Raw genomic sequence first — 56,568 nt, 5'->3', positions numbered from 1 at the left:
GCGAACTTGCCGGTGTCGGTGGCTTGCCACTGCTTGGCCAGCGCGACGTTCGGGCCGGGCGTGCCGTCGGCGTTGACGATGCCTTCGGACAGCAGGTTGCGCACGCTCTGGCCCTTGGGCGGCGTGTAGGTGGCATAGACATGGTCGAAGGTGCGGTTTTCGCCGATCAGCAGGATCACGTGCTTGATCGGGGTGCGCGTGCGATCGCTGCGGTCACCCGGCTCGCCGGGACGATGCAGCGTGACGATGCCGCCCGGCAGGCCTGGACGCTGGCTGGTACCGGCACCGGGGATACCGTGGCGGAATGCGGCATCCTGTTCGGATGAAGTGGTTTGCGCACCCGCGGCGCCGGCCAGGACAGTGGCGAGCGCAGCAGTGAGGAACGGCAGATAGCGCTGACGGCCGTGAAGCTTGGGCATGACTTTGGACTCCTGCAACGCAAAGGCTGCAACGTGGTCCCCCTGATGCGGCCGCGCAGCGTGGACGACGCGGCCGGCGCGGAGCATGGTCTTCGCGGATGACGTTGCGTTGGCAGCGAAGCGACAGCGAAGACCGCGCAGATGACAGCGCGGCGACAGGCGCAAAGCCTTGCGAATACGCAAAAAAACGCGGTTTTTCAGCCCTTCGGCAACAGCTTGAAAGGACGCATCATTTCGTTGTCTTCGTGCTCGAGCAGATGGCAATGCCACACGTATTTGCCGGGCTCGCCTTCGAAACGCACGATGATGCGAGTGACCATGTCGGGGTCGGCGCGCACGGTGTCCTTCCAGCCGGCCTCATGCGGCGGTGGCGGCTGGCCGGGGCCGGTGTACTTCAGTTCCTTGCGCTCGTTCCAGGCGAACAGGTCATAAGGACGACGTTCGAGGATCTGGAAACGCACCAGGTGCAGATGGATCGGATGCGCGTCGCCGGTGAGGTTGACCAGGCTCCAGATCTCCACGCTGTCCTGCAGCGGATCCTCGGTGATCGGGTCGGACCAGTGATGCCCGCCGAGCGTCATCATCATCGCGTTGCCGTTGGCGTCGTCCATCTCGCCGACGGTAAGGATGCGTTCGCGCGTGGCGCTGGCCGGGTCGATGCGCGGCACGGCGCGCAGCGCGGTTGGCATGGCGACCGATACCGCGTTCTTGTCGCCGCGATTGCGCACGCGGAACTGCAGCAGCGGTTCGGACGGCTGGCGCAGCTCCACCGTCTGGCCATCCAGCCCGGAGAAGTCGACCACCACATCGGCGCGCTCGGCCGGATACAACTCCACCCGCATGCGCTCCAGCGGCGCCGGCAGCAGGCCCTGGTCGGAGCCGATCTGCACGAAGGGGTGGCGACTCGACAGGCTCAGCTCGTAATGGCGTGCATTCGCCGCGTTGATCAGGCGCAGGCGATAGCGGCGCGGTTCCACTTCGATGAACGGATAGAGCTTGCCGTTGCACAGCGTGGCGTTGCCGTAGGCCTCCGATACCCACGGCGCGGCGGGATCGTCGGAGACCGGATAGTAGAGTTGGCCGTCGCGCGCGATCAGGCGGTCGCACAGGATCAGCGGCAGTTCGTGCTCGCCGTCGGGCAGCGCCAGCGCCTGTTCTTCCGGATCGCGCAGCAGGTAGGCGCCGTAGAGACCGGCATAGATGTTGAGCCGGGTGATGCCCATCGCATGATCGTGATACCAGAGCGTCGCGGCGTCTTGTGCGTTGGGATAGTGGTAGAGCAGCGAATGGCCGGGCGCGAAGGCGTCTTCCGGCCAGCCATCGTCATTCGGGCCGACACGCGCGCCGTGCACATGGGCAACGGTGCGCACGTCGGGACGGTCTTTTTCCGCGCCGTGGATGCCATGGTCGATCGGCAGCAGGTGATGGGTCGGCAGCGCGTTCGCCCATTCGATCAGGAACGGTTCGCCGCGTTTCGCTTCCAGCGTCGGGCCCGGGCTGCTGCCCTGGTAGCCCCACAGCGTGGTGGGCGGCAGGTCGCGATGCAGGCGTGCCTGGAACGCACGCATTTCCATGCGGTAGAGCGGCAGGCGGCGGCCGGGGTGCGCCGGATGCTCGCGCTGCCCGATGGGACGCGCGACCGGCGGCAGCGGCAGCGTGTCGACGAAGCGCGGCAAGGTCGCCGGATTGACCAGCGGCTGGTTCGGTTCGGCCAGCTGCGGCGCCATGCGGGGGCCATCGGCCATCGGCATGGCCGGCGCCGCGCGCAGCAGTTCGGGGAACAGGGGCGCGGCGAGCAGTCCGCCGGCGCCGAGCAGGAAGCGGCGGCGCGAGAAACTCATGCGTGCCGCCGGCCGCGAAGGATGGGGCTGGTCATGCGCCCACGGTAGGCACGCGGCATGACAGCCGCGTGGCAGCGCTTAGTCGGCGGCCTCGGCCGCCACCGCGTCGGGCGCGGGCGCGGGCGCCGGCGGCGCCAGCATGTGCGCGCTCTGCCAGCCGCCCCAGCGGTAATAGGCCATTGCCATCAGCATCGAGGCCAGCGAACCCAGCGGGAAGCTCCACCAGATCGCGTCCGCACCGATGTGCGGCATCAGCGCGAAGGCGAACGGCGGACGGATCAGCCACATCGAGATGGTCAGCACGATCAGCGGCGGCCACACCGCGCCGGTGGAGCGCACCACGCCGAACAGCACGAAGGTGACGCCGAAGAACATGAAGGACCACACCGCGATCATGTTCAGGTGCTGCGCCAGCGCGAGCGCATCGCCGTCGGACGGCAGGAACAGGTGCAGCGCGCCGCGGTTGAACACATAGATCAGCGCGATCAGCGAGCCGCTCAACAGAAAATTGTAGGCCACGCCGGCGCGGGTGATGCGGTGCACGCGGTCCCACAGGCGAGCGCCCACGTTCTGCGCCGCCATCGAGGACACCGCCGCGCCGATCGCCATCGCCGGCATCTGCACATAGGTCCACAACTGCGTCACGGCGCCGTAGGCTGCGGTGGTGTGCGAGCCGTAGCCGTTGACCAGGCGCATCATCAGCATCGCCGAGGACGAGATCACGATCATCTGCAGGCCCATCGGCAGGCCCTTGAACACCAGCGCGCGCAGGATTGCCGGATCCGGCTTCAGATAGCCCAGCTCATGGCCGGTCAGGCGCAGGAAGTGCTTGCGGCGGTACAGCGTGGTGAGCAGCGCGGCCAGGGCCACGCTCTGCGAGATCAGCGTGGCGAAGCCGGAACCGGCCGTGCCCATCGCCGGCACCGGCCCCCAGCCGAACATGAAAAGCGGGTTGAGCGCGATGTCCAGCAGCACCGACATCGCCATGAACATGAAGGGCGTGCGCGCATCGCCGGCGCCGCGCAGCGTCATCATCAGGAAGTTATAGAAGTACATCGACGGCATGGCCACGAAGACCATGCGCAGGTAGGGCACGGCGTACGGCATCGCGTCGGCCGGCGTACCCAGCTGCTGCAGCATCCATGCGGTGTTGAAGTAACCCAGCACGGCGACCAGGGTCGACAGCGCCACGAAGAAACTCACCCCGGTGCCGACCACGCGCTTGGCCTCCACCATGTTGCGCGCGCCCAGGCTCTGTCCGACCAGGATGGTGCTGGCCATGCTCACGCCGAACACGGCGGTGAGCAGCAGGAACACGATCAGGCTGGCATTGCTTACCGCGCTCAGCGCGGACTCGCCCAGGAAATGCCCGATCCACATCGCATTGACGGACGCGTTGAGCGACTGCAGCACCGTGCTGCCCATGATGGGCAGCGCGAACAGCAGCAGGGTGCGGGCGATCGGCCCCTCGGTGAGCGAGGGGCGGCGGGAAGCAGACGGCGACATGGTGAGCTGGTTTTGTTCCGGAGGCGCGGGCGGTAGCTGGGTCTCAGGCGATGGCGTCCGCGTCGTTCCAGGCCGCCGCCGCGAGGCGACGCGCATGATCGCGCACGTCGGCCGGCCACGTCTCGACCAGCTGGTCGAAGCGGTCGCGCTCGCCACGCCAGTAGGCGCGCGAGGCTTCCTCGTAGTGCGGCAGGTCGCCGGCCATGGCCTGCATGAAGCGGTCCAGCGCCTCGCCGGCGCGGCGCGCGCGGTCCTGCTCGCTGCGGCGGGCATCCTCGACCAGCCGGCGCAGCGTGGCGGACGCGCCGCCGGGCTGCTCGGCCAGCCATTCCCAATGGCGCGGCAACAGGGTGATCTCGCGCGCCACCACGCCCAGGCGCGGGCGGCCCGGGCCGCGCGGCGCGGTCTCGGTGGCGGCCTGGGCGAGACCGAGGCGGGACAGCACGTCGTCCTGGCTGCCGCGGAAATCGATTTCCACGGGCAGGCTGGTCTGGTCGTCGAACACGAGCACCGGTCCCTTGGCGCCGGCGTCGATCGCACGCTTGGTGGCGGAGGCCACCTCACGCAGCGAACCCGAGGCGATCAGGCGGTGGCCATCGAAGGCGGTGCAGCTCTGGCTCTGACTGGGGTGCATGGCTATGTGATCCGGGGGAGGGAGTGTGTGGGTGGAGCTGTTTTACCCGGACGATTATTCGTCACTATAACATCCGGGCTAAATCAATTGGTGCGTTTGGGGGAACGCTGAGTCGAACGAAGGTGGGATTTACGAGTTCACCGGGGATCGACGACACTTATTGAACCATATAGTTCATAAAAGAACTGTCCCCCAAAAGGCATCCCCATGCGTTTGAATAAGGTTTTTCTTAGCGCGCTTGCGCTGGCCATGGCCGGCGCGGCTTCTGCCGCTTCTGCCGCGACCCACCTGGAAGTCCAGGGCGGGCGCAGCTACATGGATTCGCACGGCACCAACGCCGCCTTCGTCGAGGCGACCTTCGACGCCCATCCCATTGGCAGCACCCGCTTTACCTGGGCGCCCGACGTTTCCGTCGGCTGGATCGGCGGCCGCGACCTGGCCCGCTACCGGGGCAATCGCTACGAGACCGGCGACGACGTCTGGCTGGTCGCCGGCGGCGCGCGCCTGCGCTATGGCAGCGAAGGCGACTGGTACCACGGCTTCTTCTACAGCCTGCAGGGCGCGGTGCAGACCGGCCGCACCATGGCGCTGAGCAGCGTGGGCGAATTCGTCAATACGGTGGGTTGGCAAGGCAAATACCTCAGCTTCCAGATCCGGCATATCTCCAACGGCGGCACGCACGGACCCAACCGTGGCGAGACCATGGCGCTGGTAGGCGTGGGCTTCGATCTGTAAGACGCTTTGACCCCCCCGAAATTGCAACGGCCCCGAACGGGGCCGTTGTTTTTCATGTCCGCCGGATCAGTGGCCGCCGCCCGCGGCGGGTCCGGCCTTGGCCGTGAAGGGCGGCCTGGTCATCCAGACCACCACGATCAGGCTGACGAAGATCCAGCCCAGCACGTGGAACACCTCGTTGAACGAGATCTGGTAACCCTGCTGGGTGATCATCTGGTTGACCACCGCCGCGGCCGTCTGCGGATCGCCGCCGCCGAGCTGGCCTAGCGCCTGCGTCGCGGTGGGGTCGTAGGGCGTGATGTGCTCGGTCAGCTGGGCGTGATGCACCACCGCGCGGCGATCCCACATGAAGGTGGTCAGCGAGGCCGAGAAGCTCGCCCCCAGCGTGCGCAGGAAGGTGGCCAGGCCGCCGCCCGCGGCGATCTCGTGCGGCTGCAGGTCCGACAGCAGGATGGTGGTCACCGGCATGAAGAACAGCGCCACGCCCAGGCCCTGCAGCAACTGCACGCCGGCGATGTGCATGAAGTCGATGTCGAGGAAGAAGTCCGAACGCAGGAAGCTGGTGGTGCCCATCACCAGAAACGAGATCGACGCCACCAGGCGCAGGTCGAACCTGGTCGAGTACTTGCCGACGATGAAAGTCAGCAGCACCGGCAGGATGCCCAGCGGCGCGCTGGCGAAGCCCGCCCAGGTCGACGTATAGCCCAGGTTGCGCTGCATCCACTGCGGCACCAGCAGGCCGATCGCGAAGAACGCCGCATACGCCAGCACCAGCGAAAGCGTGCCCATGCGGAAGTTGCGGTGGCGGAACAGGCGCAGGTCGACGATCGGTTCCTTGTCGGTCAGCTCCCAGATCAGGAACACCGCGATGCCCAGCACCGCGACAATGCTGGTGACCACGATGAAGGTGGAGCTGAACCAGTCTTCGTCATTGCCCTTGTCCAGCACGATCTGCAGCGCGCCCACGCCGATGATCAGCGTGATCAGGCCCACATAGTCCATCTTCGGACGCATGGTGACGTCCTTGCGCTCCTTCATCTGGGCGCCGATGACCATGCTGGCGAAGATGCCGATCGGCACGTTGATGAAGAAGATCCACGGCCAGGAATAGTTGTCGGTGATCCAGCCGCCCAGGATGGGACCTGCGATCGGCGCCACCACCGTCACCATGGCCAGCAGCGCCAGCGCCATGCCGCGCTTGGCCGGTGGATAGATCGAGATCAGCAGCGCCTGCGTCACCGGATACATCGGCCCGGCCACCGCGCCCTGGATGGCCCGGAACAGGATCAGCATGCCCATGCTCTGCGCGATGCCGCACAGGAACGAGGCCAGCGAGAACAGCAGGGTCGACCAGATGAACATCTTCACCTCGCCGAAGCGGCGGGTGAGGAAGCCGGTGAGCGGCAGCGAGATGGCCATGCTCACCGCGAACGAGGTGATCACCCAGGTGCTCTGGTTCACGCTCACGCCGAGGTTGCCGGCGATGGTCGGCAGCGACACGTTGGCGATGGTGGTGTCCAGCACCTGCATGAAGGTCGCCAACGACAGGCCGACCGTGGTCAGTGCCATGTTGGGGGGACGGAATTGAGTGCTCATGGGATAGGCGTGCCGGAGGGCGGTGGGGAGCCGAGGCGAGCGCTGCCGGCGGATCCCCGCCTGGGGATCCGCCGCGGCGGCTTACTTCTGGCCGGCCATGTTGGCGTGGATGATCTGGCCGATCGCGCTGTCGGCCTCGGCCATCTGCCGGGCGTACACGTCGGTCTTGAAAGCCGGCTGTGACGGGGCCTGCCTGGCCAGCATCGGGCCGGTCTGGTCGTGCAGGTTCACTTCCACGTCGGTGGACAGGCCGATGCGCAGCGGGTGTTGGTCCAGCTGCGTCGGGTCGTCGAAGAACACGCGCACCGGCACGCGCTGCACGATCTTGATCCAGTTGCCGGTGGCGTTCTGCGCCGGCAGCAGCGAGAACGCGCTGCCGGTGCCCACGCCCAGGCTCTGCACGTGCGCCTTGTAGGTGACCTTGCCACCGTACACATCGGCGCGGATCTCCACCGGCTGGCCGATGCGCATGTGGGTCAGCTGGGTCTCCTTGAAGTTGGCGTCGATCCACACCTGATGCAGCGGCACCACCGCCATCAGCGGCGCGCCGGTGGCGACGCGCTGGCCCAGCTGCACCGAGCGCTTGGCGACGTAGCCGTCGACCGGCGCCACGATGGTGGTGCGCAGGTTGTCGAGATAGGCGGCGCGCAGCTTGGCGGCGGCGGCCTGCACGTCCGGATGCGAGGCGACCACGGTGTCGTCGACCAGCACCTTGCTGGTCTCGAACTGCTGCTGCGCGGTGATCAGCCCGCTCTCGGCGGTGGTCAGGGTGTCCTGCGCGTGCGACAGCTCCTCGGCGGAGATCGCGCCGGACTTGGCCAGGTCGCGGCGGCGGTTGAAGTCGGCGCGCGCCTTGTCCACCGCCACCTTGCGCGCGGCCACGTCGGCCTGGGCGCCGGAGACATTGCTGTAGAGGCCGCGCACGTGGCGCACGGTGCTGGCCAGGCTGGCCTTGGCTTCGGCCAGGGCGACTTCGGTGTTGCTCGGGTCGAGCTTCACCAGCACGTCGCCGGCGTGCACCAGGTCGCCGTCGTCGGCGCCGATGGTGACCACGGTGCCGGGCACCTGCGGGGTGATCTGCACCACGTTGCCGTTGACGTAGGCGTCGTCGGTGCCTTCGTACCAGCGGCCGTCGAGGAAATACCAGGCGGTCCAGCCGGCGGCGGCGAGGATCACCGCCACGCCGAGCAGGCGCAGCAGGAAGCCGCGGCGGTTCTTCTGCGGTTGGGGAGCGGCGTTGTCGGCCGCGAGCGGAGTTTGGCTAGACATGGCGAAAAGCCTTCAGAGAGAGCGTGCGGAAGAGGAAGAAGAGGAGGCGGCCGGCGCGTCGGCCAGCGCATGCGCGTCGCCGTGCGGACGGAAGCCGCCGCCGAGCGCCTGGATCAGCTGCACCGAGAGGTCCACCTGCTGCGCCTGCAGCGAGGCCATGCGCTGCTGTGCCTGCAGCAGCTGCTGGCGCACGATCAGTGCCTCGAGGTAGTTGCCGATGCCGGCCTTGTAGCGCTGCCCGGACAGCTGCCAGGCCTGCGTGGCCGCATCCAGCGCGCGCTGCTGCGCGTCGATCTGCTGCTGCGAGGACTGCAGCGCGTTGTAGTCGTCGGCCACTTCGTTGGTGGCGGCGACCAGGGTCTGGTTGTACTGCGCCACCGCCAGGTCGTACTGCGCGTCCTTGCCGGCCAGGTTGGCGCGCAGGCGGCCGCCGTCGAAGATCGGCAGGCTGATCGAGGGCGCCAGCTCGTAGAAGCGGTTCCTCATGCTGAAGAGGTTGCCGCCACCCAGGTTCAGCAGGCCGGCCATGGCGCCGATGCTGACGTCGGGCATGAATTCGCTCTTGGCGACCTTGATGTCCCTGCTCGCCGCCTCGACGCGCCAGCGTGCGGCGACCAGGTCGGCGCGATGGCCGATCAGGTCCACCGACAGGTTGCCCGGCACCGCCAGTGCGGCCGGCTTGAGCACCTGCGGACGGGCGATGTCCAGGCCGCGGTCCGGACCCTTGCCGAGCAGCACGGACAGCGCCGAGCGCGCGGCATCGATGGAACGGTCCGCCGCGACGCGCTGCTGCTCGGCGGAGGCGACTTCGGTGTCGGCCTGCTTGAGCTGCAGCTGGTTGTCGATGCCGGCGGCGACGCGCTGGCGGGTGAGCTCGCGCGCGTTGTCGGCGCGTTCGAGTTCGGCCTTGGCCACGTCCTGCTGCGCATAGGCATAGCCGAGCTGGGTGTAGGCGCGGGCTACGTTGGTGGACAGCTGGATGCGCGCGGCCTGGCGGTCGATCTCGGCGGCGCGCGCCTGGCCCAGCGCGGCTTCCCACGCGGCGCGCTTGCCGCCCCACAGGTCCAGGCCCCAGTTGAAGCTGGCGTAGCCGTACTTGGCCCAGGCGAAATGGCCTTCGGGCGCGATCAGGCCATCCGGCAGACGGGCGCCCGCGATGCTGGCGCCGGCGTTCACCGTCGGGCCGCGCGCGGCATCGGCGATGCCCGCCGCGGCCTGGGCCTGCTGCGCGCGCGCATCGGCGGCGGCCAGGCTGGGGTTGTCCTGCAGCGCTTCGCCGATCAGCGCGTCGAGCTGGCTGTCGCCCAGCGCGGTCCACCAGTCCTGCTGCGGCCAGGCCGCCGGCGAGACCTCGATGCCCTGAAGGCTGCGCTCGCTCTTGAGCGAGGACGCTTCCGCGAGCGTGCCGGACGGATGCAGGCCGCCGCTGCTGACGCAGCCGGCCAGGGCCAGGCTCAGTCCGATCGCCGCCGCCGTAATGTGCAGACGCATGGTCTTAAGTCCAGAAAGTGAAGTGGTGAATCAATGCCTGTCGCGCAGTGCCTGGAGCACGCGCGTGAGGTAGTCGCGCAACTGCTGCTGTTCGGTCTCGTCCAGCGAGCGCTGGGCGGCTTTCAGAACCCGCTCGTTGCAGTTCATCAGCTCCTGCGTCATCGCTTGGCCGGCCTCGGTCAGCTCGATGCGCAGCGCGCGCCGGTCTTGTTCATGCGGACGGCGGCGCAGGTAGCCCTTGCCTTCGAGCTGGTCGAGCTGGCGGGTCATGGCGCCGCCGTCCAGTTCGATCGAGCGGGCCAGTTCGCCCGCGGTGATCGGCCCCAGCGAGGACAGCCGCTTGAGGATCAGGAACTGGGTGTAGCGCAGCTCGATGCCCTTGGCGGCGAGTTCGGCCTCCATGCTGCGGACGATTTCCGTGCGCACGGCGGCCAGCAGCATGCCGATGCCTTCCTGCATCTGGGGGGTCGAAGAATTCATAGCCGCGCATTCTATTGCCGATCAAATATTTGTCAAGGCAAATATATGGAAGGCATATTCTGCCCCCGCAAATATTCAGGCGGCTGCCAGCGGTCGCGGTCGCACCGACGCGCGCCGTGCCGCCAGTTCGTCCGCCACCAGCGCGGCCAAGGCCGGATCGCGGATGGCGAACAGGTCGAACACGCCCAGCGCCTGCAGGGCCGGGAGCGTATCCAGCAGTTTCGGTTCCACCTGGCGGCGCAGGCTTTCCGGGGTGAGCGGGTCGAGCATCAGCTGGGCGCTGACCACGAAGCGGGTCAGGGCTTCGGCGGCGTCCATCGGAATGGACGGCGAGTCGTTGGCGGACATGCCGGTCTCCTTATGGAAGTTTGCAGATAGGACGTCCGCGGAGGCTCCGGCGTGACCGCGCGTGGCGATGGGACGTCGCGCCCGGGGTAGGCGCCGTACATAAGCCTAGGCGGAGCCCCGAATGGCCTGATATCGTCAGAGGGACAATTTGTATCTAGAACCCGTCATTCGATATATCGCCATGGGTCAGACTCCGCACGGCACCATCGAACACTTCCACTGGCTGGAAAGCGCCGAAGGCCCCGATCTGATCGCCTACGTGCTCAACGGCATGGGTGAGAACAAGGCCTTCCACACCGTGGAATCGGACTGGCACAGCCATGTGCGCGGCCAGTTCTTCTATCTGGAAAAAGGCCTGATCAGCGTGCGCACCGCCTACGGCGCCTGGACCCTGCCACCGCACCGCGTGGGCTGGCTGCCGCCGGGCGAGCTGCATACGGTGCGCGTATCCGAGGCCACCCAGGGCTGGGGCGTCTACGTCGCGCCCGACGCCTCGGCCGGGCTGCCGGGGCGGACCTGCGTGCTCAATGGCAACGAACTGATGCGCGCCCTGGTGCTGCGCGCAGCCACCTGGTCGCCGATGCAGCCGCTGGCGGAGGAACAGGAACGCCTGCTCGCCGTGCTCATGGACGAAATGCGCCGCGCGCCGGAAGAACCGCTGCACCTGGTGCTGCCCAGCGACCGCCGCCTGCTGCGCATCGCCCACGCGGTGCTGGAACACCCGGACGACGTGCGCACGCTGGAGGAATGGGCCGCCTGGGCCGGCCTGTCGCCACGCACGGTGACGCGCCTGTTCCGCTACGAGACCGGCAGCAGCTTCGCGCAATGGCGCCAGCAGGCGCGGCTGGCGCGGGCGCTGGAGCGGCTGGCCTCTGGCGAGGCGGTGGCCAGCGTGGCCGATGCGCTGGGCTACGCCAGCGTCAGCGCCTTCGTGGCGATGTTCAAGCGCAGCTTCGGGCTGTCGCCCGGGCGCTATTTCGATCCGCAGGCGGTGATCGCCTGAGCCAGCCTCAGGGCGACGCCTTCGGCTTGCGGCCGCGCCGCGGCCTGGCGTCCCTGGCGGCGATCAGGCCCTGCAGGTAGCCGATGCCGTCTTCTTCAGGGAAGAACGCGACCACGTCCGCCACGGACAGGTCGTAGCGCTTGCACAGTTCGAGGAAATCCTCGCGCGCCCGCGCCATCCGCGTGGCGCCGGTAGGCTTGCCTGCATCCGCTTCCTGCTTTTGGTCCAACGCGGCGAGCTCTTCCTGGAAGCGCCGGTATGCGTCTTTCTGGATGGTCATGAAGGCGGGGATATCGACCGGATCGCGCTCATTGTGGCACGAGGCCCCGCCCGCCGAAGCGGCGCACAGACCGAAAGTTTCACGTAAGTGAATGCACTGTCATGCCTTTTGGGCTGCCGCACCTGCTCAATTGCGACGAGATCGGCGATATGTCGCGGCCGCTCGCAGTACAAACGGGCGTCGTTCCGGCCGGCGGGAGGGTCGCGGTTCCGGGGCGCTGAACAAGGTCGGACCGGGGAAGTCCACGCGCCTTGCGATAACGTTACCGATGCTCATGGAATCCTTCACCACGGTTTCACGGCAAGCGCTGTCCCATTCGATAATTTGCTGTATCCGCAGGCGGCGGCCTTCACATACATGGCTATCCGTCCAAACAAGCTCAGGGGAGCCGGGATGCAATCGAGAGCTGTGGAGAATCCTCTGCTACGCCATGGAGCGGCGGCGCTGCTTTACGCCTTGGGATTCGTATTGCTGCGCCAGGTGTCGTTTTCGTACTGGGTGCTGTTCGCCGGTTATCGCCTGACCGTCCTGCTGCTGGTGCCGCGGCGCTACTGGCCCGCGCTCGCCGTGGGTGAACTGGGACCACTCGGCTATACCGCATGGCTGTGCATGGACGATTTCGGCGGTACCTGGTCGGCGATCATGATGATCCCGCCGATCGCGCTGGCGATGCCGATCGTCCACGTCTGCCGCGAGCGCTGGCAGCTGTTCCAGAGCCGGCACCATGTGCGCATCAGCGTGCTGCTGCTGTGCGCGCTGGTCTGCTCGCTGGTGTGGACGGGAGCCAACCTCGCCGCGGTATCGGTGTCGATCAAGCCGGCCAGTTCTCCGGCCATTGACCTGGCCGCACGCTGGCTGGTCGGCAACTACCTCGGCGTGCTGACCGTGGCGCCGCTGGCGCTGATGATCCGCGAGGTGTGGCAGCTCACTCCGGCGCATGAGCGCTGGACGCGCCTGATGGACAGCCGCCTGTTCCTGGAAAGCGCGCTCGGCCTGCTGCCGGTGCTGATGCTGCTGGCCTGGATCGGCGGCGGCGGCATGGGCGACCAGGCCCGCCAGGTGGCACGCATGACCATGTTCGTGCCGGTGGTGTTCCTGGCCCTGCGCCATGGCTGGTACGGCGTGGCGATCGGCGGAACCATGGCCAGCACCGCGGTGGTGTTCACCATGCCGGCGGCGTTCGATCCCGGCACGATGCAGGCGGAAGTGCTGATCGCCTTCACCATCTCCACCATGATGATGTTCGGCGCGCGCATCTCGGTGCTCAACCGGCGCGACCTGCAGGAGCGCCTCGACTCGCGCCAGACGCTGGCCCTCGCCCAGCGCACGCTGTTCCTCGGCGAACTGCGCATGCGCCAGACCGCGATGGCGATCGAGCAGGTGCGCGGCAGCATCCAGCAGACCAACAACCTGATGCTGGAGCGCCTGCGCTATACCGTGCCGACCGCGGAAGAGCGCCAGTACCGCCTGCAGACGGCGCTGAACCAGGATCAGCTGTTCCGCCTGGCCGACAACCTCCATCCGGTGAGCTGGCGCCAGCGCGGTCTGCCGGCAGCGCTGCGCGAAGGCGCCGTGGCGCGCACGCTGGAAGCGGCGGGCGTCGGCTACACCTGCGACATCGAAGGCCGCGGCCTGAGCCAGCTCTCGCCCGGCATCCACCTGGTGCTGTACCGGACCATCGGCGAGATCGCCGGCAGCCTGTGCGGCGAACGCGATGTCAGCCGGATCCACGTGCGCCTGCGCGGCGGTGCGTTCGACGGTCGCCGCTGGGTGGTGATGCGCATCGATGGCCATCGCGACGAAACGGCCGCCCGCTCGGTGCGCTGGGGCGAGCTGATGCAGGGCCTGGCTACCACCAGCACCGGGCTGGAGGCGATCCGCGACCAGGTCGCGCTGTTCGAGGGCCAGGTGCGCGAGCGCCAGCTGGCGTACGGCACCCGCGTCAGCCTGATCCTGCACAATCCGGACTGAGCCAGCTGCAACGAAAAAGGGCGCGCCCATCGGCGCGCCCTTTTTCATTTGTCCGTGTCCTGCCGCTTACTGGACGTGCGTGCTGCACTCCACCGGGTCGTTGCAGCCGGTGGTATCCGCATCGAATGCCATGTTGCCGCCGGGCAGGCGACGGGCGGTGACGCGCACGTCGTTGTCGCGATAGACCGTCTCGCCGGTCTGGCCGGTGGCGGCGGTGGTCAGCGCCGAGGCGTTGGGACCGGCCGAGGTGCGCTCCGCATCCACGCCGATCGGCAGCACCAGCGACTGGCCATTGGCCGTGGCGAAGGCGCCGCGCACGCGGCCGTTGAGGTCGTTGACCTGGATGTAGCGCACGCCGTCCTTGATGAACACGTAGACATGCCAGCGCGGGCTGGAACTCACGTCGCTGGCATTGGGCCAGGCCTGGCCGAGGCCAGTGGCCGGGAACTGGCGGGCCATGGCGGAGGTGGAAACCGCGAGGGCGGCGAACAGGGCCACCCTAACCAGACTGCGTGCACTCGACATATCGGCCCTTCCTGTTGTCCTTGGCGCGAACCGCGGCACTCTATCAGTGAAATCCGTGATGAATATGTGAGCACTTGTCCTAAAAACAGGGTCTGGACCGACTGCCACGTGAACGCCGCGATCAGCGTCCCATCGCAGCTTCCTGCGCCGGCGCCGGCTTGACGTAAGTGTCGAAAAGTTCGGCGATCCGGCGGTATTCGTCGTGCCAGGAGTCGGGATTGACGAAGCCGTGCCGCTCCATCGGATACAGCGACATCCAGAAATTCTTCTTGTGCAGCTCGATGAAGCGCTGGTACAGGCGGATCGAATCGCTGGCCAGCACATTGTCGTCGATCAGGCCGTGCTCGATCAGCAGCGCATCCTGCAGATGGTCCGCGTACTCGATCGGCGAGCTGGCCGCGTAGGCCTCCGGATCGAGCTGCGGGTCGTTGAGGATGTTCGAGGTGTACTCGTGGTTGTAGCTGGACCAGTCGCTGACCGGCCGCAAGGCCGCGCCCGCGGCGAATTCGCCCGGCGCGCACAGCAGCGCCATCAGGGTCATGAAGCCGCCGTAGCTGCCGCCGTAGATGCCCACGCGGTGCGGATCCACGCCATGTTCCTTGACCAGCCAGGCCTTGCCGTCGAGCAGGTCCTCCAGCTCCGGATGACCCATCTGCCGGTAGATCGCGGTGCGCCAGTCGCGGCCGTAGCCCTCGGAAGCGCGGTAGTCCATGTCCAGCACCACGTAGCCGCGCTGCACCAGCAGGTTGTGGAACATCTGCTCGCGGAAGTAGTTGGACCAGCTCAGCGTGACGTTCTGCAGATAACCCGCGCCATGCACGAAGATCACCGCCGGCCTTGAACCCGCCGCCGCTTCGTCAGTCGGCCCGTAGTACTTCGCCCAGATCGTGCCGGCACCGTGCGTGGAGGCCACGCCGACGATCTTCGGCGCGATCCATGCGCGCTGCGCGAAGCCCGGCTTCATGCCCTGGGTCAGCTCGCGCGGTGCGCCGCCGGCCGCGTCCTGCACCGCCAGCTGCGGCAGCACGTAGGGGGCCGAATGCAGCACCGCCAGCTGGCGGCCGTCCGGCGAGAGCACGAAATCGTCCATGCCCTGGTACTGGGTGACCCGCGTGAGCTGGCCGCCCTGGGCCGGCAGGCGGTACACGTCGTAGCTGTAGGGCGCGACCTGGTTGCTGCGCAGGTAGAACCACTGGCCGTCCTCGCTCAGCACCGGGTGGCTGAGCTCGAACCTGCCGCTGGTGAGCGCACGCGCCTTGCCGCCCGGAGCCTTGGCATAGAGCTGCGACCAGCCGGTTTCCTCGCTCAGGTACCACAGCGTGTGGCCGTCCTTGAGCCAGCCGAAATCGTTGAAGTTCCAGTTGATCCAGGCGCGGTCGGTCAGGCGGTGCTGGTTGACCAGCGCATGCCGGTCGAAATCGACGGTGGCGATCCAGCGGTCCTTGTTGTCGATCGCGCGCAGCTGGATGGCCAGGTTGCCGCCGTCGTCGCTCCAGGCAACGCCGCCACCGCCGCCGTCGTCCGCATCGGAGATGATGCGCACCGCGCGCTGCTCCGGTGCCTTCAGCGCCTTGGCCTCGTCGCCGCGGCCGGCCTGGTTCAGCGCGGCGACCGCCCCGGCGCGCAGGTCCTTCAGCGGGTCGTCCTTGATGCCCGGCAGCGCGCCGGCATCCAGCGGGTAGCTCTTGCGCGCGCGCAGGTCGACCAGCAGCAGCGACTGCGGCACCGGGTCGCGATGACCGACATACGTACGCGTGGCCTGCGTTTCGGCGTAACCGGACTCGGTGACGTAGTGCATCAGCTCCGGCGTCTTGCCTGCCTTGGCGTCCTTGGACTGGGCGACCACCAGCATCCAGCGCCCGTCCGGCGACAGCTCGGTGTCGATCACCTCGCCGACGTCGCCCAGCCAGATCGCGCGCGGCGCGCGGCCCGGATCGGCGGCGGCGAGGGTTTCCTCGTTGGCGCGCGCGGCGTCCTTTTCCGCCTTGGCCGCGCGCAGCGCCTTGAACAGGCGCAGCTGGTCGCGGCCCAGCGCATCGGGCTGCTTGCCGCGCGGGTCGTCGCCCACGTTGAGCACGGCCGCCGGCGCGGCGACCCCGGCGGCGATGTCGTAGACGAACCACTGCTTGCCCTGGCGGTACTGCAAGGCGCGGCCATCGCTGGAGAAGCGCGGCGAAGTCTCGGTTTCCGGCGTACGGGTGACCTGCACCCGGCGGCCCGTGCCGGGTTCGACCAGGAACACGTCGCCGTGCAGCAGGAACGCCGCCTGCCGGTGCTGGCGGTCGAACACCGCCGGTCCTTCGGCCTGCGCCAGCGCGTCCGGTCCGAGCTTCTCGCTGCGTCCGCTGGCGAGGTCGACGCGATAGCGGTCGCGCAATTTGCTGCCGTCCTGCTTCAGCGAGTAGTACAGGCTGCGGCCGTCGACGCTCCAGTAAGGCGCTTCCACCGCGGCGCCGATCCAGTCCGGATTGGCCATGACGGTCTCGAGGTCGAGCGTGCCGGCGGGGAGCGCGGCCGGGGTGTCGGCGAACAGGGCGGGGCTGGCGGCGAGGGCTGCCAGGCCCGCGAGAATCATCCGACGCATGAGCGCGCTCCACTGCAAAAACGCCGGAGCATAACCAAGACGGCTCCGCCCGCAAGCGCCATGCGTCCTGTATCCCGCCGGGGAGGGCGCGACTAGGCTGCGCGGGCCGGGCAGCATCCGCATCGCCAGGAGGCACCGTGCGCCAGCCGCACCGTCCGCTTCCGCATAGGGCGGACTGTTTTGCCCGGCTAGCCGCCCCCCGTCGGCTCCGCGTAAGCGATTGCGTGCATCGTGCGTTTGATGGCCCCGCGGCCATCCGGACGGACCGCCCCTCCCCCTACCGGCAACTCTCCCTGCATGTCCCTGCCTACCGTCGAGCACGAAACCGCTACCCGGCTGACCCACAGCGTGATCTGGCTGCACGGCCTTGGCGCCGATGGCCATGACTTCGAACCGATCGTGCCTGAGCTGGTGGCGCAGGAATGGCCCGGGCTGCGCTTCGTGTTCCCGCATGCGCCGGTGCGTCCGGTCACCTTGAACGGCGGCATGCCGATGCGCGCCTGGTACGACATCGCCGGCGTCGACCTCACCTCGCGCCAGGACGAAACCGGCATGCGCGCCTCGATCGAGGCAGTGCAGAAGCTGATCGCGCGCGAGAACGAGCGCGGCGTGCCGGACGAGCGCATCGTGCTAGCCGGCTTTTCGCAGGGCGGCGCGATCGCACTGGCCGGCGGCCTGCGCCATCCGCGGCGACTGGCCGGCATCGTGGCGCTGTCCACCTACCTGCCGATGCAGCCCTCGTTCGAAGCCGAGCGCAGCGCGGCCAACGCCACCACGCCGATCTTCTGGGGCCACGGCACCGCCGACCCGATCGTGCCGCTGACCCGCGGCGTGCAGTCGCGCGACGTGCTGCAGGGCCTGGGCTATCCGGTGGAATGGCATACCTATGCGATGCCGCATTCGGTATGCGCCGAGGAGATCGCCCACCTGCGCACCTGGATGGGCCAGCGCCTGATCGGCTGAGTACGCCAAGCCAGGCGCGAGGACACGGCCCGGGCCGATGGGCTTGGGCATACTGTGCGTCCATGCGCCAACCCGCCAAGCCACGCCTTGCCCAAGCCGGCCTTGAGCCCAGCCCGCTGCCGGATTTCTGCAGCGCGCCGGTGCTGTTCGCGCTGCTGGTGGTGGCGGCGCTCACCGTCACGGTGATGCTGCTGGCGCCGGAAAGCAGCCGCGGTTGGCGCGGCTACAGCGTGGGCATGCTGTTCGCCGAATGGATCGCCATGCTCACCGGCGTGGCGCTCTGCAAGCTGCGTCCCGCGCTCGGCCGGTTGCACGGCCTGCTGCCGTATGCGGCGGTGTGGCTGCTGATGCTGCTGATCGTGGCGCTCACCAGCGTGCTGGCCGCGTGGATGGACGGCGCACTGCAGATGGGCCTGATCCGCCACGGCGACGCGTTCGAATTCGTGCGCGACAACAGCACCATCGCCGCGCTGCTCGGCGCGGCGATGCTGCGCTATTTCTATGTGCTGGCGCAGTGGCAGGCGCGCCTGGCCGCGGTGGCGCAGGCGCAGGTCGAAGCGCTGCAGGCGCGCATCCGGCCGCATTTCCTGTTCAACAGCATGAATACCGTGGCCGCGCTGATCCGGCTGGACCCGCCAGCGGCCGAGCGCACGGTAGAGGATCTGTCCGAACTGTTCCGCGCTGCGCTCGGCCGTCACGACGCGCGCGACGGCACGCTGGAAGAAGAACTGGGGCTGATCGAGCGCTACCTCGCGATCGAGCAGCTGCGCCTGGGTCCGCGCCTGCGCGTGCGGCGCGAGCTGGACGAACTGCCCGGCGCGTTTCCGGTACCGCACCTGCTGCTGCAGCCGCTGGTGGAGAACGCCGTGCGCCACGGCATCCAGCCGTTGCGCGAAGGCGGCGAGGTGATCCTGCGCGGGCGGCGCGTGGAGCGCGCCATCGAGATCGAGATCGACAATCCCCTGCCCGACACACCCGCCACGGGCGGCAACGGCCACGGCCTGGCCAATGTGCGCCAGCGCGTGGCCTATCGTTATGGCCCGCGCGCCGAAGTGAGCGCCGGCCCGCTGGGCGAGCGCTTCGTGGTGCGCCTGCTGCTTCCGGAAGATACCCATGCGCGTACTGATCGCTGACGATGAACCGCTGGCGCGCGCGCGCCTGGCCGCCCTGCTCGAGGAATGCGGCGAAGGCGTCGAGGTCGCCGGCAGCGTCGGCGACGGCGACGCGGCGCTGGCGGCGATCGCCGACATCCAGCCGGACCTCCTGCTGCTGGACATCAACATGCCGGGCCTCGACGGCGTGACGCTCGCCAGCCGCCTGGCCGGCAAGGAGCGGCCGCAGGTGGTGTTCTGCACCGCCTACGAGAATCACGCCGTGCAGGCCTTCGAGCTCGGCGCCGTCGACTACCTGCTCAAGCCGGTGCGGCTGGACCGCCTGCGCGATGCGCTGCGGCGCGCGCGCCAGCGCCTGGCCGCGGCGCCGCGCGAGACCAGCTATCTGTTCGGCCGCCTGCGCGGCGAGCAGGTGCGCATCGCGCTGGAGGAGGTGATCTGTCTGCTCGCCGAGGAAAAATACGTGGTGGTACAGCATCGCGGCGGCCAGCTGCTGCTGGAGGAATCGCTGCGCCAGCTGGAAGAGGCTTACCCGGACCAGCTGACCCGCCTGCACCGCAACTGCCTGGTGCCGCCGCAGCGCCTGCTCGGCCTGAAGACCCTGGGCGACGGCCGCGTGCTGGCCCGCCTGAGCGGCACCGAGCTGATGCCCGAGGTGAGCCGGCGCAACCTGCCGGCGGTGCGCAAGCTGCTGCGCATGGGCTGAGCCGCGCCCGCATCGATCCGGCGCTGCGTCGATGCGGCGCGGCGATTGGCCTGCGGGGCGCGGCGGTTTACGCGACAATGGCGCCCTTTCATCCGGGCCAAGAATCTCCCATGACGCCTTCGATCCTGCGCATCGCCACCCGCAAGAGCGCGCTCGCGCTGTGGCAGGCCGAACACGTGGCGGCCGAGCTGCGCGCCGCGCATCCGGGCCTGACGGTGGAAATGGTGCCGATGACCACCCGCGGCGACGAGATCCAGGACCGCTCGCTGGCCACGGTCGGCGGCAAGGGCCTGTTCCTCAAGGAACTGGAAATCGCCATGCAGGAAGGGCGCGCGGACCTGGCGGTGCATTCGCTCAAGGACGTGCCCGCGGAGCTCGAGCCCGGCTTCGTGCTGCCGGCGGTGCTGCCGCGCGCGGATGCGGCCGATGCCTTCATCAGCAACGACTACGCCGACCTCGCCGCGCTGCCGCTGGGCGCGCGCGTTGGCACCTCCTCGCTGCGGCGGCAGGCGCTGCTGCGCGGGCTGCGGCCGGACCTGAACCTGCTGGACCTGCGCGGCAATGTCGGCACGCGCCTGGGCAAGCTCGACGCCGGCCATTACGACGCGATCGTGCTGGCCTGCGCCGGCCTGGAGCGCCTGGGCCTGGCCGAGCGCATCCGCGGCCGGCTGGCCGCGCCGGACTGGCTGCCCGCGCCGGGCCAGGCCGCCATCGCCATCGAGGCGCGCAGCGACCAGCCGGCCACGCTCGCCCTGCTCGCCGCGCTCGACGACGAACATACGCGCATGGCGGTGGACGCCGAGCGCGCCATGAACCAGGCGCTGGGCGGCAGCTGCACCGTGCCCGTGGGCGCCTGGTGCGTGGTGACCGAACGCGGCCTGCACCTGAGCGGCATGGTCGGCGACGTCGCCAGCGGCCGCCTGCTGCGCGCCGAAGCCGAGGGCCACAGCGACCAGGCCGAAACGCTCGGCCGCCAGGTGGCCGAAGCGCTGTTCGCGCAGGGCGCGGCGGCTTTTCTCGGCGGCCATTGAAACGAAACGGCCCCGCCGAAGTGGGGCCGTGGAAAACGCGTCCGGGTGACGCTGTCGTTTTTAGAAGTTGTAGACCAGGTTGGTCGTCATCAGCGTGTCGGTGTTCTTGGTGCCCGGCTGCACGTCGCTGTTGTAGCGCACCTGGTAACCCACCTTCAGCGCCATCTTCTTGGTCATGCTGACCGAGAGGCCGATGTCGTTCTGGTAGTACTGGTTCTTCGAGCCCGCTTCCAGCAGCAGCGTGTCTTCCAGCGCGGTATTGGCGGTGAGCCGGTACTTGTAGTTGACCAGGCCGCGGCCGACGGCCTCGCTCTCGGTCTCCTGGCGCTGCTTCACGTCCACACCGTCGACCTGCACGGTGCGGTCGGCCGGGCGGTAGCGCTTGTAACCGGGGCCGGCTTCGAAGGAGAGCTCGGTGCGGTCGGTCTTCAGCGCGATATAGCCGTAGCCGATCGAGACGATGCCCTGCCAGATGTTGGCGCCGAAATCGTCATGCTCGTAACGCAGCGCACCCACGATGTAGCTGCGCGGATCGAGCTTGTAGCCCACCGAGGCACCGGTGTCGTAGCGGTTGGCGGTGGTGCTGAAGCGGTCGATGGTATTGCCGGCCGAATCCTGCACCTGGACTTCGCCCTTCGAGCGCATGCCGTTGAGGAAGAAGTTGTTCTTCCACAGCTCGTTTTCCTGGTTCAGGCCGAGCTTGGCGTTGACGTTTTCGGTGCGGGAGTTGCCGTGGGCCGAGGCGAAACCGAATTCGCCGGAGCCGCTCCAGCCGCCGTTGGCGCCAGGATTGCTGTTGCTGGCGGGATCGGCGGGAGGCGCCGCATCCTGGGCGTGGGCGGTGAGGCTGACCAGACTGGCCAGCAGGGCGCTGGTGATTAGGGCGTTTCTCATCGGGGATCCGTCTTGTTCGTTAAACAAATGTAATCGGAAAAACCTTAGCGGACCGGCTTGAACTTGTTGTGAATCGGCCGGCCCAAGCTGCGAAGGGGTTCAGGCGGCGCCTCCGCCGGGGGCCGGCAGCGCGCGGCATAGACGCGGTTCAACGCTTTTGCCGACCACGCAGCTGACTGCGGCCAGCGCCAGCAGCAGCTCTCCCGGCTCGTGCAGCTGGGCCAGCACGAGCAGGCCGGGAATCAGGTAGACCAGCGCCAGGAACAGCAGGCGACCGGTCCAGCCGCGCGCCAGGCCGTCCCGTCGCCAGGACATTCCGCCGACCAGCAGCGCCAGCAGCTGCAGGGCGAAAATCCACGGCACCGAGTTGATCGGCATCGGCACGCTGCCTTGCTGCGCGGCCAGGCACAGCCACAGCCAGAGGCCGCCGGCGTAGCCGGCCGAGACGACCCGGGCAAGGGTCTGGCCGCGCCTTTCGCCGGCATCGCCGTCCAGCGCATGGATCAGGCAGGCCAGGCTGCACAACGCCAGCGCCGCCGCGGACAGGCGCGTGGCCCAGAACAGATTGTCGCCGCGCGCCAGCCCCGCCACGCCCAGCATGGGCAGATAAGTGGCCATCGCCAGCATCGCCTTGCGGTTGGGCCGGCTGCCGCGCCCGAAGCGCCAGCCCAGCCATTCCGGCACCCGCGGCAGGCGCAGCGCGGCGGCCAGCGGCGCGAGGCTCACCAGGACGGCGCCGAGCGCCAGCGGCACCAGGGCGTCGCCACGCCCGGCCGGATACAGGCCCAGCGCCAGCGCCGAACCCAGCAGCAGCCACAAACCGTAGCCACTGCCCGCCAACACCCGCAGCGCCCGGGCGAACAGGCTCCGCTGGGGCGGCGTGGCGGCTATATCGTGGTGGGGCGCGGGGTCGCCGGGCATCTCGGCTCGCTCTGCATCCTCGAGTGGGGCCAGGTGAGCTTTCGGAGTCTAGGCGATTTCACGCCGCGATGGGGGCCGCGCATGCCAGACTCTGCGTACTTGCGACCGCCGCAGGCGATCCGCATGCTAGGCGACGCTACGCACCTTCTCGACCTGGGCCATGGACCGCTACGAGCGCATTCTCACCCTGCACCGGCTGCTGAAGTCGGCGCACTATCCAGTACCGCTCCCCCGCCTGATGGACGAGTTGGAGTGCTCGCGCGCGACGCTCTACCGCGACGTCGCCTTCCTGCGCGACGCGCTGGGTGCGCCGATCGAAAGCGCCGGCGGCGAACACGCGGCCTTCCGCTATGCGGCCGGCGAGGGCGAGCGCTTCGAGCTGCCCGGCCTGTGGCTGACCTCGGACGAACTGGCCGCGCTGCTGGCGCTGAACGAGCTGATCGGCCGCAGCGGCCCGGGCGTGCTGGCCGGCGCACTGGCGCCGTTCAAGGCACGCATCGAGCACCTGCTGTCCGACCAGGGCAGCGGCAAGGCCATGCCGATCGAACGCATCCGCGTGATCGCCTGGGGCGAGCGCAAGCTCGACCAGCAGGTGTTCCGTATCGTGGCCGGCGCGGTGCTGGAGCGGAAACAGCTGCGCTTCCGCTACCGCGCGCGCACCACCAATGCCGACAGCAAGCGCACCGTCTCGCCGCAGCGCCTGACCCATTACCGCGACAACTGGTACCTGGACGTGTGGGACCACGATCGCGAGGCGCTGCGCAGCTTCGCGGTGGACCGCATCGCCGAGCCGATGGCGCTGGACATGCCCGCGCGCGACGTGCCCGACACCGAACTCAACGACATGCTCGCCTCCAGCTACGGCATCTTCGCCGGCAAGCCCAAGGCCTGGGCCACCATCCGCTTCTCCCAGCACGCCGCGCGCTGGGTGGCGGACGAGCATTGGCATTCCCAGCAGAAAGGCATCTGGCTGCCCGACGGGCGTTACGAACTGCAGGTGCCGTACTCCAATTCCAAGGAGCTGCTGATGGACGTGCTCAAGTACGGGCCCGATGCCGAAGTGGTCGCGCCGCTGTCGTTGCGCGAGGAGCTGAAGATCCAGCTGCAGCTCGCCCTGGGCGGCTACGCGCAGGCGCCGCGCTGAGCGCTTTCGCCGCCGCCGCATGAGCAGTTCGCTTCCCGTCGATGCCGCGACCGCACCCGGCGCCGCGCGCAAGCCCACGGTAGCCCTCGCGCTGGGCGCGGGCGGCGCGAAGGGCCTGGCGCACATCGGCGCGATCGAGGAGATCGAGCGGCACGGCTACCAGATCGTCGCCATCGCCGGCACCTCGATGGGTGCACTGGTCGGCGGCATCTACGCCATGGGCAAGCTGGAGGCCTATCGCGACTGGGTCTCGGCGCTGGCCAAGATGGACGTGCTGAAGCTGGTCGACTGGACTTTCTCCGGCGGCGGCCTGATCAAGGGCGAGCGCATCATCGGCACCTTGCGCGAGCTGATCGGCGATGCGCAGATCGAAGACCTGCCGCTGGCCTATACCGCGGTGGCCACCGACCTGGACCGCGAGCGCGAGATCTGGCTCACCCGCGGCTCGCTGTTCGATGCGATCCGCGCCTCCATCGCCATTCCCACCGTGTTCCGGCCGCAGCTGCTGGACGGGCGGCGGCTGGTCGACGGCGGCCTGCTCAATCCGGTGCCGGTGACGCCGCTGATCCGCGAACCGGCGGACTATCTGTTCGCGGTGAGCGTGGACGGCGCGATCGAGGCGGCCAAGCCGGAAGTGCCCAACGATCATGCGATCGAACCGCAGAACGGCTACCGCCACCGCATCGGCGAGTTCATCGGCCGGCTCGTGCCGCACGGCGAACCGAAGACGGAAACCGCGCGTCCGCGCGATCCGGGCATGCTCGACCTGCTGGCGCAGTCGATGGACCTGATGCAGGCCAACCTCGCGCGGCTGCGCCTGGCGGCATACGCGCCGGACCTGCTGATCCAGCTGCCGCGCAATATCTCCATGGCCTACGAGTTCTACCGCGCACGCGAACTGATCGAGCTGGGCCGCGAGCGCGCCAGGATCTCGTTGGCCGACTGGAAGCCGCCGCATTATCTCGGCGACGGCGAGCGCGCGCTCAATGGGGACCGTGGCCCTTGATCCAGGCCTCGAGATAGGCCTTCAGCGCCACCGCGTTGTTGTGCTCCTCGTCCTTGGCGCCGTAGAGCAGGGTGACGCGATGATGCGCCGCCTCGCGCACCAGTTCGCGCCAGTGCTCGGTGCGCGTCTTGCCGTCCAGCTCGGTGGCATAGCGATGGCGGAAGGTGTCCCAGCGCGAGGGATCGTGGCCGAACCAGCGGCGCAGCGAGACCGAGGGCGCCAGCTCCTTGGCCCACATATCGAGAGCGATCTCGTCCTTGTTCACGCCGCGCGGCCACAGGCGATCCACCAGCACGCGCTTGCCGTCGCTCTTGGCAATGGGTTCGTAGACGCGCTTGATGGCGATGCTCATGGCGATGCCCGGGCGGAAGGAACCGGTCCACGAGCATACGCCGACCGGACGCGTTGAACACGCCGGCCGCCGCGGAAAACCCGGGGTTTAAAGCTCTTCGACGCGGGTGACCTTGCCCCGGCGCATCAGCCAGGCCACGCCGCGCAGATCGGCGATGCCCACCCACAGGCGGTCCAGCATGCCGTACTTGGACGTGCCCGCGGTGCGCGGACGATGGCCGACCGGCACGCTGCGGCTCTGGAAGCCGGCGCGCTTGACCAGGGCCGGCAGGTAGCGGTGCATGTGGTCGAAGTAGGGCAGGCGCAGGAACACCTCGCGCTCGAACAGCTTCAGGCCGCAGCCGGTGTCCGGGGTGTCGTCGCGCAGCATGCGCGAGCGCACCGCGTTGGCGACCTTGGAGGAAATACGCTTGTTGAAGCTGTCGCGGCGGGTGGTGCGCCAGCCAGCGAGCAGGCGCACGTCGTCCGGCGCCTCGTCGCGCGCGGCCAGCAGCTTGGGGATGTCGGCGGGGTCGTTCTGGCCGTCGCCGTCGAGCGTGGCGATCCACGGCGAGCGGGCGGCGCGCACGCCATTCCATACCGCGGTGCTCTGCCCGCTGCGGGTCAGGTGGCGCACGATGCGCAGCTCGGGATAGCTGGCCTTCTCCGCCGCCAGCACCGCCACGCTGTCGTCGCTGGAATCGTCGTCCACGTAGACGATCTCGAACTCGACCTTGCCGCGCAGCGCGGCGGCGATTTCGGCGAGCAGCGGCGGAATGTTGTCGCGCTCGTTGAACACCGGCACGACCACGGACAGTTGCGGCATGAGAGGCAGCCTTTAGCTCTTGCGGGAAGGAGGGCGCGCAGCGCCCCGGGGGCGCATTCTAGTGCGTAGGGGCACTGGCGGCGAGCCGCGTCCCGGGCTCCCGCTCAGCGGATCTTGCCCAGGATCCCTTCCAGCTCGTCGTTGCTGTGGTAGTGGATCACCAGCTTGCCGCGGCCGCCGCGGCCATGGGCGACTTCCACGCGGGTGGCGAAGCGCTCGGCCAGCTCGCGCTCCAGGGCGTCGACATTGGGGTCGCGCGCGGCGGCGGCGCTCTTGGCCTTGCCCTTGGGCGCGGTCTGCGCGCGGCGGGCGGCGTCTTCCAGTTCGCGCACGCTCCAGCCGTGGCGGGCGGCTTCCAGCGCCAGGCCTTCGGCGTCGTGCTGGGGCAGGGTCAGCAGGCAGCGGGCATGGCCCATTTCCAGCTTGCCCTCGTCGAGCAGGCGCTTGATCGAGTTGGGCAGCTCGGTGAGGCGCAGCAGGTTCGACACCGCGGCGCGCGAGCGGCCGACGGCCTCGGCGGCTTGCTGGTGGGTGAGGTCGAAGTCGTCGATCAGGCGCTTGAGCGCATCGGCTTCTTCCAGCGGGGTGAGGTCCTGGCGCTGGATGTTCTCGATCAGCGCCATCGCCGGCACGGCCACTTCGGGCACGTCCTTCACCAGCGCGGGCAGTTCGCTCAGCTGGGCGCGCTGCGCGGCGCGCCAGCGGCGCTCGCCGGCGATCAGCTCGTAGCTGTTCTTGCCGATCTCGCGCACCACCACCGGCTGGATCAGGCCCTGTGCCTTGATCGAGGCGGCCAGCTCGTCCAGTGCCTCGTCGTTCCAGTGCCGGCGCGGCTGGTATTTGCCGGGCTGGATGTACTGGATGGGCAACATGCGCAGCTCGCCTTCCTGCTCGATCACCGAGGGCGCGTCGTCGCCGCCGCCAAGCAGGGCGTCGAGCCCGCGTCCGAGGCCTCGTTTCTTCGCTGCGGCCATGCTTACTCCTGGTGAATGTCGGCGGCGGCGTCGATCGCCACTGCGCTGCTGTCGTCGTGCGGCGGCAGGGCCGCTTCGGCGGCGGCGCCGGCGGCGAGGCCGCGCTCGCGGCGGATGATTTCGCCGGCCAGGCCGATATAGGCGATGGCGCCGCGCGAGCTGCGGTCGTAGAGATGGATCGGCTGGCCGTGGCTGGGCGCCTCGGCCAGGCGCACATTGCGCGGGATGATCGAGCGCAGCACCTTGTCGCCGAAATGCGTGGTCAGCTGCGCGGAGACTTCGTTGCCGAGGTTGTTGCGCACGTCGTACATGGTGCGCAGCAGGCCTTCGATCTCCAGGTGCGGATTCAGGCGTTGGCGCACGGCCTTCACCGTGTCGAGCAGGCTGGAAAGACCTTCCAGCGCGAAGTACTCGCACTGCACCGGAATGAGCAGGCCGTCCGCCGCGGACAGCGCGTTGAGCGTGAGCAGGTGCAGGGTCGGCGGGCAGTCGATCAGGATGGTGTGGTACTTGTCGGCGATCTTGGCCAGCTGTTCCTTCAGGCGCATCTCGCGCGCGATCGCGTCCATCAGCTTCAGCTCGGCGGCGGTCAGGTCGCCGTTGCCGGGCAGCAGGTCGTAATGCGCCTCGGTGGTGACGATGGCGCGCTCGATCGGCGCTTCGTCCAGCAGCACCTCGCAGCCGTTGGGCTTGGCCACGCGCTTGTCCACGCCGGACGCCATGGTCGCGTTGCCCTGCGGATCGAGATCGACCAGCAGCACCTTGCGCTTGGCGGCGGCGAGCGCCGCGGCAAGGTTGACGGCGGTGGTGGTCTTGCCGACGCCGCCCTTCTGGTTGGCGACAGCGATGATGCGAGCCATGGTGTCGTCGATGCCGTGAACGTGGGAAAAGAGGGCTAGGTTACCATCGGAACCCCGCTCCGACAGGGCTGCGCGCTGCCCGCAGGCTCAGGCCCGGCCCAGTACCGCAAGGTGACGCTCCGCGTCCAAACCGGGCACGTTGAGCACATGCGTGCCGCGCAGCGCGAAGCCGGCGGGGATGCCGGGCAGCTCATCGTCCGGCCGCTTGCCCTTCATCGCCAGCCACACCCCTTCCGGCGCCAGCAGATGCCCGCCCCAGCCCAGCATGTCGGCCAGGGTGGCGAAGGCGCGGGCGGTGATGCAGTCGAACTGGCCCTGCACGTCCTCCACCCGCGACTGCACCGCGCGCACGCCGTCGAGCTTGAGCGCGCGGATCGCCTCGCGCAGGAAGCGGACCTTCTTGCCGTTGGAATCCACCAGCAGGATCTCCCTGCCCGGCGCGGCGATCGCCAGCACGATACCCGGCAGGCCGGGACCGGTGCCGAGGTCGGCCAGGGTCTGGCCCTGCACATAGGGCAGGATCGCCAGCGAATCGAGCAGGTGGCGCGTGACCATCTCGGCCGGATCGCGGACGGCGGTGAGGTTGTAAGTGCCGTTCCAGCGCTCCAGCAGGGCCTGGTAGTCGAGCAGGCGCTGCACTGCGCCGTCGGGCAGGTTCAAGCCCAGCGCGGCCAAGCCCAGCGCGGCGATGCCCCGTTCCAGCTGGGTCTGCAGTGCGGCGCGGTCGGCCATGGACGGATCCTGCGTGGCGAAAAGGGCGGCAGTATCCGGGCGCAACGGTTGCGGCGCCAGCTTTTCGCCCAAAGAAAAACCCGCCGTAGCGGGTTTCAAAGAGTCTCAAGTTCCCCTTTTTTCGCGGGCGCTCTTTGGAAGGCTGCCTCGCGTATGGCTTCAGGCGAAATCCAGCTCCACCCGGGTGACCATCACGCCGCGGTCGCGCAGCGCCTGGTTCATGGCCAGCTTCAGGCGGGCGCCGAGGTCGCGGCGATCGGCTTCGGCGGCGGCCGGATCCTCGCGCAGCGCGGCCAGGGCGCCGCCGCGGATCAGCTGGTCGGCCTGGTCGATCACCGCATCGGCGCGCTCCGGCTCCAGCACCTGCCAGTACACCGTGCCGCGCACGTCATGCGCATTCGGCAGCGGCTCGCGGAATTCCAGCACCTGGCCGCCCAGGTTGATCCGATGCCCTACGCGGTCCAGCCCCGGCACCAGCATGTGCGTGCCTTCCTGCAGCAGCCGGCGCGGCTTGCCGTGGCGATAGACGCTGACCACCTGGCCGGCGGGTACGCGCTTGACGGCGCTTATGGAAAGTCCCATCAGGACCAGAATGATCGATAGCAGAGCAATCATGATCTTATACTTCAGTTAGTTACACGCGTATTCTCATGTACGCAGCAAATACATGTTACATCCGCCGGATGACACGGGGATTAACCGTGATTTAACTGCGGCCTTATGGATTTTTACAATCCCCCGAAAGGGCTAACCCCGCGAAATGCAAAGCAAGCCTCGTTCCTTCGGGTTTGTTCCGTCCGCTTGTGCTGCGGTGCCACAGCACGGCCTTCGTGGCACGGAGAACGGTTTTTGGCGGCTTTTCCTTAAGCCGACCACGTCGAGCGCTAGAACTTCCGGCCGACGAATTTTTTGCGATGCAGCAAAGTCCTTGATTTGCAAAAGCTTTACAAGCAGCGATGAAAACGTTTACGTTGCCCTCCCGGCGAATCCGGACCTACCTGGAGCGGCAATGGGTGTGACCATCAAAGACGTGGCACGCGAGGCCAAGGTGTCCGTGGCGTCCGTCTCCCGCGCGCTCAACGGCCATGGCGGGGTAACCGCCGAGACCCTGGAGCGCATCCGCGAAGTCGCCGCCCGCCTGCGTTACATCCCCCACGGTGCCGCGCGCAGCCTGATTACCCGCCGTACTCACACTATCGGCGCGCTGCTGCCGGACCTTTATGGTGAATTTTTCTCGGAGCTGATCCGCGGCATCGACCTGGCGGCCCGCGTGCACGGCCTGCAGCTGCTGGTCTCCAGCTCGCATGACGGCTCCGCCGAAGCCGCCGCCGCGCTGCGCGCCATGCAGGGTCGCGTCGACGGCCTGCTGGTGATGTCGCCGCACGCCGACGCCGCCTTCCTGCGCCAGAACCTTCCCGTGGGCCTGCCCACCGTGCTGATGAACACTGTGCTGGAGCGCGACGATTACGCCGCCCTGTCGGTGGACAACGCCGGCGGCGCGCGCCTGGTGGTGGAGCACCTGCTCGGCGAAGGCTACCGCCGCATCGCCTTCATCCAGGGCCCGGTCGGCAACCACGACGTGGCCGAGCGCGAACAGGCCTATCGCGACGCGCTGGCCGCTCGCATGCCGGGCGTGCCACCGATCGTGCTGCCCGGCGAATTCGACGAAGCCTCCGGCTACCGCGCCGGCCAGCGCCTGGTCGCGATGAGCCCGCGTCCCGATGCGGTGTTCGCCGCCAACGACATGATGGCGATCGGCTGCATGGCCGCGATCCGCGAAGCCGGCCTGCGCATTCCCGAAGACATTGCCGTGGCCGGCTTCGACGACGTGCCGATGGCGCGTTACGTCAGCCCGGCATTGACGACGGCGGGCGTGCGCATCGCCGAGCTGGGCAAGGCCGCACTCGATCAGCTCGCCGGACAGATCGATGGCGACGCCGATGCGGCGGCGCCTGTGCATGTGCGCATACCGGCGGAGTTGATGGTGCGTGCGTCGAGCGCGCGCAACCACGCAAGCAAAGCGGCGGCCTCGGACTGACGCCGTCAGAACACCAGGGGGCCGGCCATGGAGGCCGGTTCACCGCCGCCGGCGCGGGATCGCGTTGATGGCGCATCGACAACCAAAACACAGCCGTATCGAACCCTTGAGGGAGGGTGTCCAAGTCATGGCACGCAAACACGCACTTTCGCTGCAGATCTCGCTGGCGCTGGCGGCCCTGGCCGCCACCGCAACCTTCCTACCATCCGTCGCCTGGTCACAGACCTCCGATGCCACGCTTCGCGGCCGCGGCCCAGCCAATGTCGAAGTGGTCGCCAAGAACGTGGCGACCGGATCGACGCGCCGCACCCGCACCGACAAGGACGGCAGCTATGCATTGGTTGGCCTTACGCCCGGCACTTATCAGATCGACGCCGGAGGCAACCAGAAAACGGTGACGCTGACCGTGGCATCGGTTGGCACGTTGAACTTCACCGAACCTGCGGCACCGGCACCGACTGCTGCCGAGGCCAACGCGCAGAATCTCAATGCGATCACGGTCAACGCCACCACGCTTGCCGAAGTCACTACCTCGGAGGTGGGCACTTCGATCTCGCAGCACCAGATCGCCACGGTGCCGCAGATCACGCGCAACTTCCTCGAGTTCGCCGACATCGTCCCCGGCATGGTCTTTACCGTGAAGAACGGGCAGACCAATCTACAGTCCGGCGGTCAGGCGTCGGGGGCGATGAACGTCTACATCGACGGCGTCGGTCAGAAGAACTACATACTGTCCTCCGGTGTTTCGGGCCAGTTCAATACGCAGGGCAACCCGTTCCCCCAGCTTGCCATCAGCGAATACAAGGTCATCACTTCGAACTACAAAGCGGAGTACGACCAGATCTCCAGCGCGGCGGTCACGGCGGAAACCAAGTCCGGCACCAATGAATTCCACGGCGAGGTGTTCGGCAACTACACGAACCAGTCCGTGCGCGCGCGGACGCCGGCGGAAGAAGACAGCGGCAAAAAGATCCCTTCGCACAACAAGGAATACGGCTTTGCACTGGGCGGTCCGATCATCCAGGACAAAGCGCATTTCTTCGCCACCTATGAAGGCAAGGAATTCGATCAGCCGATCAGCGTGATCCCGGGAGGCCCGTCCACCTATACCGCAGGTCTGCCCGCTTCGGCCCGCGCGCAGCTCGGCGCCGCCAGCCAACCGTTCAAGGAAAATCTTTACTTCGCCAAGATCGACTGGGAGCCCACCGATCGTGACCGCATCGAGGTCACCGGCAAGTATCGCGACGAGACGGCGGTGAGCGGCATCGGCACAGGAACGGCGGCATCCGCCTCCTACAGCACCAAGAACACCGACAAGCGCTACGTCATTCGTTGGGATCACAGCGCCGACGCCTGGTTCAATCGGCTCCAGGCGACTTACGAGAATGCGTTCTACACGCCGACCGCGACGAACCTGGGCAACGGATACGTCTATACCGCCTTCGGCAGCAACGATCAGCAGATTCTGGCGACTGGCGCCGCCTCCCCGCTTGCTTCACAGAACAAGGGCCAGAAGGGCCCGTCCCTGCAGGACGACTTCACGTTCAATAACATCGAATGGCATGGTGACCATGTCATCAAGATGGGCGCCAAGATCAAATGGGTGCGGCTGACAGCACAGGACGCGGGCGAATTCAATCCGCAGTTCTTTTTCGATACCACACCCGATGGCACGGCGACCACGCCTTACAAAGTGCTATTCCCCCTGTCGACGCCCGGCATGAGTCCCGTGGCCAGCACGATCGATCGTCAGATTGGCGCGTACATCCAGGACGACTGGAAAGTCGATGATCATCTGACGCTGAACCTGGGTGTGCGCTGGGATTACGAAGTCACTCCGTCGTACCACGATTTCGTCACTCCCGCCGGCGTCGTCGCAGCCATCAACTCGCAGGACCCGGCTGCTCCGACAGGGCAAACGTATGCCCAGTCGCTCGCTCTTGGGGGCGTTAATGTAAACGATTACATCAGTAACGGTCATAACCGCCATCCGCCGCGCTACAACTTCCAGCCGCGATTCGGTTTTGCGTATGACATCAACGGCGACGAGGAACACGTGATTCACGGCGGCGCTGGCCGCTCGTACGATCGCGACCTCTACCAGATACTCCAGCTGGAGCAGACCAAGTCGGTTCTCTCTCAACCGACCATCAATTTCATCAATGCCAACCACGCCTGCACGCCTGGTCCTACGTGTATTCCGTGGGATCCGGTTTACTTGACGGGGCTCAACACCCTGCAAGCCCTCGTTGCCAGCAGCAATACCGGCAAGGAGGTGGACATGATCACCAACAACCTCAAGACGCCGTACTCAGACCAGATCAGCCTGGGCATGCGCAACAAGATCGGCGAATGGAATACCGACGTCACCGTTCAAAGCGTCAAGAGTTTCGACGGCCTGGTCTTCCAGCTCGGTAATCGCTATCCGGACGGCTCGTTCTGGAAGAACAAAAGTCAGCCCTGGGGTAACGGTATTCCTGGCTACGGCAGCTTGATCATTGCGGACAATGGTCTGAAGACGAAGACCACTCAGGTGCTGGTGTCAGCGGAAAAGCCCTATACGGCGGAATCGCACTGGGGAGTAACCGTTGCTTACACCTACACCAAAAGCCGCTTCAATCACGACACCCAGGATCTGACCGACCAGTACGCCTTTGATGCGGCGACGATTCACGATTATCCGTTCATTCCGGGCCCGACGGCGAAGCATCGCCTGGTCACCACGGGTACGGTCGACGGTCCGTGGGGCCTGCTGTTCGCGGCCAAGCTGACACTGGCAACACCTACCGCTTCGGTGAACAACGCCTGTTATGACGCCGTCAATTCGCCGAATGGCTGCGTTCCGCTGACTGTCGTGCCGCCGGGCACTGGCAAGTTCCTGGTTGGAGGCAAAGTGTTCGGCTATCGCGACCTCGATCTGCAGGTCACCAAGAACTTCAAGGTGTGGGACAACCTGAGTGCCTATGTCCGACTGGATGTGCTCAACGTCTTCAACTGGAAGAACTACAACGACTATCTGACGGACTTTGGTTCGAACGGCGTTCTCAATCGGAACTCCGTGGTTTACAACCCTGTCGGTAACATCATCGACGTGCCGCGCACGCTGAAGCTGACGGCGGGTATCCGGTTCTGATCGAAGCAAACCGGGCGCGCAATGTTGCGCGCCCGGTCCGACGAGAGCCTTGCGGCTCTTTTTTATAGTACAGATGTAAACGTTTACGTCGCACAATTTCAGTGGGTAACCTGATGATCGATCACCCGGCCGCCGATCCTGATCCGTCTTGTAAGGGCAACACCATGCGCATAAGCACCTTGACCCGCGTCGCCGCTACGCTTTCGGTCGCACTCGCGTGCGCGATCAACCCGATGACGGCGCAAGCAGCCAAGCCGAAGCCAGCTCCGGCAGCCAAGACCGACACGCGCATTCCCCCCCTGATCGACGACCTGGAAAAACGCACCTTCGACTGGTTCTGGGACAGCGCCAATCCGAAGAACGGCCTCGTCCCCGATCACTACCCGACCAAGTCCTTCGCCAGCATCGCCGCGGTCGGCTTCGGTCTCACCGCCTACGGCGTCGGTGCGGAGCGTGGCTACATCACGCGCGAGCAGGCGGTGGAACGCACGCTCGCCACGTTGCGTTTCTTCCACGATGCGCCGCAGAACGACAGCGAGGACGATGCCACCGGCTACCACGGTTTCTACTACCACTTCCTCGACATGGAATCGGGCAAGCGCTTCGATCGCGCGGTGGAGCTTTCCACGGTGGATACTTCGCTGCTGCTCGGCGGCGTGCTGTTCGCGCAGTCGTACTACGACCGCGACACGCCGCAGGAAAAGGAAATCCGCCAGCTCGCCGACGATATCTACCGCCGCGTCGACTGGACCTGGGTGCAGGCGCGCAAGCCGCTGATCACGATGGGCTGGACGCCGGGCGGCAAGTTCATCCCGCACGACTGGCAGGGCTATAACGAAGGCATGCTGGTCTACATCCTCGCGCTTGGCTCGCCCACGCATGCGGTGGGCGATGACGCATGGACGGCCTGGACGTCCACCTACAACCGCACCTGGGGCGAATTCCACGGCCAGACCTTCCTCAACTTCGCGCCGCTGTTCGGCCACCAGTTCAGCCACGTGTGGGTGGATTTCCGCGGCATCCGCGATGCGTGGAATCGCGAGAAGGATCTGGATTATTTCGAGAACAGCCGCCGCGCCACCTATTCACAGCGCGCCTATGCCATTGCCAACCCCGGCACCTGGACCGGCTACGGCGCCAATATGTGGGGCATCAGCGCGAGCAATGGTCCCGGCGGGCTGGTGGTGAAGAGCGGCGACAAGGAACGCACCTTCCACGGCTACACCGCACGCGGCGCGGGCCTGGACTACATCAGCGACGACGGCACCCTGGTGCCGATGGCGGCGGGCGGTTCGATCGCCTTCGCGCCGGAGATCGTGGTGCCGGCGCTGGAAGAAATGAAGCGTCGCTACGGCAAGGACATCTATAACCAATACGGCTTCGTCGACGCCTTCAATCCCAGCTTCCACACCAAGGCCGACCTGCGCACCGGCAAGCTGGTGCCTGAGCTGGGCTGGGTCGATACGGTGCACCTGGGCATCGACCAGGGCCCGATCGTGCTGATGATAGAGAACTGGCGCAGCGGCTTCGTGTGGAGCGTGATGAAGAAGAACCCCTACGTTCGCAAGGGCCTGGAACGCGCTGGCTTCACCGGCGGCTGGCTCGATGAGGCGCAGCCCAAACCATGAGCCTGCGTTTCCGCCAGCGTCCGGGCCGGCCATGGCGCATGCTGCTGCATGCGCTGGCCTGGACCTGCGCAGGCGTCGCTGCCGCGCTTGCGACCGGATGCCAACGCACCGACGACACGCACGTACTCACCTTCTGGACCGTCGGCCGCGAAGGTGAGGCGGTGGCGAAACTGCTGCCGGACTTCGAGCGCGAACATCCGGGCCTGCACGTCAAGGTGCAGCAGTTGCCGCTCACCGCCGCACACCAGAAACTGCTTACCGCCATCGCCGGCGGTTCCACGCCGGATCTCACCCAGCTCGGCAATACCTGGATTCCGGAACTGGCCGCGCTGGAGGCGCTCGAGCCGCTCGATGCGCGCGTGGCGTCGTCGCAGGTAGTCCGCCAGGACGACTACTTCGCCAACATCTGGACCACCAATCGCATCGGCAACACGCTGTACGGCGTGCCCTGGTACGTCGATACGCGCCTGCTGTTCTATCGCAGCGACCTGCTCAAGCAGGCCGGCTTCGACGCGCCGCCGCGCGACTGGGCCCAGTGGCGCCGCGCGCTCGTCGCGCTCAGCCATCCCGAGCGCGGCAGCTACGGCATCCTGCTGCCCACCAACGAATTCGAGCAGCTGCTGGTGCTCGCCCTGCAGCAGGACGAACCGCTGCTGCGCGACGACAACCGCTACGGCAACTTCCGCAGCGCGGGTTTCAAGCGCGCGCTGGCCTTCTATGTGGAGACGTTCCGCCAGCATCAGGCGCCGGCGATCACCAATGTGGAAGCGGGCAATCCCTGGACCGAGTTCGGCCGCGGCGTCTACGCGTTCTATCTCTCCGGCCCCTGGAACATCGGTGAGTTCCGCAAGCGCCTGCCGGCTTCGCAGCAGGACGACTGGAGCACCACGCCGCTGCCCGGCGAGCACGGGCCCGGCGCGTCCAATGCCGGCGGCTCCAGCCTGGTGATCTTCCGTCGCTCGGCGCACAAGGACGAGGCCTGGCAGCTGATCGAATTCCTGTCGCGCCCGCAGATCCAGCAGCGTTTCTACGACCTGCTCGGCGACATGCCGCCACGGCGCTCCTCCTGGGCCGGTGGCGCACTGCGCTACGACCCCAAGGCGCAGGCATTCCGCGATCAGCTGGAGCGGGTGAAATCCACGCCGCCGATTCCCGAATGGGAGCGTATCGTGACCGAGATGCAGCTGGTCGCCGCGCAGGCAGTGCACGGCGATCTCAGCATCGACCAGGCTGCCGCCGAGATCGACCGGCGCGCCGACCTGATCCTGGAAAAGCGGCGCTGGATCCTCGACCGCGCCAGGCCCGCGCCATGACCGCCGGAGGCCATGCATGAATCCCCAACGCGCCGCCTGGCTGTTCCTCGCGCCGGCCCTGCTGGTACTCGGGTTGTTCTTCCTGCTGCCGGTGATCGCGGCGCTGGCGCTCAGCCTCACCGACTACGATCTGTATGCGCTGGCGGACATCCGCGACCTGCGCTTCGTCGCGCTGGGCAATTACTGGGAGTTGCTGCACCGGCCGCTGTTCTGGTCCGCGCTGGGCCACACGCTGTACTTCGTGCTGGTGGGCGTGCCGCTGTCGATCGTCGCCTCGCTCGGCGCCGCGCTGCTGCTCAACTCGCCGCTGGCGCGCTGCAAGCCGTTGTTCCGCACCGCGCTGTTCGCGCCGGTGGTGACCACGGTGGTGGCGGTGGCGGTGATCTGGCGCTATCTGTTCAACACCAAGTACGGCCTGGCCAACTATGCGCTGGGCGGGCTGGGCATCCATCCAGTGGACTGGCTGGGCGATCCGCGCTGGGCCATGCCGACCATCATCCTGTTCGCGGTGTGGAAGAACTTCGGCTACAACATGATCATCTTCCTCGCCGCGCTGCAGGCGATTCCGGCCGACCTGTACGAAGCCGCGCGCATCGACGGCGCCTCTCCGCTGCGCCAGTTCCGCCACATCACGCTGCCGATGCTGGGGCCGACGTTGCTGATGGTGGGCATTCTTACCGTGTCGGGTTACTTCCAGCTGTTCGCCGAGCCCTTCGTGATGACCGAAGGCGGCCCGCTGCAGAGCACGACCAGCGTGCTGTACCTGATGTACGAGGAAGGCTTCAAATGGTGGAACCTCGGTTCCGCCTCGGCGGTGGCCTTCCTGCTGTTCCTGATCATGTTCGCGGTGACCGCGGTGATGCTGCGCGTGGCGCGCCGGGGAGGCGAGGCATGAGTCCGCGCCTGGCCAAGGCCCTGGTCAACGGCCTGCTGATCGGCAGCACCCTGGTGGCGGTGTTCCCGCTGCTGTGGATGCTGTCGGTGTCGTTCATGCGGCCGGGCGAGGCGAGCGCGCTGCCACCGCCGCTGTTGCCAACGCATGCCACGCTGGCCAACTACCACGAGCTGTTCGAGCGTGCCGGCATGGGACGCTACCTGCTCAACAGCCTCGGCGTGTCCAGCGCGATCACGCTGCTGTCGCTGGCCTTCAACCTGATGGCGGGCTATGCCTTCGCCAAGCTTCGCTTCAGCGGACGCGAGCGGCTGTTCCAGGTGCTGCTCGGCGGGCTGGTGATTCCGGCGCAGGTGGCGATGCTACCGTTGTTCCTGCTGCTGAAATACCTGGGCCTGGTCAACAGCTATGCCGCGGTGGTGGTGCCGGCGATGGCGACCATCTTCGGCATCTTCCTGGTGCGCCAGTATGCGCGCGGGATTCCGGACGACCTGATGGAAGCCGCGCGCATCGATGGCGCGGGCGAGCTGCGCATCTTCGTGCAGATCGTGCTGCCGCTGCTCAAGCCGATCATGGTGACGCTGGCGATCTTCACCTTCCTTACCGCATGGAACGATTTCATGTGGCCGCTGATCGCGCTGACCGGGCAGGAGCATTACACCTTGCCGATCGCACTGGCGTCGCTGTCGCGCGAGCATGTGCAGGATTCCGAACTGATGATGGCCGGCTCGGTGGTGACGGTGCTGCCGGTGCTGGTGTTGTTCCTGGCTCTGCAGCGCTACTACCTGCAGGGTCTGTTGCTGGGCAGCGTGAAGGGTTGAATCGATGAAGGCGCGCGCCGCACTGCTGTTGGTTGCGCTGCTGGCGCCCATGGTTCACGCAGCGGACGAGGCACGCGTACTCGACGATTTCAGCCAGCCGTCCGCGTGGAAAGCCGATGGCACCGACGACATCCGCGCGCAGCTGCAGCTGGCCGACGGAAGCACCGGCAAGGCGATCTGCCTGGACTTCGACTTCAATGGCGTCTCCGGCGCGGCCACGCTCAAGCGCGCGCTGCCGATGGACTGGCCGGACAACTTCGCGCTGTCCTTCGACGTGCGCGGCAGCATGCCGCCGAACGACCTGCAGGTGAAACTGGCCGATGCCAGCGGCGACAACGTCTGGTGGTATCGGCGTGAAGCGTTCCAGCCCGGGGCGGATTGGCAGACTGTCGAGTTCCGCCGCAGCCAGGTGGAATTCGCCTGGGGTCCGACCAAGGACCGCACGTTGCATCGCACGGCCGCGCTGGAATTCACCGTCTCTGCAGGGCAAGGCGGCCACGGCCAGCTGTGCCTCGGCAACCTGCGGTTGCGGCCTTTGCCGCCCGCGCCCGCCGTACTGCCGACACCGCAGGCACGAGCCTCGTCCACGCTTGCCGGCTATGCCGTGCAGGACATGCTCGAAGGCAAGGGCGACTGGCGCAGCGATCCGTCCGCCAGCGGCGAGCAGAACATCGTGCTGGACCTGGGGCTGTCGCGCGAATTCGGCGGCCTGCTGCTGCACTGGCTGCCGGGCGGACAAGCTTCGCACTACGAGCTGCAGCTGTCGGATGACAACGCGCATTGGCGCGCCGCCACGCAGGTGACCGGTGGCAACGGCGGCGACGATGCGCTGTTCCTGCCGCAGGCGCAGGCGCGCTATGTACGGCTGCGCCTGCTGGCCGGTCCCGGCAAGACCTATGGCCTGTCGCGGCTGGAGGTCAAGGATCGCGCCTGGGGCGCTTCGCCCAACGTGTTCTTCCAGGAGCAGGCGAAGCGCGCGCCGCGCGGCATGTACCCGCGTGGCTTTTCCGGCGAGCAGAGCTACTGGACCCTGGTCGGCGCCGACGGCGGCGCGCGCGATTCGGCGCTGATCTCCGAAGACGGCGCCGTCGAAGTGGGCAAGGGCGGCTGGTCGCTGGAGCCGATGCTGTTCGCCGGCCGCAACGTGATCGACTGGGCCACGGTGCGCAGCTCGCAGAGCCTGCTTGACGGCTACCTGCCGATTCCCTCGGTGCGCTGGACCGCCGACAGCCTGACCCTGGACACCACGGCGTTCGTCGCCGGCGAGGCAGGGCAATCACGGCTGGTGCTGCGCTACACCCTCGTCAACCGCACCGCGCAGCCGCAACGCGTGACATTGGCGCTGCTGGCGCGGCCGTTCCAGGTCAATCCGCCGACGCAGTTTCTCAATACGCCCGGCGGTATCCACCGCATCCACGACCTGGCCTGGGACGGCAAGGTGCTGACCGTCAATGGCGAGGCCCGCGTCGTGCCGTTGCAGTCCGCCGACAGCTTCGTGGCCAGCAGCCATGAGGCGGGCCCGTTGCCGGAGCGGTTGGCACAGGGCGAACGTCCGGAGGTGGCGTCATTGCACGACGGCGCCGGCTTCCTGCAAGGCGCATTGCTGTATGCCATCGACCTGCCCGCGCACGGCAGCCGCACGCTGGGCCTGGTGGTGCCATCGCATGGCGACGATCTGCAGGCGCCGCGCACGGCGGAAACCTGGCTGCGCCAGGAGCTCGAACGCACCGCCTCCGCCTGGCGAGAAAAACTCAACCGCGTGACGCTGCAGCTGCCCGCTTCGCAGCACGCCATCGTCGACACCGCCCGCAGCGCGCTGGCGCAGATGCTGATGTCGCGCGACGGCCCGGCACTGCAGCCCGGCACGCGCTCCTACGCACGCAGCTGGGTGCGCGACGGGGCGATGATGACCGAGGGCCTCGTGCGCAGCGGTCATGCCGAGGTCGCGGCGGCCTTCGTGCGCTGGTATGCGCCGCACCAGTTCAGCAACGGCAAGGTGCCGTGCTGCGTGGATGCGCGCGGCTCCGATCCGGTGCCGGAGAACGACAGCCACGGCGAACTGATCTTCGCGATCGCGGAACTATGGCGCTACACGCACGATCGCACGGTGCCGGAGCGCTACTGGCCGACCGTGCAGCGCGCCATCGCCTACATGGACCGACTGCGCGAAAGCGAGCGCGGAGCGACCAACCAGGCGGCCGAACGGCGCGCGCTGTACGGCCTGATGCCGGCTTCGATCAGCCACGAGGGCTATTCGGCCAAGCCGATGCATTCCTATTGGGACGATTTCTGGGCGCTGCAGGGTTATGACGATGCGGTGTTGCTGGCGAAAGCGCGCGGCGACGACGCGGAGGCATTACGCATCGCGCAATCGCGCGATGCGTTCCGCGGCGACCTCAAGGCCTCCATCGATCTCTCCGTGCGCAAGCACCGCATCGATTACCTGCCCGGCGCTGCGGAACTCGGCGACTTCGACGCCACCTCCACCACCATCGCGCTGTCCCCCGGCGACGGCCAGACCTGGCTGCCGCCGGCCTTGCTCGAAGCCACCTTCGAGCGCTATTGGCAGGGCTTCGTGGACCGTCGCGACGGCAAGCGCGCATGGGAGGACTACACCCCCTACGAACTACGCACCATCGCCAGCTTCGTACGGCTGGGCTGGCGCGACCGCATCGGCCAGCTGCTGACGTTCTTCTTTGCCGACAGGCGGCCGGCGGCATGGAATCAATGGGCGGAAGTGGTGGGGCGCGACGCGCGCAAGCCGCGCTTCGTCGGCGACATGCCGCACGCGTGGATCGCCTCGGACTATCTGCGCTCCGCCTACGATCTGTTTGCGTACGAACGGCCGCGCGATCGGGCGCTGGTGTTGGCGGCGGGGATTCCGACCGAGTGGCTGAAAGGCGAGGGCATTGGGATTCAGCGTTTGCGCACGCCGTATGGGCAGCTGAGTTACAACTTGCGCGAACGCGATGGCACGCTTGAGTTGCGTGTGGAGAAAGGGCTTGAATTGCCGCCGGGTGGGTTGGTGCTGCCGTGGCCGTATGCGCGCAAACCGACGGGCAAAGTGGTGATCAACGGCGAGGCGGCCGTTTGGCGGAATGGAGAGCTGGTAATACGTAGCTTGCCTGCGGCCGCTCGCATCTCAACGCCCGAGTAAATCGCGGCGTAGGTTGGGGTGAGCCGCAGGCGAACCCCAACATAAGCACATCGGTATGCGGCGCCTTGTTGGGGTTCGCCTGCGGCTCACCCCAACCTACAAGTGCGGGTTCAGAACTTACCGGCCCGAAAATCCGCAATCGCCTGATGAATCTCCTCAGGCGTGTTCATCACGAACGGTCCATAGCGCGCCACGCTCTCGCCCAGCGGCTTGCCTGCCACCAGCAGTACGCGCGCCGGGGCTTCGCGGCCGCCGATGCGTACCGAGCCACCCTTGGACAGCACGGCCAGCTCGCTGCGATGCAGGACGTCGCCGGCGACTTGCGCATCTGCGCCGTCGAACACGTAGGCGAAGGCGCTATGGCCTTCCGGCAGCGGGACTTCCAGCTGCGCGCCGGGCTGCAGGGCGATGTCGAGGTAGACCGGCTCCGTGGTGATGCCGGCCACCGGACCGGCGGCGCCGAACAGTTCGCCGGCAATGATCTTCACTTCCACGCCTTCCTGCGGATGCACCGTGGGAATACGCGCGGGATCGATGTCCTGGTAGCGCGGCTCGGTCAGCTTGTCCTTGGCAGGCAGGTTCACCCACAGCTGGAAACCCCACATCAGGCCGTTTTCCTGCTGCGGCATTTCCGAGTGCAGGATGCCGCGGCCCGCCGTCATCCACTGCACGCTGCCCGGACCGAGGTCGCCCTGGTTGCCGTGGTTGTCGCCGTGGCGCATATGGCCGGCAAGCATGTAGGTCACGGTCTCGAAGCCGCGGTGCGGATGCTCGGGGAAACCGGCGAGGTAGTCGTCCGCGCTGTCGGAGCGGAACTCGTCCAGCAGCAGGAACGGATCGAGCATGTCCAGGCCGGGCTGGCCGATGATGCGCTTGAGCCGGACGCCCGCGCCGTCGGAAGTGTCGGTGCCGCGGATGCGGCGAAGAATGCTGCGCTCGCTCATGATGGGCTCCTGTAAGGAATGCGCCACATGATGGTTGCGCGGTCCGCCTGGTCCAAGCGGCTCCGCGCGAACGGATTGTTTCCTTTCAGTGCAGCCAGTGGCCGCTGCGATGCCGCGGCGGCGCCTGTCCACCGTTGTCGCCGCCGCCGCTGCTGGGTTCGGCCTGGGTCAGCGCCTCCATGTCGGCCTCGGTCACGGGGTGCTGCTGCCAGTACTGCTCCACCGCCGACAGCACGGCTGGCAACTGCGACAGGCACTCGTCGTATTCGTCGTCGCTGAGCTTTTCGAAGTCGGCCTCGGCGCTCAGGATGCCTTCGTCCACGGCCAGCGCCATCACGGGGCCGAGCAGTTCCATCAGCGAGGGATCGTCGGCCAGGCGCTTCTCCCACAGGCCGGCGCGCAGATCGATCGCGCGGCTGAAGCCCTCGCACCAGCCGGCGGCGGACAGGGTCGGGCCGGTCTCGGTATCGACTTCGCCGAGGATCGGCTCGTAGGCGTCGACGTCGAGTTCGGCGGCGATCGAATCGTTGAGCTTGGCCAGCAGCGCCAGCACGCGGTTGCCTTCTTCCTCGTCGGCGAAGGGCTCGTGCAGGACTTCCGGCAGCCACTCTTCCGGCAATACCTGCAGCGGGCCGACCGACAGCGCCGAGAGCATGCCGTGCACGCCGTCCAGCAGCAGGTCGCCGTCGCCGGAATGGGCGCGGAGATAGCGATCCAGTTCGTCGAGCTCGTCGTCCGTGAGCGAACTGGGCCAATCGGTCTTGGGAGTATTCATCAGATATCCAGATCCAGCGTCACCGGCGTGTGGTCCGAAGGCCTTTCCCAGCGGCGCGGCGTGCGGTCGATGGCTGCCGCCTTCACCGCTTGCTTGAGCGCGTCGCCAACCAGGATCAGATCGATGCGCAAGCCCATGTTGCGCCGGAACGCCGCCTGACGGTAGTCCCACCAACTGAAGTGCCCGCCGTCCTGCTCGAACAGGCGGAAGCTGTCGTGCAGCCCCAGCGCGGTGATCGCCTTGAGTGCGTCGCGCTCCGGCGGCGAGCACAGCACGTCCTCGCCCCAGGCCACCGGATCGTAGACGTCGCGGTCGTCCGGCGCGATGTTGAAATCGCCCAGCACCACCAGGTGCGGGTGGCGCTTGTGTTCTTCCTCCAGGAAGTCGCGCACCTTGGCCAGCCAGTCGAGCTTGTAGGCGTATTTCTCGTCGCCCACCGCCTTGCCGTTGACCACGTACAGATCCACCAGGCGCACGCTACCGACGGTGGCGGCGAGGATGCGCCGCTGCGGGTCGTCCAGCCCGGGGATGTCGGTGACCACGTCGGCCGGTTCCTCGCGCGCGAGGATGGCCACGCCGTTGTAGGTCTTCTGGCCCGAGTACACGGCGCGATAACCGGCCGCGGCCAGTTCGTCCACCGGGAACTTGGCGTCCTCCAGCTTGGTTTCCTGCAGCGCGATGACGTCAGGCTTGGCCTCGGCCGCCCACTCGGTGAGCTGCGGCAGGCGGACCTTGAGCGAGTTGACGTTCCAGGAGGCGATTTTCATGGCCGGCATTGTAGGGGGATGCCGCCGGTTCGGCACTCGGCCGTGCGGAAGGGAGGCCGGCGCGTGACCGGCCTCCCGCTTCGCTGCGCTCAGAGGTGGCTCAGCACGAAGGCCCGCGCATCCCAGCCGTCGTAGTTGGACAGCCGGCCCCACCCGTTGGTCGCCATGGCGTAGACCGACAGGTTCTCGGTGAACCCGGCCACCGTGCAGCCGCCGGTGCAGCCCGGCGCGGGGTTGGTGGTCATCAGGTCGCCGACCGTGCGCGTCTGGCTGAAGCTGCCGCCGCCGACCGCGCCGCTGTCGGACAGCACGTCGCGCGCGCCGCGCTTCACCAGGAAGCCGTACGTGGCGAAGCCGTGCGGATGGCTGGCCTGCCACGGCATCGTCACGTTGTCGCTGTCCGTGTGGTAACCCAGCACGCCGCAGCAATCGTCCGCGCCGGTGCCGCCCACCATCGGCGCGCCGATATGCGCCGAGCAATGCTCGTTGTTGACGTGCAGGGTCAGCACCATCGCGTTGCCCTGCACCAGCCCGGCGCCGAGGCCCAGCAGCGGATCGCTGGCCTTGGTGGTGTGGATGTTGCCGCCGCCGTCGACATAGGTCGGCACGTAGTAGTCGATGCCCAGCGCGCCGATGTTCACCGCCGCTCCCGCGGCGTCGAACAGTTCCAGCCGCAGTTGCACCAGCCCGTCCAGGATCGGTGCGCCGCCCATGGCGGTGGTGGTGTCGAACTTGCCGTTGGCGGTGTCCTCCACCGCATCGGCGACCGTCCACTGGCCGACCGGCGGCACCGCGGGCGGGATCTCGAACAGATTGCCCTGCGCGCCGACCACCTGCGGGCCGAGCGAGTACGCGGTCAGCACCAGGTCGCTGGCGATCATCTGCGCGTAGTGGCGGCTGATCGCGGCATTGAGCGGCTTGTACTGGCTGTCCGGCTCGCCGTCGCGTTTCCACGACAGGCGGTAGTACTTCACGCCCAGGCTGTCGCGCAGCGCGTTGTCGAAATCCAGGCGCGGCATCAGCACGCCGCCCCAGGGCGCGCCGCCGCCGGTAAGGCCGACGTTGCCGGCATGGCTGCTGCCGGACAGCGTCGTCGCGGCGCCGCGGATATCGTCCAGCGAGTGATTGCCGATCGCGGTGAACAGCACCCAGTTGTTGCCGGCGATCACCGGCGCGCAGGGCTTGCAGGTCATCGCCAGCGGATTGCTCACGTGCAGGGTGACTTCGGTGCCGCACGGGTAGTCCCACCAGGTGTGGCAGGCGATCGGCGTGGGTGCGTACAGCGTCACCTCGAAGAAACCGAACAGGCGCTGCTTCACCTTGAAATACAGGTCAGGCTGGTCCGGATTGTGGAAGCCCTTGAAGATGAAGCGCGCGAAATGGCCGCACTCGTCGGTGGCGGCGGTACCGATCAGCTGCATGGTGACGAAGCGCGGATACAGCCAGCACAGGATCGGCCGGATCAACGGCGCGTGCTCGACCAGCGCCTGCTGGAACATCTGCGCGCTGCCGCTCATCGCGGCGAAGCGCAACTTCTGGTTGCCGGCGGCCGCGTGCAGCGCATCCAACGATGCGGCATCCACCTGGTGCGCGTTGATTTCCGCTTCGGCCGGGCCGGGACCCGGCAGCGGCTGCGGCGGCAGCTTGCCGGCGAGGATGTCGCGCAGGTGATCGATCACGTACGGCGGCAGCTTCGGCAACACGATCCACAGCGGATCGACCTCGTAGATCTCCACCGTGGCGTGGCACACCGGGAAATCCACCGACACGCCGTTGCGCAGCACGCGCTTGAGCACCGTGCCCTTGACCAGGCACAGGCCGAGCAGCCAGTAGCGCCACACGTCGGGGAACACCGGAATACGCAGGTCCGGCGCGGCATCGCCGGGGCGCAGGGTGAGATGGCGCTCGATCGCACCGCGACGCAGCAGTTCGTCGAGCGCGGGCGGTTCTTTCTCCTCCGGCGCGGGGCCGAGCACCACGCGCACGGCAGAGGCCTCGCGCGAGGCGGGCAGTTCGAGCTTGGTTTCGCCTTTCTCGCCCAACGGCGAGTAGGCGAGCAGGTGGCCGCCGTCGCTATAGGCGTAGGCGGCGACGGCGGGACGCTTGTCGGTGCTCTCCGCCTTGAGGAACTCGGCGGCGACACGCAGCGTGATGGAAGGAAGGTCTGACTTGGCCATGACAGGAAGGCTCCGATTGGGCGGTAAGCCGGCGCACACAGGCGCCGATCGCTGATCGCGGGGCGATCAGGGCCGCTATTCGTAACCGTCCGCACGACGCCGGACCATTCGGCAAATGAGCTAAATCCAAGCGCTTAGCGGCCTTAGTGCCAAGGCCGTAGGGGAAGGCCGACACGCGGCGTTGGGGCGCATCGGCGAAGATGAATGCATGGGGCGGGAAAACGTCGACTGGCGCACGCGCACGCATCGGTCCTACGGCAAATCACCGCAGGACCGATGTCGTTCGACGTAGGTGTTCGCTGATCGCTTGAAGGCCATCTCGCGCAACACCGCGAGATGGCCCTGACGATCAGATCAGGCCATGACTGCGCAGCAGCGCCTCGGGCTCCGGCTTGCGGCCGCGGAAAGCGACGAAACTGTCCAGCGCCGGACGGCTGGCGCCGACGGCGAGGATCTCGCGGCGGAAGCGTTCGCCGGTGTCGCGATCGATCAGGCTGCCGCCGGCCTTGGCTGCATCCTCGAAGGCGCCGAACGCATCCGCGCTGAGCAGCTCCGCCCACAGATAGCTGTAATAGCCCGCGGCATAACCGCCGGCGAACACGTGGGTGAAGCTGTTGGGGAAGCGCTGCCAGATCGGCGGATGCAGCACCGCCACCTCGCGCCGCACTTCCTCCAGCACCGCCAGCGGACGCGCGCCCTGCGCCGGCTCGTACGCCAGGTGCAGGCGGAAATCGAACATGGCGAATTCCAGCTGCCGCACCAGGAACAGGCCGGCGTGGAAATGCCGCGCGGCCAACATGCGCTGGAACAGTTCCTCCGGCAGCGGCTCGCCGGTCTGCCAGTGGCGCGCGAACAGGTCCAGCGCCTCGCGGTTCCAGCCGAAGTTCTCCATGAACTGGCTGGGCAGTTCCACCGCATCCCACTCCACGCCGTCGATGCCGCCGATCGACGGCAGCTGGATCTCGGTGAGCAGGTGATGCAGGCCGTGGCCGAATTCGTGGAACAGGGTCAGCACATCGTCATGGGTGAGCAGGGCCGGACGGCCTTCGGTCGGCGGCGCGAAGTTGCAGGTGAGGAAGGCCACCGGCAGGCGCTCGCTGTCGCCCTCGCGAAAACGCGACTGGCACACGTCCATCCAGGCGCCGCCGCGCTTGCCGGAGCGGGCGTAGAGATCGACATAGGCACCGGCGAACACGCGGCCGACGGCATCGCGCACGTCGTAATAGCGCACGTCCGGATGCCACACCTCGACACCGTCGCGCGGCGCCAGCGTCACGCCGTAGAGCTTCTGCACCAGGCCGAACAGGCCCTCGATCACCGCCGGCAGCGGGAAGTACGGCTTGAGCTGCTCCTCGTCGAGGTCGTAGTTCTTCTGGCGCAGCTTTTCGGATGCGTAGGCCACGTCCCAGGATTCGAGGTTGTCGAGCTGCAGTTCCTTCGCGGCGAACTCGCGCAGCGTGGCCAGTTCCTGGCGCGCGACCGGGCGGGCACGCTGGCCGAGGTCGTGCAGGAATTCCATCACCTCGGTGGGCGAGGCCGCCATCTTGGTCGCCAGCGATTCTTCCGCCGCATTGGCGAAGCCCAGCAGCCGGGCCGCCTCGTGGCGCAGCGCCATGATCCGCTCGATGCGCGGGCCATTGTCGAACTTGCCGGCGTGCGGGCCCTGGTCGGAAGCGCGGGTCTGGTAGGCCCAGTACACGCGCTCGCGCAGGCCGCGGTTGTCGGCATAGGTCAGCACCGCCTGCACGCTGGGCTGCTTGAGCGTGACCAGGTAGCCGTCGAGGTTCTGCTCGCGCGCGTACTGGCGCAGCACGGCGCGGCCGGATTCGGGGATGCCGGCGAGGTCGCGCTCGTCGGTGATGTGCTGGTGCCAGGCATCGGTGGCGTCGAGCACGGCGTTGGAGAACTCGGTGGACAGCTTGCTCAGCTCCACGCCGATCTCGCGGTAGCGCGTGCGCGCCGGTTCTTCCAGCGCCACGCCGGACAGGTGGAAATCGCGCAGCGCGTGCTCGACCAGCGCGCGTTCCGGTCGCGGCAGGCCGGCGAAGTCGGGGGCGTCGGCCAGCGCCTGCACCGCCTTGTACAAGTCGCGGTTCTGACCCAGCTCGATGGCGTGCTCGGTGAGCTTTTCCTCGGCCGGACCATAGGCCTCGCGCAGCGCCTCGCTGTCGGCGACCGAATGCAGATGCCCCACCGGCGCCCAGGCGCGCGACACGCGCTGCTCCAGGCGCTCCTGCGCCAGCATCACGCCGGCGAAATCGCGCGGGCCGCCGGCGGCGGTGAGATGGTCGATCGCCTTGCGGTAGTCGGCCAGCAGCGCGTCGACGGCCGGACCGACATGTTCCGGCCGGATGCGCGAGAACGCCGGCAGCGGGCTGTCGGCCAGCAGGGGGTTGTCGTGGACCGGGTCGGTGTGCGCCTGGGTGTCCCGGGCGCTGTTTTCGTGAGCCATGCGTCTCTCCTTGGGAGCGCCAGCGTGGCGACGGGTCGGGGCGAAATCAAGCGCGGACGGGCGCGGCTTACGCCGAGGTGTCATACAGCGCGCCCTACCATTGCCTTTATGCGTCAAACGGATTTCAGCGACCTGTTGCGTCAAAGCGATGTGTTCGGCCACCTCGGCGACGAGGCCCTGGCCGATCTGCGCGGCTGCCTGGTCTGGTTCAGCCTTCCCGGCGGACGGCCGCTGTTCAAGGCCGGCGAGACGGCCGATGCCATGTATCTGCTGCTCAGCGGCAGCCTCGGCCTGTTCGACGAGGACGATCCGGCACGCCTGGTGCATCTGGTCTCGGCCGGCGACAGCGTGGGCGAGATCGGGCTGATCGGCGGCGAGGCGCGCCAGCTCACCGTGCGCGCCCTGCGCGACTGCGAGCTGCTGCGGCTGGATCGCAGCGCGTTCGAGGCGCTGGTCGGGCGCCATCCGCAGGCCATGCTCGGCGTCGCGCGGGTCGCGGTCGGCCGCCTGCAGCGGCGCCTGCGCAAGGAGGAAAGCCCCGGCGTGGCGCGCACCTTCGCGCTGCTGCCGGCGGATGCGGAGGTGCCGGCGCGCGCGCTGGCCATGCAGCTGGCGATGGCGCTGGAGCCTTACGGCAGCTGTGCGGTGATCGACGGCGAGCAGGGCGCCGGCCGCGGCAGCGACTGGTTCGCCGCGCGCGAGGCGCAGGTGCGCTTCGTGATCTACCTGGACACCCAGGGCGATCCGCTGTGGCGCCAGCGCTGCCTGCGCCAGGCCGACGTACTGCTGCTCCCGGCCCAGGCGGCGCGGCCGGCGCGGCCGTGGCCGGAGGCGGCGATCCTCGATCCGTCGCGGGTCGGCCACCGGCCACGCCATCTGATCCTGCTGCATGCGGGCCGCCAGCCCAGTCTCGGCACAGCGCAGCGCTGGCGCGCGCCATTCAGCGGCGAGCTGCAGCATCACCATGTCGGCGGCCAGGCGGACATCGCGCGGCTGGCACGGCTGGTCAGCGGCCATGCGCGCGGGCTGGTGCTGGCCGGCGGCGGCGCCCGCGGGCTGGCCCATCTGGGGGCGCTGCGCGCGCTGAAGGAAGCCGGCCATCATTTCGATTGCGTCGGCGGCACCAGCATCGGCGCGATCATCGGCGCCGGCGTGGCAGCGGGCTGGGGCCTGGAAGAGATGACCGAGGTGTACCGGCGCGCCTTCGTGCAGGGCCGGCCGCTGTCGGACTGGACCCTGCCGGTGGTGGCGCTGACCCGCGGCCGCCGTGCCGCGAGCATGCTGCGCCGCGCATTCGGCGCGCTGGAGATCGAGGATCTCAAGCTGCCGTTCTTCTGCGTGGCGACTTGCCTGTCCGGCGACGGCATGGTGGTGCGGCGCGGCGGGCCGCTGTGGATGTGGCTGCGCGCGTCCAGCGCGATCCCCGGCGTGCTGCCGCCGGTGCTGCACCGCGGGCGCGTCTACGTCGACGGCGCCCTGGTCGACAACCTGCCCACCGACGTGATGGCCGCCGACGGCATCGCCCACGTCACCGCCGTCGATATCCGCGCCGACATCTCGCTGCTCACCACCGCCGAGGAATACAGCACCCCACCATGGTGGCAGCTGGTGCTCCAGCGCCAGGCCATCCAACGCCCCGGCCTGGTCTCTACCCTGGTGCGCGCGGCGATGGTCAACAGCGAAGGTGCCAGCGAACACCGCCGCGGCATCGCCGATGTACTGGTGACGCCGCCGCTGGAGCATGTGAGCGTGCTGGACTGGGGCGATTGGGAGCGCGCGGTGGATGCGGGGTATCGCGAGACGGTGCGGGTGCTTGAACGCGCGTAACCCGCCATCCAGACAAAGTCCGGCGTAGGTTGGGGTGAGCCGCAGGCGAACCCCAACAATGCGCAACGCCTGGATGTGGTCATGTTGGGGTTCGCCTGCGGCTCACCCCAACCTACGCCGGGTGGTGGTGGAATGGCGGACAATGCACCGATGAGCAACCTCCGCACCTACCGGGGCATCGCCCCCACCCTCGGCGCCCGCGTCTACGTCGACCCCGCCGCCACCGTCATCGGCGCCGTGGAACTGGCCGACGACGCGTCCGTCTGGCCCGGCGCCGTCCTGCGCGGCGACGTCCACCACATCCGCATCGGCGCGCGCAGCAACGTGCAGGACGGCACCATCGTGCACGTCACCCACGACGGACCGTACTCGCCCGGCGGCTTTCCCACCCTGGTCGGCGAAGGCGTCACCATCGGCCATGCCGCGGTGATCCATGCCTGCACCATCGAGGACTACTGCCTGATCGGCATGCACGCCACCGTGCTCGACGGCGCCACGGTGAAGAAGTACGGCTTCGTCGCCGCCGGCGCGGTGATTCCGCCCGGCAAGGTGGTGGGCGAGCGCGAGCTGTGGGTGGGCAATCCGGCGAAGTGCGTGCGCCTGCTCAGCGACAAGCAGATCGAGCAGCTGCATTACTCGGCCGATCATTACGTGCGCTTGAAAGACGAGTACCTCGCCGCCGGATGAGCACTCCGTTGCGCGTCCTGTTCCTGTGCAGCCGCAACCGGCTGCGCAGTCCGACGGCGGAGCAGGTGTTCCGCGATTGGCCCGGCGTGGAAGTCGATTCCGCCGGTCTCGCGCCGGATGCCGACACGCCGCTGTCGGCCGAGCATCTGGACTGGGCCGGACTCATCGTGGTGATGGAGAACGCGCACCGGCGCCAGCTGCAATCGCGCCACGCGCGTCAACTCAAGGACAAGCGCGTGGTGGTGCTCGGCATTCCCGACGACTACGACTTCATGCAGCCCGAACTGGTCGAGCTGCTGCTGCGCAAGGCCAGCCCGCTATTGAGGTAGGTTGGGGTGAGCGCAAGCGAACCCCAACAGGTATATGCATGGGTCTCGATGTTGGGGTTTGCCTGCGGCTCACCCCAACCTACAGCCGTTACTGCGCAGGTACGGCGGAAGAAGACGTCGCCTGCGACTGAATCACCGCCGCACGCGCCTCGTCCTCGCGCACCTGGATCTGCCGCTGCGCATCCAGCTTGCCGCCGAGCAGGGCGAGCTTGTAGTTGGTGCCGTCGAATTCGCGCAGCAGGGACAGCTCGCGTTGCGCCTCGTCGAGATTGTTGTCGTTGATCGCGCGCTCGATATCGTCGGCCGCCGGCTCGAACAGTTCATGCAGGCCGGCCGTAGCAGCCGCATTGTCCGGTTCCAGCTGCAAGGCGCTGAGATAGAACTCGAACGCATTGGCGCCGGCCGGCGCGATCAGCCGTTTTTCGTCCACCGCCGTCTTGGCCAGGCCCAGCATGATCGACACGCCGCTGTCCTGGCCGCTGCTGGCTGCCGCCGGTCCCTTGGCTTGTGTACCCGCGCCATCCGCGGCGGGCGTGCACGCGGCGATTGCCATGATGGCGATCAGCGCGAAGGAAACTACCAGGCCGCGTCGGGGCAACGCGGCGGGGAACACACGGGACATGACACCTGGCCGATGGAGGGGAGTGTCGTCGTACACGCGCATTTCACGCAGTCCGACGGCGCGCCACGGTAGCCCTGGCAGATGTCAGCGATGTGACGTGCTTGGCAATCGCTTTGTGACGATCAGCGGAAACCGCCGCCGGTGATGCGGCCGTCCTTGTCCAGCTCGGGGAAGTAGCGGCTGTTGTTGCTGCGCATTTCCATGGTGGTCATGGTGTCGGGCATCACCAGCTGCACGTCCGGATAGCGCGCGTGGAACTGCGCGGGCGTCGGATGCGTGGCGATAAAGGCTTCGAAGCCGGCCATGTCGGTGACGAAGCCCGCGACCGGTTTCGTGTCGGCGTTATTCGCATGCGTCATGTCGTGGCACGCGCCGGTGGCGACGCAGGCGGCGAGCAGGAACAGGGCGGGCATGGCCTTGCGCATGGCGGTTCTCCGTTAGGGCAGGCGGCGATTATGCGCCGCGCCCGCCTTACTGACGGAACTCGATGCGCTGCTTCACTTCCATCGGCACCGCCGCGCCGTTGCGCGTACCCGGATTGAATTGCCAGCGTTCCACCGCGGTAAGTGCGGAGCGGTCGAACACGTTGCGCGGATCGGCGCCGATCACGCCGGCATGACTGACCGAACCATCGGCCTCGACGGTAAAGCGCACATCCACCCAACCCTGTCGACGCGTGCGGCGGGCGTCGTCCGGGTAATACGGTTCGACGCGACGCGTAAGCACGGGCAAGGTGCTCGCCGCGGTGGCGGCGACCGGCATGGCGGGACGCGGCGCGGGCGGCGGCGTGGTCTCCGGCGCCGCGACGGGTGTCGGATGGCTGGCCGGCGGCGGTGCCGGCGCAGTCGCCACGACCGGTGCGGTCGATGCCGGCGCCTGAGCGGGACGCGCCTGCGCCTTCTGCGCCGCCGCCTGCGCCTGCTGTTCTTCCTTGCGCCGCTGGTCTTCCACGACCTGGACCTGCGCCTGCAGCTTGGCGCGCAGGATGGTCAGTGTGTAATTGCCGGGATCGGCGCGTGCCAGCAACTCGATCTCGCGTTGCGCCTCGGCGGCATTGCCCTGGCCGATGGTCTGTTCGGCGGCATTGGCGGCGAAGGGGAACAGTTCGCGCAGCGCATCCTGGGCGACCGGATTGCCCGGTTCCTGCTTCAGCACACGCAGATACCACTCCACTGCGTTGTCACCGGCCGGCGACAGCAGGCGCTGCTGCGCGACCGAGGCGCGGGCGCGCTTCAGCAGTTCGGTCACGCCGCCCGGCGCACCCTCGCGATGGATTTCGCCGCTGTCCGCGGCGGCGGTTTCGGTCAGCGCCGGCGCGTCGCGGTTGGCATGCAACACCAAGGCGATCACGCCGCCGGCGCCGGCCAGCAGCACGACGAGGATCAGCAGGGCGTAACGGGCCGCACCAACCGTGCGGCGGGGGAATGAAAGATCGGACATGGCGGCTTCAGCGTGGGGAGACGCGGGGCGCGCCAGCTTAGAGAGGCGATATTGCGGAGATGTTGCCCGGAAAAAGCAAGCCTGCGCGCACGCATGCCGGCCGAACGGATAACCGGATCGGGCGCGCGCCGCACAACGGCGGCGCGCGCCCGCCTCTTACCAGAGCACCTGCAGGTTGCGGCTGTCCGGCGAACCGTCCGAGTGGGCGATCCACCACACGCGGTTCTGCCCGCCGGGGCAGCCGGCGCCGGAGGCGTAGCTGCTCAGCGCACCGCTATCGGTGGCCAGGTCCACCCGATAGCAGCTGCCGTAGCTGTCGCTGAAGCGATAACCCTGCGTGCTGTGCTGGCCAGTGTGGCTGGTGAGCGCGCCGCTGGCGTCGAAGTTGAGCGTGTCGCCAGTATCGACGGTATTGCTCAGGTCCGCCGCATAAGTCGGGAAGCCAAGCCAGCGCCGCTCGGCATGGCTGGTCAGGCCCTGGTGCACGGTGCTGGCCGCGCTGAGGCTGCCGTCGGTGGCGAGCGTCTGGTTGTAGTCCACGCGCAACGGATAGGACGCCTGCTGGCGCGACTCCACCGTCAGCAAGGGCCCGATCCGGCTGCGGCTGACGCTGTCGACGCTGGTGACCTGGGCGGAGATCTGGTGGAAAGTGTTGGCATTGATGACGAAGCTCTGCGTGTCGTCGAAGCCCACCGTCTCCGTCACCGAACTCTCCACGCGCCCCTTGGAGCTGGTCGTATAGCCCTCGATCACGAACTGCCGCGTCAGCTCGGTGGTGATGTCGCCGCTCAGGTTGCCGCTGCCATCAGTGACCAGCGTGTCGCCGATGGTCGGCGTCGGCGCCTGGCCGGCGAGCGTATTGCGCGTGACACGACCGACCACCTGCTTGGCGTGCGGATCGCGATACACCAGCAACGCTGCGGTGGCCGAGAAATAGCCGTGCGCGCCGGCCACGCTCACCGCCACTTCGTGCGGGCTGCCGTCGCTGAGCTGGCCGGCGAACGGGGTGAGGTCGACGCGATACGGCATGAAGTTCAGCGTCTGCACACCGGTGGTCGGACGCCACATATAAGGATCGATGCCGCCGGTGTAGATCCACGGATAGATCGGCGCCACGCCGGCCGGCTGGCCGTCGATGCTCACCTCGGCCTCGCGGAAGTTGCCGCCGCCGCATTCCTCGGTCTGCGCCGCGTACTGGTCCGGCACGCAGGTGTACCAGAACTCGTCGCCGCTCTGGCTCTGCGCGAACACATCCAGGTACGCGCGCACCACGTTGCGCGGCAGGGTCAGCGTCTTCGACAGCTTGTCGTCGGCGGTGTTGAGCGTGGCGGTGTTGCCGATCGGATCGGCGCCCAGCGGATACACCGCATCCGGCACCGGCGCGGCGGGTGCGATCAGCGAGGCGGGATAGAACAGCAGGCGCGCGCTGCCGTGGATCACGCCGGTATAGGTGTCGTTGACGACATTGCCGAGCACCGCCTGGCCCTTGCCGGCGTTGCGCAGCAGCGCGTCGTAATCGGTGAGGTCGCGCTCCACGTGCCAGCTCGGCGACACCGTGGCGGAGGGCTCCTGCGTGGTACCGAAATAGATGTTTACGCCGCCCAGCCAGAAGGTGGCGGTGCGGTCGAACTGGCGCCCGGCGGTCACCGAGAAATCGGCTTCCAGCACCACCTTGGACCAGCGCCCCGCGCAGCCGGCGGGCGGCGCGTAGTCGTAGGGTCGGGCGTTGAAATCGTTGAAGACGTCGTCGTTGAACAACTCCACCACGCACGGCGTGCCCGGCGGACGCGGCACGGCCGGATCGGCCACCACCACGCCCTTCGCGCCGATCGGCGGATCCCCCGCCGCCGCGTGCGCCGTTGCCATGCTCCCCAACACTGCAAACAGCCCGGCGATCGCCGGGCCGAGACGTACGGAACCCTTCGACGACATGATGCTTACTCCCCGCATGATGTGGCCCCCCTGGTCGGGGAACGCTAGCATGCGAATCTTCCTAAGATGCGAAATTTCCTAGTACATCGCATCTTTCGCAGGAGCTTGCTAAACTATCGTTTAGACGTCTAAACCATGGTCGGCCGTCGAAACGCAGAGCCTGGCCGGAAGGCACTCGATCAGTGCGATACCGTGGCCGCTTCCATGGCCTGCAGGTAACGCATCGCATGCGTATGGCTGTCGCCGCACATCGCCGGCTCCGGCCGCAGCCGCGAACACACCGCCGGCCGCTCGGGCCGGCCGAAGATCGCGCAGCGATGGTCGTCGGTGAGCTGTGCGCAGCGCACTCCGGCGGGCTTGCCCTGCGGCATGCCGGGGATCGGCGAGCTGATCGACGGCGCGATGCAGCAGGCGCCGCAGCCGGGGCGGCAGGCCAGGCTCATCGCTCAGCCGTACTGCCGGCGCAGCGCGTCGTGCACCGGGTCGGTGTCGGGGCGCTTGCCGTGCCACAGCTCGAAGGCGTCGGCCGCGGTTTCCACCAGCATGCCCAGTCCGTCGAAGGCATACAGCGCATTCGCCGCGCGCGCCCAGGCGACGAAACCGGCAGCGGCCTTGCCGTAGGAGAGGTCGTAGCAGGTGGCGCGGTTGCCGACGAAGCCGAACGGCAGGTCCAGCGGCTTGCCCAGCACGCCGGCCGACGTGGCATTGATGATCAGGTCGAAGCTGCCGATGTCGTCCAGGTCTTCCCAGTAGCGGGTATGCGCGCGGGCCGGCTCGCCGATGGCGTCGGCCAGCGCGTCGGCGGTTTCCGGCGTGCGGTTGACGATGGTCAGCGTGCGCACGCCGGCGTCGAGCAGCGACCAGGCCACGCCGCGCGCCGCGCCGCCGGCGCCCAGCAGCAGGGCGTCGTGGCCGCGCAGGTCCATGCGGTGGCGCTCGGTGAGGTCGCGCACCAGGCCGGCGCCGTCGGTGTTGTGGGCGGCGAGGCGGCCATCGGGCAGCGGGGTGAGCACATTGGCCGTGCCGACGCGGACAGCGGCCTCGCTGCGCTCGTCGGCCAGCTCGAACGCGGCCGCCTTGTGCGGCAGGGTGACATTGGCGCCGCGCCCGCCCGCGGCGAAGAAGCGCCGCACGCTGGCGGCGAATTCGGCCGGCGCGGCATCGATGGTGCGGTATTCCAGCGCGATGCCGAACTGCCGCGCGAAGGCCTGGTGGATCTGCGGCGACAGGGAGTGGGCGATCGGGTGGCCGAAGACGGCGAACTGCGCTGCGCTCATCGAATGCTCCTTGGAATGGATGGCGGCCGCCGCGAGGCAGGGCAGTCGACCGCAGCCGCACATTGTAAAGCCCCTCTCCCGCCGGGAGAGGGGTTGGGGTGAGGGTACGGGCGGAGCGCAAGAGTGATATTCACCGCTCCGCCCGCACCCTCATCCGGCTGCCGCCACCTTCTCCC

At 67.8% G+C, this 56,568-nt stretch carries 50 protein-coding genes (1 of these 50 only partly in view); 19 read left to right on the top strand and 31 right to left on the bottom strand.

Annotation, left to right across the window (positions count from 1 at the left end):
• From BM172_RS18020 to BM172_RS18005, 4 genes are all read right to left on the bottom strand, one after another.
• Positions 1-419 carry the 5' end (the start) of an alkaline phosphatase family protein gene (locus BM172_RS18020; protein WP_051548515.1) on the bottom strand. It extends 1,630 nt beyond the left edge of the window, so 419 of the gene's 2,049 nt are visible here — the first part of the coding sequence; the start codon lies at positions 417-419; the stop codon falls past the left edge of the window.
• Between the two features lie 197 nt (positions 420-616).
• Complete coding sequence (locus tag BM172_RS18015) at positions 617-2,260, bottom strand: multicopper oxidase family protein (protein ID WP_026634759.1); 1,644 nt, start codon at positions 2,258-2,260, stop codon at positions 617-619.
• Between the two features lie 78 nt (positions 2,261-2,338).
• A complete protein-coding gene (locus tag BM172_RS18010) occupies positions 2,339-3,766 on the bottom strand; it encodes an MATE family efflux transporter (RefSeq protein WP_035323074.1) in 1,428 nt (475 codons plus the stop codon).
• Between the two features lie 43 nt (positions 3,767-3,809).
• Positions 3,810-4,400 carry a DUF2239 family protein gene (locus BM172_RS18005; protein WP_026634758.1) on the bottom strand — a complete coding sequence of 197 codons (591 nt, stop codon included), beginning with the start codon at positions 4,398-4,400 and terminating at the stop codon, positions 3,810-3,812.
• A gap of 207 nt (positions 4,401-4,607) precedes the next feature.
• Here BM172_RS18005 and BM172_RS18000 point away from each other — a divergent pair, with 207 nt between their 5' ends.
• The gene (locus BM172_RS18000) at positions 4,608-5,135 is read left to right on the top strand and encodes a hypothetical protein (protein WP_026634757.1); all 528 of its coding nucleotides are present in this window, start codon (positions 4,608-4,610) and stop codon (positions 5,133-5,135) included.
• A 66-nt stretch (positions 5,136-5,201) separates the two neighbouring features.
• Here BM172_RS18000 and BM172_RS17995 read toward each other — a convergent pair whose 3' ends face one another.
• The 5 genes from BM172_RS17995 to BM172_RS17975 form a co-directional block, all read right to left on the bottom strand.
• On the bottom strand, positions 5,202-6,731 hold the full coding sequence (locus BM172_RS17995) for a DHA2 family efflux MFS transporter permease subunit (protein WP_026634756.1): 1,530 nt from the start codon (positions 6,729-6,731) through the stop codon (positions 5,202-5,204).
• An 81-nt stretch (positions 6,732-6,812) separates the two neighbouring features.
• Positions 6,813-8,000, bottom strand: coding sequence for an HlyD/EmrA/EmrK family protein (locus BM172_RS17990; protein ID WP_026634755.1), 1,188 nt, complete (start codon positions 7,998-8,000; stop codon positions 6,813-6,815).
• 12 nt (positions 8,001-8,012) lie between these two features.
• Positions 8,013-9,491, bottom strand: coding sequence for an efflux transporter outer membrane subunit (locus tag BM172_RS17985; RefSeq protein ID WP_026634754.1), 1,479 nt, complete (start codon positions 9,489-9,491; stop codon positions 8,013-8,015).
• A 30-nt stretch (positions 9,492-9,521) separates the two neighbouring features.
• Positions 9,522-9,971 (bottom strand): MarR family winged helix-turn-helix transcriptional regulator, encoded by a 450-nt coding sequence (locus tag BM172_RS17980; protein WP_026634753.1) that lies wholly within the window; start codon positions 9,969-9,971, stop codon positions 9,522-9,524.
• Between the two features lie 75 nt (positions 9,972-10,046).
• A complete protein-coding gene (locus tag BM172_RS17975; protein ID WP_035323073.1) occupies positions 10,047-10,319 on the bottom strand; it encodes a hypothetical protein in 273 nt (90 codons plus the stop codon).
• Between the two features lie 181 nt (positions 10,320-10,500).
• On the opposite strand from BM172_RS17975, the gene BM172_RS17970 reads away from it, so the two are divergent.
• On the top strand, positions 10,501-11,322 hold the full coding sequence (locus BM172_RS17970) for an AraC family transcriptional regulator (protein ID WP_090423614.1): 822 nt from the start codon (positions 10,501-10,503) through the stop codon (positions 11,320-11,322).
• 7 nt (positions 11,323-11,329) lie between these two features.
• On the opposite strand, the gene BM172_RS17965 is transcribed toward BM172_RS17970, so the two are convergent.
• Positions 11,330-11,602 (bottom strand): hypothetical protein, encoded by a 273-nt coding sequence (locus tag BM172_RS17965; RefSeq protein ID WP_026634752.1) that lies wholly within the window; start codon positions 11,600-11,602, stop codon positions 11,330-11,332.
• Positions 11,603-11,995: 393 nt separating this feature from the next.
• Between BM172_RS17965 and BM172_RS22570 the strand changes: the two genes are divergently transcribed.
• Positions 11,996-13,573: an MASE1 domain-containing protein gene (locus tag BM172_RS22570; protein WP_026634751.1), complete on the top strand. Its 1,578-nt coding sequence runs from the start codon at positions 11,996-11,998 to the stop codon at positions 13,571-13,573.
• 66 nt (positions 13,574-13,639) lie between these two features.
• Here the strand turns inward: BM172_RS22570 and BM172_RS17955 are convergent, their stop codons facing one another.
• Positions 13,640-14,098 carry a hypothetical protein gene (locus BM172_RS17955; protein ID WP_035323070.1) on the bottom strand — a complete coding sequence of 153 codons (459 nt, stop codon included), beginning with the start codon at positions 14,096-14,098 and terminating at the stop codon, positions 13,640-13,642.
• Positions 14,099-14,219: 121 nt separating this feature from the next.
• Positions 14,220-16,682: a S9 family peptidase gene (locus BM172_RS17950; RefSeq protein WP_026634749.1), complete on the bottom strand. Its 2,463-nt coding sequence runs from the start codon at positions 16,680-16,682 to the stop codon at positions 14,220-14,222.
• Between the two features lie 297 nt (positions 16,683-16,979).
• Here BM172_RS17950 and BM172_RS17945 point away from each other — a divergent pair, with 297 nt between their 5' ends.
• The 4 genes from BM172_RS17945 (at position 16,980) to hemC (ending at position 20,494) form a co-directional block, all read left to right on the top strand.
• A complete protein-coding gene (locus BM172_RS17945) occupies positions 16,980-17,645 on the top strand; it encodes an alpha/beta hydrolase (protein ID WP_026634748.1) in 666 nt (221 codons plus the stop codon).
• A 62-nt stretch (positions 17,646-17,707) separates the two neighbouring features.
• Positions 17,708-18,778, top strand: coding sequence for a sensor histidine kinase (locus BM172_RS17940; protein ID WP_026634747.1), 1,071 nt, complete (start codon positions 17,708-17,710; stop codon positions 18,776-18,778).
• Positions 18,759-19,463, top strand: a complete 705-nt coding sequence (locus BM172_RS17935) for a LytR/AlgR family response regulator transcription factor (protein ID WP_026634746.1) — start codon at positions 18,759-18,761, stop codon at positions 19,461-19,463. Before BM172_RS17940 ends, BM172_RS17935 begins: the two co-directional genes overlap by 20 nt.
• Before the next feature lie 110 nt (positions 19,464-19,573).
• Positions 19,574-20,494, top strand: a complete 921-nt coding sequence (gene hemC / locus BM172_RS17930) for a hydroxymethylbilane synthase (RefSeq protein WP_026634745.1) — start codon at positions 19,574-19,576, stop codon at positions 20,492-20,494.
• Positions 20,495-20,554: 60 nt separating this feature from the next.
• Here hemC and BM172_RS17925 read toward each other — a convergent pair whose 3' ends face one another.
• Positions 20,555-21,388: a DUF481 domain-containing protein gene (locus BM172_RS17925; RefSeq protein WP_026634744.1), complete on the bottom strand. Its 834-nt coding sequence runs from the start codon at positions 21,386-21,388 to the stop codon at positions 20,555-20,557.
• Positions 21,389-21,487: 99 nt separating this feature from the next.
• Positions 21,488-22,231, bottom strand: a complete 744-nt coding sequence (locus BM172_RS17920) for a hypothetical protein (RefSeq protein WP_143096546.1) — start codon at positions 22,229-22,231, stop codon at positions 21,488-21,490.
• A 238-nt stretch (positions 22,232-22,469) separates the two neighbouring features.
• Between BM172_RS17920 and BM172_RS17915 the strand changes: the two genes are divergently transcribed.
• Both BM172_RS17915 and BM172_RS17910 read left to right on the top strand, forming a co-directional pair.
• Complete coding sequence (locus BM172_RS17915) at positions 22,470-23,453, top strand: helix-turn-helix transcriptional regulator (protein WP_026634742.1); 984 nt, start codon at positions 22,470-22,472, stop codon at positions 23,451-23,453.
• Positions 23,454-23,472: 19 nt separating this feature from the next.
• Complete coding sequence (locus BM172_RS17910; protein WP_051548508.1) at positions 23,473-24,459, top strand: patatin-like phospholipase family protein; 987 nt, start codon at positions 23,473-23,475, stop codon at positions 24,457-24,459.
• Here BM172_RS17910 and BM172_RS17905 read toward each other — a convergent pair.
• The 6 genes from BM172_RS17905 to BM172_RS17880 form a co-directional block, all read right to left on the bottom strand.
• The gene (locus BM172_RS17905) at positions 24,437-24,811 is read right to left on the bottom strand and encodes a DUF488 domain-containing protein (RefSeq protein WP_026634741.1); all 375 of its coding nucleotides are present in this window, start codon (positions 24,809-24,811) and stop codon (positions 24,437-24,439) included. The two genes, BM172_RS17910 and BM172_RS17905, sit on opposite strands and share 23 nt — an antisense overlap.
• Before the next feature lie 87 nt (positions 24,812-24,898).
• Positions 24,899-25,615 carry a glycosyltransferase gene (locus BM172_RS17900; protein WP_026634740.1) on the bottom strand — a complete coding sequence of 239 codons (717 nt, stop codon included), beginning with the start codon at positions 25,613-25,615 and terminating at the stop codon, positions 24,899-24,901.
• A 104-nt stretch (positions 25,616-25,719) separates the two neighbouring features.
• Complete coding sequence (locus tag BM172_RS17895) at positions 25,720-26,589, bottom strand: ParB/RepB/Spo0J family partition protein (protein WP_026634739.1); 870 nt, start codon at positions 26,587-26,589, stop codon at positions 25,720-25,722.
• A gap of 2 nt (positions 26,590-26,591) precedes the next feature.
• Complete coding sequence (locus BM172_RS17890; RefSeq protein ID WP_026634738.1) at positions 26,592-27,449, bottom strand: ParA family protein; 858 nt, start codon at positions 27,447-27,449, stop codon at positions 26,592-26,594.
• 87 nt (positions 27,450-27,536) lie between these two features.
• Positions 27,537-28,181 carry a 16S rRNA (guanine(527)-N(7))-methyltransferase RsmG gene (rsmG, locus tag BM172_RS17885; protein WP_026634737.1) on the bottom strand — a complete coding sequence of 215 codons (645 nt, stop codon included), beginning with the start codon at positions 28,179-28,181 and terminating at the stop codon, positions 27,537-27,539.
• A gap of 159 nt (positions 28,182-28,340) precedes the next feature.
• Entirely contained in the window at positions 28,341-28,796 is a 456-nt protein-coding gene (locus BM172_RS17880; RefSeq protein ID WP_026634736.1) for an SPFH domain-containing protein, read from the bottom strand.
• A gap of 394 nt (positions 28,797-29,190) precedes the next feature.
• Here BM172_RS17880 and BM172_RS17875 point away from each other — a divergent pair, with 394 nt between their 5' ends.
• The 7 genes from BM172_RS17875 to BM172_RS17845 all read left to right on the top strand — a co-directional run bounded on the left by BM172_RS17875 (position 29,191) and on the right by BM172_RS17845 (position 41,163).
• Positions 29,191-30,219, top strand: coding sequence for a LacI family DNA-binding transcriptional regulator (locus tag BM172_RS17875; protein ID WP_035323062.1), 1,029 nt, complete (start codon positions 29,191-29,193; stop codon positions 30,217-30,219).
• A gap of 127 nt (positions 30,220-30,346) precedes the next feature.
• A complete protein-coding gene (locus BM172_RS17870; protein WP_026634734.1) occupies positions 30,347-33,352 on the top strand; it encodes a TonB-dependent receptor in 3,006 nt (1,001 codons plus the stop codon).
• Between the two features lie 233 nt (positions 33,353-33,585).
• Positions 33,586-34,980, top strand: a complete 1,395-nt coding sequence (locus BM172_RS17865; RefSeq protein WP_231504170.1) for a glucoamylase family protein — start codon at positions 33,586-33,588, stop codon at positions 34,978-34,980.
• A gap of 38 nt (positions 34,981-35,018) precedes the next feature.
• Positions 35,019-36,293: a sugar ABC transporter substrate-binding protein gene (locus BM172_RS17860; RefSeq protein WP_090423615.1), complete on the top strand. Its 1,275-nt coding sequence runs from the start codon at positions 35,019-35,021 to the stop codon at positions 36,291-36,293.
• 16 nt (positions 36,294-36,309) lie between these two features.
• Positions 36,310-37,188, top strand: a complete 879-nt coding sequence (locus tag BM172_RS17855) for a carbohydrate ABC transporter permease (RefSeq protein ID WP_026634731.1) — start codon at positions 36,310-36,312, stop codon at positions 37,186-37,188.
• Complete coding sequence (locus tag BM172_RS17850) at positions 37,185-38,006, top strand: carbohydrate ABC transporter permease (protein WP_026634730.1); 822 nt, start codon at positions 37,185-37,187, stop codon at positions 38,004-38,006. Before BM172_RS17855 ends, BM172_RS17850 begins: the two co-directional genes overlap by 4 nt.
• Before the next feature lie 4 nt (positions 38,007-38,010).
• The gene (locus tag BM172_RS17845; RefSeq protein WP_231504169.1) at positions 38,011-41,163 is read left to right on the top strand and encodes a discoidin domain-containing protein; all 3,153 of its coding nucleotides are present in this window, start codon (positions 38,011-38,013) and stop codon (positions 41,161-41,163) included.
• A gap of 110 nt (positions 41,164-41,273) precedes the next feature.
• On the opposite strand, the gene BM172_RS17840 is transcribed toward BM172_RS17845, so the two are convergent.
• The 5 genes from BM172_RS17840 to BM172_RS17820 all read right to left on the bottom strand — a co-directional run bounded on the left by BM172_RS17840 (position 41,274) and on the right by BM172_RS17820 (position 48,278).
• Positions 41,274-42,107, bottom strand: a complete 834-nt coding sequence (locus tag BM172_RS17840; protein ID WP_026634728.1) for a pirin family protein — start codon at positions 42,105-42,107, stop codon at positions 41,274-41,276.
• Positions 42,108-42,192: 85 nt separating this feature from the next.
• Positions 42,193-42,882 carry a YecA/YgfB family protein gene (locus BM172_RS17835; protein ID WP_026634727.1) on the bottom strand — a complete coding sequence of 230 codons (690 nt, stop codon included), beginning with the start codon at positions 42,880-42,882 and terminating at the stop codon, positions 42,193-42,195.
• Positions 42,882-43,649: an exodeoxyribonuclease III gene (gene xth / locus BM172_RS17830; RefSeq protein WP_026634726.1), complete on the bottom strand. Its 768-nt coding sequence runs from the start codon at positions 43,647-43,649 to the stop codon at positions 42,882-42,884. The genes BM172_RS17835 and xth overlap by 1 nt, the downstream gene beginning before the upstream one ends.
• A gap of 89 nt (positions 43,650-43,738) precedes the next feature.
• Complete coding sequence (locus tag BM172_RS17825; protein WP_026634725.1) at positions 43,739-45,826, bottom strand: hypothetical protein; 2,088 nt, start codon at positions 45,824-45,826, stop codon at positions 43,739-43,741.
• 349 nt (positions 45,827-46,175) lie between these two features.
• Positions 46,176-48,278, bottom strand: coding sequence for a M3 family metallopeptidase (locus tag BM172_RS17820; RefSeq protein WP_051548506.1), 2,103 nt, complete (start codon positions 48,276-48,278; stop codon positions 46,176-46,178).
• 108 nt (positions 48,279-48,386) lie between these two features.
• Here BM172_RS17820 and BM172_RS17815 point away from each other — a divergent pair, with 108 nt between their 5' ends.
• From BM172_RS17815 to BM172_RS17805, 3 genes are all read left to right on the top strand, one after another.
• The gene (locus BM172_RS17815; RefSeq protein ID WP_026634723.1) at positions 48,387-50,105 is read left to right on the top strand and encodes a patatin-like phospholipase family protein; all 1,719 of its coding nucleotides are present in this window, start codon (positions 48,387-48,389) and stop codon (positions 50,103-50,105) included.
• 150 nt (positions 50,106-50,255) lie between these two features.
• Entirely contained in the window at positions 50,256-50,792 is a 537-nt protein-coding gene (locus tag BM172_RS17810) for a gamma carbonic anhydrase family protein (RefSeq protein WP_026634722.1), read from the top strand.
• On the top strand, positions 50,789-51,121 hold the full coding sequence (locus BM172_RS17805; protein ID WP_035323059.1) for a low molecular weight protein tyrosine phosphatase family protein: 333 nt from the start codon (positions 50,789-50,791) through the stop codon (positions 51,119-51,121). The genes BM172_RS17810 and BM172_RS17805 overlap by 4 nt, the downstream gene beginning before the upstream one ends.
• 88 nt (positions 51,122-51,209) lie before the next feature.
• Here the strand turns inward: BM172_RS17805 and BM172_RS17800 are convergent, their stop codons facing one another.
• From BM172_RS17800 to aroE, 6 genes are all read right to left on the bottom strand, one after another.
• Positions 51,210-51,743, bottom strand: a complete 534-nt coding sequence (locus BM172_RS17800) for a hypothetical protein (RefSeq protein ID WP_026634720.1) — start codon at positions 51,741-51,743, stop codon at positions 51,210-51,212.
• A 122-nt stretch (positions 51,744-51,865) separates the two neighbouring features.
• Complete coding sequence (locus BM172_RS17795) at positions 51,866-52,168, bottom strand: hypothetical protein (protein WP_026634719.1); 303 nt, start codon at positions 52,166-52,168, stop codon at positions 51,866-51,868.
• Between the two features lie 46 nt (positions 52,169-52,214).
• Positions 52,215-53,183 (bottom strand): energy transducer TonB, encoded by a 969-nt coding sequence (locus tag BM172_RS17790; RefSeq protein WP_026634718.1) that lies wholly within the window; start codon positions 53,181-53,183, stop codon positions 52,215-52,217.
• Positions 53,184-53,339: 156 nt separating this feature from the next.
• Positions 53,340-55,049 (bottom strand): peptide-N4-asparagine amidase, encoded by a 1,710-nt coding sequence (locus BM172_RS17785; protein ID WP_245778725.1) that lies wholly within the window; start codon positions 55,047-55,049, stop codon positions 53,340-53,342.
• A gap of 245 nt (positions 55,050-55,294) precedes the next feature.
• Positions 55,295-55,558 (bottom strand): YkgJ family cysteine cluster protein, encoded by a 264-nt coding sequence (locus tag BM172_RS17780; RefSeq protein ID WP_026634716.1) that lies wholly within the window; start codon positions 55,556-55,558, stop codon positions 55,295-55,297.
• Between the two features lie 3 nt (positions 55,559-55,561).
• Positions 55,562-56,392 (bottom strand): shikimate dehydrogenase, encoded by an 831-nt coding sequence (gene aroE, locus BM172_RS17775; RefSeq protein WP_026634715.1) that lies wholly within the window; start codon positions 56,390-56,392, stop codon positions 55,562-55,564.
• Between the last annotated feature and the right edge of the window lie 176 nt (positions 56,393-56,568).

Origin of the sequence: Dyella marensis (assembly GCF_900112865.1) — a bacterium.
GTDB classification, from domain to species: domain Bacteria; phylum Pseudomonadota; class Gammaproteobacteria; order Xanthomonadales; family Rhodanobacteraceae; genus Dyella_D; species Dyella_D marensis_A.
The sequence above is the reverse complement of the archived record's forward strand: the minus strand, read 5'-3'. Positions and strand labels throughout refer to the sequence as shown.

Excerpts from the sequence above, each read along its gene's own strand:
- BM172_RS17820 (WP_051548506.1), bottom strand. The coding sequence starts at position 48,278 with ATGGCTCACGAAAACAGCGCCCGGGACACCCAGGCGCACACCGACCCG.
- BM172_RS17800 (WP_026634720.1), bottom strand. The coding sequence starts at position 51,743 with ATGTCCCGTGTGTTCCCCGCCGCGTTGCCCCGACGCGGCCTGGTAGTT.
- BM172_RS17855 (WP_026634731.1), top strand. The coding sequence starts at position 36,310 with ATGAATCCCCAACGCGCCGCCTGGCTGTTCCTCGCGCCGGCCCTGCTG.
- BM172_RS18015 (WP_026634759.1), bottom strand. The coding sequence starts at position 2,260 with ATGAGTTTCTCGCGCCGCCGCTTCCTGCTCGGCGCCGGCGGACTGCTC.
- BM172_RS17810 (WP_026634722.1), top strand. The coding sequence starts at position 50,256 with ATGAGCAACCTCCGCACCTACCGGGGCATCGCCCCCACCCTCGGCGCC.
- BM172_RS17945 (WP_026634748.1), top strand. The coding sequence starts at position 16,980 with ATGTCCCTGCCTACCGTCGAGCACGAAACCGCTACCCGGCTGACCCAC.
- BM172_RS17875 (WP_035323062.1), top strand. The coding sequence starts at position 29,191 with ATGGGTGTGACCATCAAAGACGTGGCACGCGAGGCCAAGGTGTCCGTG.
- BM172_RS17925 (WP_026634744.1), bottom strand. The coding sequence starts at position 21,388 with ATGAGAAACGCCCTAATCACCAGCGCCCTGCTGGCCAGTCTGGTCAGC.
- BM172_RS17890 (WP_026634738.1), bottom strand. The coding sequence starts at position 27,449 with ATGGCTCGCATCATCGCTGTCGCCAACCAGAAGGGCGGCGTCGGCAAG.
- BM172_RS17805 (WP_035323059.1), top strand. The coding sequence starts at position 50,789 with ATGAGCACTCCGTTGCGCGTCCTGTTCCTGTGCAGCCGCAACCGGCTG.
- BM172_RS17900 (WP_026634740.1), bottom strand. The coding sequence starts at position 25,615 with ATGCCGCAACTGTCCGTGGTCGTGCCGGTGTTCAACGAGCGCGACAAC.
- BM172_RS17780 (WP_026634716.1), bottom strand. The coding sequence starts at position 55,558 with ATGAGCCTGGCCTGCCGCCCCGGCTGCGGCGCCTGCTGCATCGCGCCG.
- BM172_RS18010 (WP_035323074.1), bottom strand. The coding sequence starts at position 3,766 with ATGTCGCCGTCTGCTTCCCGCCGCCCCTCGCTCACCGAGGGGCCGATC.
- BM172_RS18005 (WP_026634758.1), bottom strand. The coding sequence starts at position 4,400 with ATGCACCCCAGTCAGAGCCAGAGCTGCACCGCCTTCGATGGCCACCGC.
- BM172_RS17935 (WP_026634746.1), top strand. The coding sequence starts at position 18,759 with ATGCGCGTACTGATCGCTGACGATGAACCGCTGGCGCGCGCGCGCCTG.
- BM172_RS17790 (WP_026634718.1), bottom strand. The coding sequence starts at position 53,183 with ATGTCCGATCTTTCATTCCCCCGCCGCACGGTTGGTGCGGCCCGTTAC.
- BM172_RS17990 (WP_026634755.1), bottom strand. The coding sequence starts at position 8,000 with ATGTCTAGCCAAACTCCGCTCGCGGCCGACAACGCCGCTCCCCAACCG.
- BM172_RS17965 (WP_026634752.1), bottom strand. The coding sequence starts at position 11,602 with ATGACCATCCAGAAAGACGCATACCGGCGCTTCCAGGAAGAGCTCGCC.
- BM172_RS17880 (WP_026634736.1), bottom strand. The coding sequence starts at position 28,796 with ATGATTGCTCTGCTATCGATCATTCTGGTCCTGATGGGACTTTCCATA.
- BM172_RS17905 (WP_026634741.1), bottom strand. The coding sequence starts at position 24,811 with ATGAGCATCGCCATCAAGCGCGTCTACGAACCCATTGCCAAGAGCGAC.
- BM172_RS17840 (WP_026634728.1), bottom strand. The coding sequence starts at position 42,107 with ATGAGCGAGCGCAGCATTCTTCGCCGCATCCGCGGCACCGACACTTCC.
- BM172_RS17970 (WP_090423614.1), top strand. The coding sequence starts at position 10,501 with ATGGGTCAGACTCCGCACGGCACCATCGAACACTTCCACTGGCTGGAA.
- BM172_RS17910 (WP_051548508.1), top strand. The coding sequence starts at position 23,473 with ATGAGCAGTTCGCTTCCCGTCGATGCCGCGACCGCACCCGGCGCCGCG.
- BM172_RS18000 (WP_026634757.1), top strand. The coding sequence starts at position 4,608 with ATGCGTTTGAATAAGGTTTTTCTTAGCGCGCTTGCGCTGGCCATGGCC.
- BM172_RS17895 (WP_026634739.1), bottom strand. The coding sequence starts at position 26,589 with ATGGCCGCAGCGAAGAAACGAGGCCTCGGACGCGGGCTCGACGCCCTG.
- BM172_RS17845 (WP_231504169.1), top strand. The coding sequence starts at position 38,011 with ATGAAGGCGCGCGCCGCACTGCTGTTGGTTGCGCTGCTGGCGCCCATG.
- BM172_RS17785 (WP_245778725.1), bottom strand. The coding sequence starts at position 55,049 with ATGGCAACGGCGCACGCGGCGGCGGGGGATCCGCCGATCGGCGCGAAG.
- BM172_RS17860 (WP_090423615.1), top strand. The coding sequence starts at position 35,019 with ATGCTGCTGCATGCGCTGGCCTGGACCTGCGCAGGCGTCGCTGCCGCG.
- BM172_RS17795 (WP_026634719.1), bottom strand. The coding sequence starts at position 52,168 with ATGCGCAAGGCCATGCCCGCCCTGTTCCTGCTCGCCGCCTGCGTCGCC.
- BM172_RS17865 (WP_231504170.1), top strand. The coding sequence starts at position 33,586 with ATGACGGCGCAAGCAGCCAAGCCGAAGCCAGCTCCGGCAGCCAAGACC.
- BM172_RS17985 (WP_026634754.1), bottom strand. The coding sequence starts at position 9,491 with ATGCGTCTGCACATTACGGCGGCGGCGATCGGACTGAGCCTGGCCCTG.
- BM172_RS17995 (WP_026634756.1), bottom strand. The coding sequence starts at position 6,731 with ATGAGCACTCAATTCCGTCCCCCCAACATGGCACTGACCACGGTCGGC.
- BM172_RS17975 (WP_035323073.1), bottom strand. The coding sequence starts at position 10,319 with ATGTCCGCCAACGACTCGCCGTCCATTCCGATGGACGCCGCCGAAGCC.
- BM172_RS17915 (WP_026634742.1), top strand. The coding sequence starts at position 22,470 with ATGGACCGCTACGAGCGCATTCTCACCCTGCACCGGCTGCTGAAGTCG.
- BM172_RS17835 (WP_026634727.1), bottom strand. The coding sequence starts at position 42,882 with ATGAATACTCCCAAGACCGATTGGCCCAGTTCGCTCACGGACGACGAG.
- BM172_RS17980 (WP_026634753.1), bottom strand. The coding sequence starts at position 9,971 with ATGAATTCTTCGACCCCCCAGATGCAGGAAGGCATCGGCATGCTGCTG.
- xth (WP_026634726.1), bottom strand. The coding sequence starts at position 43,649 with ATGAAAATCGCCTCCTGGAACGTCAACTCGCTCAAGGTCCGCCTGCCG.
- BM172_RS17815 (WP_026634723.1), top strand. The coding sequence starts at position 48,387 with ATGCGTCAAACGGATTTCAGCGACCTGTTGCGTCAAAGCGATGTGTTC.
- BM172_RS17850 (WP_026634730.1), top strand. The coding sequence starts at position 37,185 with ATGAGTCCGCGCCTGGCCAAGGCCCTGGTCAACGGCCTGCTGATCGGC.
- BM172_RS17955 (WP_035323070.1), bottom strand. The coding sequence starts at position 14,098 with ATGTCGAGTGCACGCAGTCTGGTTAGGGTGGCCCTGTTCGCCGCCCTC.
- BM172_RS22570 (WP_026634751.1), top strand. The coding sequence starts at position 11,996 with ATGCAATCGAGAGCTGTGGAGAATCCTCTGCTACGCCATGGAGCGGCG.
- BM172_RS17950 (WP_026634749.1), bottom strand. The coding sequence starts at position 16,682 with ATGCGTCGGATGATTCTCGCGGGCCTGGCAGCCCTCGCCGCCAGCCCC.
- BM172_RS17940 (WP_026634747.1), top strand. The coding sequence starts at position 17,708 with ATGCGCCAACCCGCCAAGCCACGCCTTGCCCAAGCCGGCCTTGAGCCC.
- BM172_RS17825 (WP_026634725.1), bottom strand. The coding sequence starts at position 45,826 with ATGGCCAAGTCAGACCTTCCTTCCATCACGCTGCGTGTCGCCGCCGAG.
- rsmG (WP_026634737.1), bottom strand. The coding sequence starts at position 28,181 with ATGGCCGACCGCGCCGCACTGCAGACCCAGCTGGAACGGGGCATCGCC.
- hemC (WP_026634745.1), top strand. The coding sequence starts at position 19,574 with ATGACGCCTTCGATCCTGCGCATCGCCACCCGCAAGAGCGCGCTCGCG.
- aroE (WP_026634715.1), bottom strand. The coding sequence starts at position 56,392 with ATGAGCGCAGCGCAGTTCGCCGTCTTCGGCCACCCGATCGCCCACTCC.
- BM172_RS17870 (WP_026634734.1), top strand. The coding sequence starts at position 30,347 with ATGGCACGCAAACACGCACTTTCGCTGCAGATCTCGCTGGCGCTGGCG.